This is a genomic window from Leptospira harrisiae, assembly GCF_002811945.1.
GTDB classification, from domain to species: Bacteria; Spirochaetota; Leptospiria; order Leptospirales; family Leptospiraceae; genus Leptospira_A; species Leptospira_A harrisiae.
In genome coordinates this window covers 634,385-692,055 of sequence record NZ_NPDX01000001.1, presented here as the reverse complement: position 1 = coordinate 692,055, position 57,671 = coordinate 634,385, and the positions used below count along the sequence as shown (strand labels likewise).

General features: G+C 38.6%; 52 protein-coding genes (2 of these 52 running past the window's edge). 17 read left to right on the top strand and 35 right to left on the bottom strand.

All coding sequences use genetic code 11. The annotated features are described in order from the left end of the window. Together feoB and CH364_RS03255 are read left to right on the top strand one after the other, a co-directional pair. A protein-coding gene (gene feoB / locus CH364_RS03260) for a ferrous iron transport protein B (RefSeq protein WP_100742193.1) crosses the window boundary here: on the top strand, positions 1 to 869 show its 3' end. It extends 1,201 nt beyond the left edge of the window; only the last 869 of its 2,070 coding nucleotides appear in the window; its start codon lies beyond the left edge, outside the window; it ends in the stop codon at positions 867 to 869. A 30-nt stretch (positions 870 to 899) separates the two neighbouring features. Then, on the top strand, positions 900 to 1,892 hold the full coding sequence (locus tag CH364_RS03255; RefSeq protein WP_100742192.1) for an N-acetylneuraminate synthase family protein: 993 nt from the start codon (positions 900 to 902) through the stop codon (positions 1,890 to 1,892). Between the two features lie 13 nt (positions 1,893 to 1,905). Here CH364_RS03255 and CH364_RS03250 read toward each other — a convergent pair whose 3' ends face one another. The 10 genes from CH364_RS03250 to CH364_RS03210 all read right to left on the bottom strand — a co-directional run bounded on the left by CH364_RS03250 (position 1,906) and on the right by CH364_RS03210 (position 9,093). Further along, on the bottom strand, positions 1,906 to 3,138 hold the full coding sequence (locus CH364_RS03250; protein ID WP_100742191.1) for a vitamin K epoxide reductase/DsbA family protein: 1,233 nt from the start codon (positions 3,136 to 3,138) through the stop codon (positions 1,906 to 1,908). Beyond that, complete coding sequence (hisA, locus tag CH364_RS03245; protein ID WP_100742190.1) at positions 3,138 to 3,884, bottom strand: 1-(5-phosphoribosyl)-5-[(5-phosphoribosylamino)methylideneamino]imidazole-4-carboxamide isomerase; 747 nt, start codon at positions 3,882 to 3,884, stop codon at positions 3,138 to 3,140. Before hisA ends, CH364_RS03250 begins: the two co-directional genes overlap by 1 nt. Before the next feature lies 1 nt (position 3,885). Next, the gene (hisH, locus tag CH364_RS03240; protein WP_100742189.1) at positions 3,886 to 4,512 is read right to left on the bottom strand and encodes an imidazole glycerol phosphate synthase subunit HisH; all 627 of its coding nucleotides are present in this window, start codon (positions 4,510 to 4,512) and stop codon (positions 3,886 to 3,888) included. Further along, positions 4,509 to 5,090, bottom strand: a complete 582-nt coding sequence (hisB, locus tag CH364_RS03235; protein ID WP_100742188.1) for an imidazoleglycerol-phosphate dehydratase HisB — start codon at positions 5,088 to 5,090, stop codon at positions 4,509 to 4,511. The genes hisH and hisB overlap by 4 nt, the downstream gene beginning before the upstream one ends. A gap of 54 nt (positions 5,091 to 5,144) precedes the next feature. Further along, entirely contained in the window at positions 5,145 to 5,303 is a 159-nt protein-coding gene (locus tag CH364_RS18665; RefSeq protein WP_165779472.1) for a hypothetical protein, read from the bottom strand. 48 nt (positions 5,304 to 5,351) lie between these two features. Then, positions 5,352 to 5,819: an LIC11177 family protein gene (locus CH364_RS03230; RefSeq protein WP_100742187.1), complete on the bottom strand. Its 468-nt coding sequence runs from the start codon at positions 5,817 to 5,819 to the stop codon at positions 5,352 to 5,354. A gap of 49 nt (positions 5,820 to 5,868) precedes the next feature. Then, the gene (locus CH364_RS03225; RefSeq protein WP_100742186.1) at positions 5,869 to 6,816 is read right to left on the bottom strand and encodes a rhomboid family intramembrane serine protease; all 948 of its coding nucleotides are present in this window, start codon (positions 6,814 to 6,816) and stop codon (positions 5,869 to 5,871) included. Positions 6,817 to 6,998: 182 nt separating this feature from the next. Further along, entirely contained in the window at positions 6,999 to 7,697 is a 699-nt protein-coding gene (locus tag CH364_RS03220) for a Crp/Fnr family transcriptional regulator (RefSeq protein WP_100742185.1), read from the bottom strand. Positions 7,698 to 7,763: 66 nt separating this feature from the next. Next, the gene (locus tag CH364_RS03215; protein ID WP_100742184.1) at positions 7,764 to 8,582 is read right to left on the bottom strand and encodes an enoyl-CoA hydratase/isomerase family protein; all 819 of its coding nucleotides are present in this window, start codon (positions 8,580 to 8,582) and stop codon (positions 7,764 to 7,766) included. Next, positions 8,566 to 9,093: a hypothetical protein gene (locus CH364_RS03210; RefSeq protein WP_100743373.1), complete on the bottom strand. Its 528-nt coding sequence runs from the start codon at positions 9,091 to 9,093 to the stop codon at positions 8,566 to 8,568. The genes CH364_RS03215 and CH364_RS03210 overlap by 17 nt, the downstream gene beginning before the upstream one ends. A gap of 92 nt (positions 9,094 to 9,185) precedes the next feature. On the opposite strand from CH364_RS03210, the gene CH364_RS03205 reads away from it, so the two are divergent. Further along, on the top strand, positions 9,186 to 10,475 hold the full coding sequence (locus CH364_RS03205) for a PilZ domain-containing protein (protein ID WP_100742183.1): 1,290 nt from the start codon (positions 9,186 to 9,188) through the stop codon (positions 10,473 to 10,475). Here CH364_RS03205 and CH364_RS03200 read toward each other — a convergent pair. The 4 genes from CH364_RS03200 to CH364_RS03185 form a co-directional block, all read right to left on the bottom strand. Then, positions 10,467 to 11,630 carry a tetratricopeptide repeat protein gene (locus tag CH364_RS03200; RefSeq protein ID WP_100742182.1) on the bottom strand — a complete coding sequence of 388 codons (1,164 nt, stop codon included), beginning with the start codon at positions 11,628 to 11,630 and terminating at the stop codon, positions 10,467 to 10,469. The two genes, CH364_RS03205 and CH364_RS03200, sit on opposite strands and share 9 nt — an antisense overlap. Positions 11,631 to 11,714: 84 nt before the next feature. After that, positions 11,715 to 14,231 (bottom strand): penicillin acylase family protein, encoded by a 2,517-nt coding sequence (locus CH364_RS03195; RefSeq protein ID WP_100742181.1) that lies wholly within the window; start codon positions 14,229 to 14,231, stop codon positions 11,715 to 11,717. A 3-nt stretch (positions 14,232 to 14,234) separates the two neighbouring features. After that, positions 14,235 to 15,437, bottom strand: a complete 1,203-nt coding sequence (locus tag CH364_RS03190; RefSeq protein WP_100742180.1) for a hypothetical protein — start codon at positions 15,435 to 15,437, stop codon at positions 14,235 to 14,237. Positions 15,438 to 15,507: 70 nt separating this feature from the next. Continuing rightward, on the bottom strand, positions 15,508 to 16,164 hold the full coding sequence (locus CH364_RS03185; RefSeq protein ID WP_100742179.1) for a lytic transglycosylase domain-containing protein: 657 nt from the start codon (positions 16,162 to 16,164) through the stop codon (positions 15,508 to 15,510). Positions 16,165 to 16,328: 164 nt separating this feature from the next. On the opposite strand from CH364_RS03185, the gene CH364_RS03180 reads away from it, so the two are divergent. From CH364_RS03180 to CH364_RS03165, 4 genes are all read left to right on the top strand, one after another. Beyond that, positions 16,329 to 18,710 carry a HAMP domain-containing sensor histidine kinase gene (locus CH364_RS03180; RefSeq protein WP_100743372.1) on the top strand — a complete coding sequence of 794 codons (2,382 nt, stop codon included), beginning with the start codon at positions 16,329 to 16,331 and terminating at the stop codon, positions 18,708 to 18,710. Between the two features lie 146 nt (positions 18,711 to 18,856). Next, entirely contained in the window at positions 18,857 to 19,663 is an 807-nt protein-coding gene (locus CH364_RS03175) for a hypothetical protein (RefSeq protein WP_100743371.1), read from the top strand. Positions 19,664 to 19,705: 42 nt separating this feature from the next. Next, positions 19,706 to 20,512 (top strand): hypothetical protein, encoded by an 807-nt coding sequence (locus tag CH364_RS03170; RefSeq protein WP_100742178.1) that lies wholly within the window; start codon positions 19,706 to 19,708, stop codon positions 20,510 to 20,512. A gap of 157 nt (positions 20,513 to 20,669) precedes the next feature. Beyond that, positions 20,670 to 21,452, top strand: a complete 783-nt coding sequence (locus tag CH364_RS03165; protein ID WP_100742177.1) for a hypothetical protein — start codon at positions 20,670 to 20,672, stop codon at positions 21,450 to 21,452. Between the two features lie 104 nt (positions 21,453 to 21,556). Here the strand turns inward: CH364_RS03165 and CH364_RS03160 are convergent, their stop codons facing one another. The 4 genes from CH364_RS03160 to CH364_RS03145 form a co-directional block, all read right to left on the bottom strand. Further along, positions 21,557 to 24,736 (bottom strand): efflux RND transporter permease subunit, encoded by a 3,180-nt coding sequence (locus tag CH364_RS03160; RefSeq protein ID WP_100742176.1) that lies wholly within the window; start codon positions 24,734 to 24,736, stop codon positions 21,557 to 21,559. Then, positions 24,714 to 26,126 carry a TolC family protein gene (locus CH364_RS03155; protein WP_100742175.1) on the bottom strand — a complete coding sequence of 471 codons (1,413 nt, stop codon included), beginning with the start codon at positions 26,124 to 26,126 and terminating at the stop codon, positions 24,714 to 24,716. The genes CH364_RS03160 and CH364_RS03155 overlap by 23 nt, the downstream gene beginning before the upstream one ends. Positions 26,127 to 26,129: 3 nt before the next feature. Beyond that, positions 26,130 to 26,354, bottom strand: a complete 225-nt coding sequence (locus CH364_RS03150; RefSeq protein WP_100742174.1) for a YgaP-like transmembrane domain — start codon at positions 26,352 to 26,354, stop codon at positions 26,130 to 26,132. A 101-nt stretch (positions 26,355 to 26,455) separates the two neighbouring features. After that, on the bottom strand, positions 26,456 to 26,722 hold the full coding sequence (locus CH364_RS03145; RefSeq protein ID WP_004786149.1) for a metal-sensitive transcriptional regulator: 267 nt from the start codon (positions 26,720 to 26,722) through the stop codon (positions 26,456 to 26,458). A gap of 41 nt (positions 26,723 to 26,763) precedes the next feature. Between CH364_RS03145 and CH364_RS03140 the strand changes: the two genes are divergently transcribed. After that, positions 26,764 to 27,519, top strand: a complete 756-nt coding sequence (locus CH364_RS03140; protein WP_100742173.1) for an SAM-dependent methyltransferase — start codon at positions 26,764 to 26,766, stop codon at positions 27,517 to 27,519. Positions 27,520 to 27,531: 12 nt separating this feature from the next. On the opposite strand, the gene CH364_RS03135 is transcribed toward CH364_RS03140, so the two are convergent. After that, a complete protein-coding gene (locus tag CH364_RS03135; RefSeq protein ID WP_100743370.1) occupies positions 27,532 to 28,785 on the bottom strand; it encodes an FAD-dependent oxidoreductase in 1,254 nt (417 codons plus the stop codon). Further along, a complete protein-coding gene (locus tag CH364_RS03130; protein ID WP_100742172.1) occupies positions 28,782 to 30,284 on the bottom strand; it encodes a succinate CoA transferase in 1,503 nt (500 codons plus the stop codon). The genes CH364_RS03135 and CH364_RS03130 overlap by 4 nt, the downstream gene beginning before the upstream one ends. Positions 30,285 to 30,355: 71 nt before the next feature. Between CH364_RS03130 and CH364_RS03125 the strand changes: the two genes are divergently transcribed. Continuing rightward, a complete protein-coding gene (locus CH364_RS03125) occupies positions 30,356 to 30,766 on the top strand; it encodes a zinc ribbon domain-containing protein (protein ID WP_100742171.1) in 411 nt (136 codons plus the stop codon). A gap of 17 nt (positions 30,767 to 30,783) precedes the next feature. On the opposite strand, the gene CH364_RS03120 is transcribed toward CH364_RS03125, so the two are convergent. Continuing rightward, positions 30,784 to 32,667: an ABC transporter ATP-binding protein gene (locus CH364_RS03120; protein ID WP_100742170.1), complete on the bottom strand. Its 1,884-nt coding sequence runs from the start codon at positions 32,665 to 32,667 to the stop codon at positions 30,784 to 30,786. A 2-nt stretch (positions 32,668 to 32,669) separates the two neighbouring features. On the opposite strand from CH364_RS03120, the gene CH364_RS03115 reads away from it, so the two are divergent. After that, entirely contained in the window at positions 32,670 to 34,094 is a 1,425-nt protein-coding gene (locus CH364_RS03115; protein ID WP_100742169.1) for an ABC transporter substrate-binding protein, read from the top strand. On the opposite strand, the gene CH364_RS03110 is transcribed toward CH364_RS03115, so the two are convergent. The 7 genes from CH364_RS03110 to CH364_RS03080 are packed head-to-tail and all read right to left on the bottom strand — an operon-like array spanning position 34,051 to position 44,638. Then, a complete protein-coding gene (locus tag CH364_RS03110; RefSeq protein ID WP_100742168.1) occupies positions 34,051 to 36,531 on the bottom strand; it encodes a transglycosylase domain-containing protein in 2,481 nt (826 codons plus the stop codon). The genes CH364_RS03115 and CH364_RS03110 overlap by 44 nt on opposite strands. Then, positions 36,528 to 38,855 (bottom strand): endopeptidase La, encoded by a 2,328-nt coding sequence (lon, locus tag CH364_RS03105; RefSeq protein ID WP_423790167.1) that lies wholly within the window; start codon positions 38,853 to 38,855, stop codon positions 36,528 to 36,530. The genes CH364_RS03110 and lon overlap by 4 nt, the downstream gene beginning before the upstream one ends. Before the next feature lie 58 nt (positions 38,856 to 38,913). Further along, on the bottom strand, positions 38,914 to 40,908 hold the full coding sequence (uvrB, locus tag CH364_RS03100) for an excinuclease ABC subunit UvrB (protein ID WP_100742166.1): 1,995 nt from the start codon (positions 40,906 to 40,908) through the stop codon (positions 38,914 to 38,916). A 6-nt stretch (positions 40,909 to 40,914) separates the two neighbouring features. Beyond that, entirely contained in the window at positions 40,915 to 41,583 is a 669-nt protein-coding gene (locus tag CH364_RS03095) for an ATP-binding protein (protein ID WP_100742165.1), read from the bottom strand. Between the two features lie 48 nt (positions 41,584 to 41,631). Continuing rightward, positions 41,632 to 42,099: a tRNA (cytidine(34)-2'-O)-methyltransferase gene (locus tag CH364_RS03090; protein WP_100742164.1), complete on the bottom strand. Its 468-nt coding sequence runs from the start codon at positions 42,097 to 42,099 to the stop codon at positions 41,632 to 41,634. Between the two features lie 8 nt (positions 42,100 to 42,107). Then, the gene (locus CH364_RS03085) at positions 42,108 to 43,262 is read right to left on the bottom strand and encodes a S1 RNA-binding domain-containing protein (protein ID WP_100742163.1); all 1,155 of its coding nucleotides are present in this window, start codon (positions 43,260 to 43,262) and stop codon (positions 42,108 to 42,110) included. Then, on the bottom strand, positions 43,259 to 44,638 hold the full coding sequence (locus CH364_RS03080) for a hypothetical protein (RefSeq protein WP_100742162.1): 1,380 nt from the start codon (positions 44,636 to 44,638) through the stop codon (positions 43,259 to 43,261). The genes CH364_RS03085 and CH364_RS03080 overlap by 4 nt, the downstream gene beginning before the upstream one ends. 37 nt (positions 44,639 to 44,675) lie before the next feature. On the opposite strand from CH364_RS03080, the gene CH364_RS03075 reads away from it, so the two are divergent. Together CH364_RS03075 and CH364_RS03070 are read left to right on the top strand one after the other, a co-directional pair. Next, entirely contained in the window at positions 44,676 to 45,380 is a 705-nt protein-coding gene (locus CH364_RS03075) for a hypothetical protein (RefSeq protein ID WP_004785405.1), read from the top strand. 3 nt (positions 45,381 to 45,383) lie between these two features. Next, positions 45,384 to 46,226, top strand: a complete 843-nt coding sequence (locus CH364_RS03070; RefSeq protein ID WP_100742161.1) for a glycosyltransferase family 2 protein — start codon at positions 45,384 to 45,386, stop codon at positions 46,224 to 46,226. Here CH364_RS03070 and CH364_RS03065 read toward each other — a convergent pair. Then, on the bottom strand, positions 46,131 to 46,475 hold the full coding sequence (locus CH364_RS03065; RefSeq protein WP_040917277.1) for a hypothetical protein: 345 nt from the start codon (positions 46,473 to 46,475) through the stop codon (positions 46,131 to 46,133). The genes CH364_RS03070 and CH364_RS03065 overlap by 96 nt on opposite strands. Positions 46,476 to 46,549: 74 nt before the next feature. On the opposite strand from CH364_RS03065, the gene CH364_RS03060 reads away from it, so the two are divergent. From CH364_RS03060 to mutS, 5 genes are all read left to right on the top strand, one after another. Then, entirely contained in the window at positions 46,550 to 47,440 is an 891-nt protein-coding gene (locus CH364_RS03060; protein ID WP_100743369.1) for a shikimate dehydrogenase family protein, read from the top strand. 42 nt (positions 47,441 to 47,482) lie between these two features. Beyond that, positions 47,483 to 48,682 (top strand): Mur ligase family protein, encoded by a 1,200-nt coding sequence (locus CH364_RS03055; protein WP_100742160.1) that lies wholly within the window; start codon positions 47,483 to 47,485, stop codon positions 48,680 to 48,682. A gap of 62 nt (positions 48,683 to 48,744) precedes the next feature. Beyond that, positions 48,745 to 49,365, top strand: a complete 621-nt coding sequence (locus CH364_RS03050) for a TetR/AcrR family transcriptional regulator (RefSeq protein WP_100742159.1) — start codon at positions 48,745 to 48,747, stop codon at positions 49,363 to 49,365. A gap of 17 nt (positions 49,366 to 49,382) precedes the next feature. After that, positions 49,383 to 50,015, top strand: coding sequence for a phosphoribosylanthranilate isomerase (locus CH364_RS03045; protein WP_100743368.1), 633 nt, complete (start codon positions 49,383 to 49,385; stop codon positions 50,013 to 50,015). After that, complete coding sequence (mutS, locus tag CH364_RS03040; protein WP_100742158.1) at positions 49,999 to 52,521, top strand: DNA mismatch repair protein MutS; 2,523 nt, start codon at positions 49,999 to 50,001, stop codon at positions 52,519 to 52,521. Before CH364_RS03045 ends, mutS begins: the two co-directional genes overlap by 17 nt. On the opposite strand, the gene serB is transcribed toward mutS, so the two are convergent. The 6 genes from serB to bioA form a co-directional block, all read right to left on the bottom strand. Continuing rightward, positions 52,492 to 53,397, bottom strand: a complete 906-nt coding sequence (gene serB / locus CH364_RS03035) for a phosphoserine phosphatase SerB (protein WP_100742157.1) — start codon at positions 53,395 to 53,397, stop codon at positions 52,492 to 52,494. The genes mutS and serB overlap by 30 nt on opposite strands. Positions 53,398 to 53,400: 3 nt before the next feature. Continuing rightward, positions 53,401 to 54,126 (bottom strand): SGNH/GDSL hydrolase family protein, encoded by a 726-nt coding sequence (locus CH364_RS03030; protein WP_100742156.1) that lies wholly within the window; start codon positions 54,124 to 54,126, stop codon positions 53,401 to 53,403. A 19-nt stretch (positions 54,127 to 54,145) separates the two neighbouring features. Then, positions 54,146 to 54,325, bottom strand: coding sequence for a hypothetical protein (locus tag CH364_RS03025; RefSeq protein ID WP_002975048.1), 180 nt, complete (start codon positions 54,323 to 54,325; stop codon positions 54,146 to 54,148). A gap of 24 nt (positions 54,326 to 54,349) precedes the next feature. Further along, on the bottom strand, positions 54,350 to 55,864 hold the full coding sequence (locus CH364_RS03020; protein ID WP_100743367.1) for an MFS transporter: 1,515 nt from the start codon (positions 55,862 to 55,864) through the stop codon (positions 54,350 to 54,352). Between the two features lie 92 nt (positions 55,865 to 55,956). Further along, positions 55,957 to 57,012: a biotin synthase BioB gene (bioB, locus tag CH364_RS03015; RefSeq protein ID WP_100742155.1), complete on the bottom strand. Its 1,056-nt coding sequence runs from the start codon at positions 57,010 to 57,012 to the stop codon at positions 55,957 to 55,959. Positions 57,013 to 57,075: 63 nt separating this feature from the next. Then, on the bottom strand, positions 57,076 to 57,671 hold the 3' end of the coding sequence (gene bioA / locus CH364_RS03010; RefSeq protein WP_100742154.1) for an adenosylmethionine--8-amino-7-oxononanoate transaminase. Its footprint extends 727 nt past the window's final position; the window shows 596 of its 1,323 coding nt (coding positions 728–1,323); its start codon lies off the right edge, out of view; the stop codon is at positions 57,076 to 57,078.

Here is a 57,671-nt window from a genome sequence, read left to right as displayed (position 1 = left end):
GTGCAGTTCCAGCAATCCTTGGGACAAGAACCATTGAAAACAAATCTGATCGTTTTACAACCATTATGGTATCTCCTCTTATTATGTGTTCAGCTAGATATCCTGTTTACATTTTAATTGTAGGAACTGTTTTTAGTTTTCCGCCAGTATTCGGAATTTTTAATATCCAAGGATTTGTTTTGTTTTCGATGTTTTTACTTGGAATGGTGACAAGTTTTGGGTTTGCTTTCCTTTTTCGCAAAACAGTGTTTAAAGAAGAATCTTCTTATTTCGTAATGGAACTTCCAAGGTATAATGTTCCATCTCTGAAAAGTTTATTTCATACAGTCTATGGAAAGGTTAAATCCTTTTTATCCACTGCCGGCCAAATTATTTTATACATATCAGTTCTACTTTGGTTTCTAAGCCATTTCCCTGCAGATTATAAAGATCAAAAATGGACCACAAGTCCTATTGAATCATCCTATATTGGTTCCATCGGAAAAGTAATGGAACCGGCAATTGAGCCACTTGGTTTTGATTGGAAAATTGGAATTTCAATTTTAACTTCTTTTGCCGCAAGGGAAGTGATGGTTTCCACCTTAGCAGTGCTATATGGTTCGGAAGAAAATGAAGAAGGAGAATCCCTTCGTTCTACTCTTCGCACAGAGAAACGAGCAGATGGAAGTCTGGTTTGGACTCCGCTCTCTGGTCTATCTCTCCTAGTTTTTTTTGCTTTTGCGAGTCAATGTATGTCAACGCTTGCGGTCACAAAAAAAGAAACGGGAACCATATTTTGGCCAACCGTTCAGTTTTTATATATGACTATCCTTGCCATCACTGCTTCCTTTCTCATTTTTCAGTTGGGAAAAATTCTAGGATTTGTATAAACTGCCGACAATCATTGAAAGAGGGAAAACTTGGATTTTCACATTGGATCAAAAACTCTAACAAGAAAGTCGGCTCCATATTTGGTCGCAGAAATTGGACTCAATCATAACGCAGATCTTGAAATCGGAAAACGAACTATTGCCAAAGCAAAAGAGTCGGGCGCGCATGCGGTAAAATTCCAAACCTACAAAACAGACGAATTTATAGATAGTTCCAATCCTGATGTTAAGTTTTTGTATGACATTTTTAAACAATATGAATTAAACGAATCACAACATAAGGAATTCCAAAGAACTGCCCTAGACTTAGGGCTTGACTTTTTTTCCACTCCACTTTGCGAATCCGCCGTTGATTTGTTATGTGGTATTGATGTTCCAATTTTAAAAATTGCTTCTGGTGATATTGTTAATTTACCTTTATTAAATAAATCCATTCAATCGGGAAAACCATTGATTGTATCTACTGGTGCCGCTTTGCCAGAAGAAGTAACAAGGGCCATTTCTCTTTTTCAAAAGGAAAAATCGGAAGTATGTTTACTCCATTGTGTTTCGATGTATCCCACTCCGCTAAACAAAGTAAACCTTCAGTCGATTCCATTTTATTTGGATACAACAGACTATGTTGTGGGTTTTAGCGATCATTCAGATGGAACCTTGGCATCCTCCGTGGCCTGTGGATTGGGTGCAGTTGTTTTTGAAAAACATTTTACCTTGGATCGAAATTTAGAAGGACCAGACCATGGAATTTCAATGGATCCAAAAATGTTTTCGAACTTGGCTGAGAACTTAAGACTTAGTTTTGAAATGGGTGGACTATATGGAAAAAACACACACCAGGAAGAAACTAATGGTTGGTTTTATGGGAGAAGGTCTCTATACAAAAAAGGGAATTCAGTTCTTAGTTTAAGACCTGCCCTTCACACAAAAGACAGCCATGTTTTGGATTCTTGGGAGTTACATAGAATAGGAGATCCTTCTCTTTTACAAGAAGGACCCATTCGACTAGCACCTAAATCTATTTAGGTGCCTATTCCATTTACATCTTTTGGATGATTTGTTCGAGAAGAGTCTTTAAAAAAATTGGATTAGGAGTTCCACTCTCAATTCTTCTATCATTGATATAAAGAGAAGGAGTGGACTGAATATTTAACTTTTCAGCCTCATCAATCTCTGCATTCAATTGGTTTTGTGCTTCTTTAGAAGCCATACATGCTTTTAAAGAATTCACATTCAATCCAATGGAATTAGCTAAATTTACAACACTGGATCCAGAGTGAGCCACACCCTTTTCTAAGTTATCATAAAGCCCACGATACATAGGCTCAAATTTTCCTTGTTTGTCAGCACAAATGGCAGCAATGGCAGCCACACAAGAAGAAGCATCGGGTCTTGGTTGTTGCATCAAACGGTTACAAGTTCCGTCTAGTGGGAAGTTTTTATAAACCACCTTAACCATTCCATCGTATTCAGAAAGAACTGTATGTAAGATATGACTTGTATGTAAACAATGTCCACAGTTGTAATCAGCAAATTTTACAATCGTGATTGGTGCGTCTTTTTTACCAATGAATGGTGATCCGGCAACTTTGATTCCGAGCGTGGGTTCTTGAAAATAGGCCGCAATCTTAGATTGGATTTCTGCAGAGTCCATTCCTCTTGAAGTTGCGAGAGTATTGGAACTTGCCTGATTCACCCACATCTTACTAGTTGCAAACCCTAATGAAAAACTAAAAAAATAAACGAGTCCGAGCGTAGTGATTCCTTCTTTTAAGGCCAGTGGAACTTCTAGTTTTGGTTTTCCTTCTGTTTTCCAAAGTAAAAATAAAATACCAAGAAGTGTCATTGTAACTATGTATGTCACAAAACAAAGTTGGCAAATTGTTCCGATGATTCCTACTGAGATCCCAAAAAGGATAAAATCAAATAGAAGGCCTAATACCAAAATAGGGAAAAGAAGAGAAATGAACTTTGACACTTCTTCATTCGATTTTGCTTTTGTAACCAAAAAGAAAGAATATGTCAATACTCCGTAAAACCCAAACCCAAGTAAGGCGATAGGAACATTTCCTAAAAATGGGACTCCCGGGATTGCCGAATAAGAACTCTCTGCAACTTTTAAACAGGAGTCACCGCCACCTAATGCAGAACATGCGGAGTTTGCTAAATTATCTGTTCCAATACCAAAATATTCGATTGCCAATAGGAAAGAGACAATGAGTCCGATAACTCCACCGACCACTCCTGCTAATGCTAAATTCTTACGATTCATCAATTTTCATTCCTCTTCATACTTAGAATCCTGATACTTTCTTTTAAGTCTAATTTTCCTTCATAAATTGCTTTTCCCGTGATGGCACCGAATAGTTTTCCCTTAGAGGCATCATACAAATGCACCAGGTCTTTTGTGGAAGAAACTCCCCCAGAAGCTACCAGCTGTAAATCGGGAAACATAGACAATAACTCCAAATAAACAGCAGTGTTTGGCCCAGCCATCATTCCGTCTTTGGAAATGTCTGTAAAAATTACGTGGCGGATTCCCATATCATACATTGTTTTTAAAAAATCAGTGTATTTGATTCCTGAATTGGTTTCCCAACCTTTAGTGCGAACCAATCCATCTTTGGCATCCACTCCAATCACAATTCGATTTGGGCCGAAGGTTTTTAATCCCTGTTCTACCACAGATGGGTCCTCTACGGCAACAGTTCCTAAAATAAACCGAGATACACCGAGCCCATCATAAAACTTCATATTTTCTAAAGAACGAATTCCACCACCTAACTCTAGATCTACGGAACATTTGTTTTTAATTTTGCGAATGGCTTTCTCATTTTCTGATTTTCCAGTTTTTGCAGCATTTAAATCCACAATGTGAATCAGTGTGGCCCCTTGTTCCTCAAAAACTTGGATCATTTTTTCGGGTTCGGAGGAATACACTGTTTTTTTAGAATAATCCCCTTGGAGTAATCGCACAGCTTCGTTATCTAAAAGATCAATTGCAGGTAATACTAACATATTAGAGTTCTATAAAGTTTTTTAGGATTCCAAGTCCTGTTATATCTGATTTTTCGGGATGGAACTGTGTTCCATAGATAGTTTCTTTTTCTACCACAGCAGGAAAAGATTCCCCATAGTAATGGCAGTTAGCTGTGATGTCCAACCTATCGACACCCACAGGCCGATAAGAATGGATAAAATACATAAAAGATTCGTTGGGAATTCCTTTTAATAACTTGGTATTTTTGGCTTTGATATCAAAAAGTTTATTCCATCCCATATGAGGAACTTTTAAGTTTTGTTTCCCTTCAAACTTTCGAATTTTACCGCGAATGAATCCGAGACCCGGAATGGTTGCCCCTGGTTTAGAAGTTTCATCCGAATCCTCAAATAACACTTGATAACCTATACAAATTCCAAACAAAGGTTTTTCTGCGGCTACGTGATCTTTTAATACAGAAGAAAATCCTGCCTGATTTAAATTCTGCATGGCTTTATCAAAATGTCCATCACCAGGCAAAATAATTTTATCAGCTTTTTTGACCGTTTCAAGATCACTCGTAAATTGAAAATCACTAGTGTATAAGGAAACTGCTTTGAGTAAGGAATGGATATTCCCCATTCCAAAATCTAAAACAACAATCACTCCAACATTCCTTTTGTAGAAGGTATTTGATCCTTTGTTAGTGAGTCGATGGCAATCGCTTGCCGTAATGCCTTACCAAGGCCCTTAAAAATAGATTCGTGGATGTGGTGGCGGTTTTCACCATAATGTACAACGACGTGTAAATTCATCTTTGCGTTGAGAGCAAATTTCTGAAGGAACTCGAGTGAAAGTTCTGCGTCATAAATTCCAAATTTCCCATCCATAGGAGGGCCAGTGTATTTAAAATAAAATCGTCCACCGAGATCCACTGCGACTGTTGTTAAAACTTCATCCATTGGTAAGGTAAAATGTCCGTATCGGAAGATTCCTTTTTTATCACCTAATTGGGTGTGGATCATTTGACCCATAAGGATGGCGGTGTCTTCCACAGAATGGTGGCAATCGATACCAATGTCGCCTCGGAGTTTTAAATCCATATCAATGAGGCCATGTTTGGAGATATGAGAGAGCATATGCTCAAAAAACGGGATTTCAGTATCAAACTGGTAGACTCCCGTACCTCGGACGTTTAGGTCCAGCCGGATGTCTGTTTCGGATGTCTTTCTTGATTCCACCATATTCCTAGCATGTTTGGTAGAAAACCCAGGTGTCAAGAGAGAATGTGGGGAGGATTAGGAAGCGAGGCCGAGAACCCCTGCTAAATCATACCCAACAAAAATCCAAAAGAAATAAACGAAAGCAACGATTGCAAAAATAAGAATGCGTTTCCAATGTTCTGGCAAAGAAGTCCCTCTATGAGAACCAACAATTGGCAGAAGGAAACTTCTCAATTTTTTAGGGAAATCCTATGGCCGGAGGAAAAGAAAGTTTCGAAAGAATTATTTTCCGAATCTCTGGTTGAACATCCTTACCAGTTCCGAAATGGAGTCTTCTACGTATTTAAAATGTTTAGGTTTCATTGGATCCAGAGGCATCATATCATGAATTTTTTTATAACGATCAAAGGATTCTCGAATGTATTCCAAATACTTCTGGCTAGTGATTCCGTAACGTTTGAATAAGGATTCGTTCTCTTGGAACATTCGTTTGAAATCGTCCGCATAACTTCCATCATTCAGAAAATAAAACCTTAGATCCGTTTTTGCTTGGGAAAATGTTATGTCGATATTGGTAATGAATTTGGATGTTTTTACAGTTTCGGTTGTTTCTGGGCTCTGTGCAGACAATTTAGCTGCTGCTTGTTCGATCGCCTTTTGTTCGGAAACACGTTTTTCTTTTTCAAATTCTTTGGTTAATTTTTCGCGTTTGAGAACCTCTTCTACAGAGGATTTCTTTTCTACAGGCATGTTTTCATTATCCCCATCTCAAGAGACTGTCAAGAATTTAGACGAAAAATTATTCTTTTGCCTTACGAAGTGCACAATTTGCCAACCATTCACAGCGCAAACAGATCGGATCCTCGGTGTTATACGTAGATGGAGGGCATATATTAGCATCTGCCACTTGTATACCTAGTAAATAATTTATTACCGATTCCCTATCTTTTTTAGAATCAATCTGTTTCAAAACGCTTTCGTTGATTTTTTTTTGGTCAAGAAAGAGATCCTCAACGACCGCCGGTTTGGATTTCTGTTGGATTTTAGTCTCCCTTGGCGCTTCCCATTCCAATCCAGGAATATAAGGTAAACTCCCAGGTTTGATTTGTTTTTGGAAAATTTTATAGAGGATGAGAGCCGTTAGCGCTCCACCCAAATGACATGTATTGGAAATAGCTCCATTTCCCAGTTGGGAAATTAAATAACCAATCACAAGTGACACCCAAACTGCATTTTTAGCTTTTACCGGAAAAATAAATAATAGGAGTTCCGCATTAGGATAAAAAATTCCGAATAGAGCCAGTAACCCAAACAGAGCCCCTGAGGCACCAATCGTTTGTGTGGTCATGGATTCTAAAAAAGGAAGATTGCCACCTAATACATGATTCAAATAAGCAGATAGAACCACAAAAATTCCCGCACCAATTTGAGAGGCAAAATACAAAATAGTAAATTTAGTTTTTCCAATGATGGGAATGATATTGGTTCCCAACATATACATACCATACATATTCACAAGTAAATGAAAAGGGATAAGTTCTACTGCATGTAAAAAACCATAAGTAAATACCTGCCAAACTGCACCACCTAACACAAAATCAGGTGTCAAACCAAATCGATAAATTAACTGCTGGTTTGCAAAGTATTGGAGAAAAAAAATAAAACAATTGATGATGAGAATTACATTCAGGGGATGAAGGATGGGATTCCCAAATAAACTAGGACTCTGGCCTCGATTTCTAGACATGTAACTTCCAGAATTTAGATGGCTTAGAAAGAAACAAGGGAAATAAAAAAAGGGGGAATCCTTTCGGAATGCCCCCCCGGGAGTGACTTAAGGTAAAATCAGGCAACAGACCCTACCTTGATTATCAATCATTTCTACCATCGGAATTCTGAGGTGGAGGCTTAATAGATTCAGGAAAAAATTTAGGCGATTTTTGAAAGGGAATACAAAGCTTCTCTGTTCAGAATATCAATGCGGTTTTTGTCCACAGAGATGAATTCTCTGGCTTTGAGATCAGATAACGCCCTTACTAAGGTTTCTGTTTTGGTTCCAATGAATGTAGCAAGGACATCTCGCGTGACTTTGAGTTCTACTTGGTTCTTGCGACCTTGGGCGTTGTCTAGAACGATTAGGATTTCTGCTAGTTTTTCATGGACTTGTTTGGTTCCGAGAGAAACTACATGTTCCTCCATCTCCTGCCATTCCTTCGCCATCTGTTTGAAGACTTCCTTTTGGAAGTTGATATCATCCTTTACGAGGGCATCAATGAGGTCTCCCGTGATGTAACAAGCATGGGTGTCTTCGACGGCCACTACGTTGTGATGGGAAACGGAATCTGATATACAATCCCGAAATCCTACCCAGTCCCCAGGTCCACTGAGACGTAAGGTTTGTTCCTTACCACTAGCCAATTGGACATAACTTCTAACAAGTCCCGACTTGATGAAGAAAAAACCGTCAGCTTTGACACCTGCAGAAACGAGATGTTTACCCCGTGGAAATACAGTGAAGTCTTTACCAGCGTTGATTCTTTCTATGGTTTCATGCGCAGCACAGTGAAGGACATTGTGATTTTTATAATCACAAGCAAAACAATCAGGATTGAGTGGAAGATCCGCCATTCAGTTTTGGTGTAACCTCTTAAAAAATCCTTGTCGAGCCATAAATTTAGAAACTTTCTAAATTTTTCATTTACCGGTAAACTTAGGTTCGCGCTTTTCTAAGATACTTTTGATTGTCTCTTTAAAGTCGTCCGAAATAAAGTTCCGCGCCTGGGATTCTGCTTCTTTTTTTAGCGCAGCGTCCAACTGCTTCCAGGAGTATAAATTTCGCTTTAACTCTTGTAAGGCGAGTGGCGCAGCCTTTGACAAGGACAATGCAAGGTCCATAGCACGCGCATACACTTCAGTTTTAGGAACACTATCTAATGCAAGTCCACAAGATTTGGCAAATTTACCATCGAAGGTTTCACCGGTGAGTAATAACCTTCCTCCTAAACTTTTTCCAAGGAGTTCAGGGGAAAGAAAACTTGAACCCATTCCAGGATGGATTCCAAGCCTTACAAAATTAAAAGAATACTTTCCCTCATCAGCAAAAATTCTTAGGTCGCACCCAAAAGTTAAAGAAAGACCTGCTCCAATCGCATGCCCATTCACAGCAGCAATGACAGGGACAGGGAGTTTACGAACCGATAAAAAGAAACCGTAGAACTTTCTCATATCACGTCTGTTTTGCGAAAAAGATTTTTCTGAAAAAGATCTTAGTAAATTTAAATCACCACCAGCACAAAACACATCGTTTCTACCGGAAATGATGACTGCTCTTGGAAGGACTTTTTCTTTTTTAATGGAATGGATGAGGTCTGCGAACTCTTCCCCCATTTTCCATGTCATGGAATTGCGGGAACTGGGATTGTTTAGGAAGATGGAAACTATCTTTCCATCTTCAGTATCACGGGATTCAATTTCTAGGAATTCATACTCTTTGGTTTCAAATCGCGATTTCATCTATCTGAAAGGATTCGTACCAGGCTTTATCTTGTAAAGATAAAGGTTTATTCCCGATCTCCATATTTTCAAAGTAATTGAGGAGAATTTCTAGGTGTTGGCTTTCCATGTCTTGGTTGGGAAGAAGAGAATCAATGCCTTTGCTCACCAAAACTTCGGCTCTAATTTTATCTTTGTAATGATCTGGTTTTCCACTAAAAATCAGATGAGAAGAAATTAAGTCAAAACGTATGGTATCAACAATGCGTCTGAGTGAATCCTCTGATTCTAAAAAATAACGAGAAGCCACTTCCGTCTGAAAGTAATCACTCCAAGTAATGAGATCAGGCAATGACCCAGTACGTTCCAAAATTTTCTTTTGGGTTTCCTCATCAGTGTAGAGGGAACCTGCAAACCTTTCCACAATGGCATACAACTCAGTGAGAATGGCTAATTTCTCCGGACTGAGGAGACCTTGACGGATCATTGGCAAAAGTTCTGGATTAACTTGTTTTGGGAGAGTGAGTTCCATATACTTCCCATTTCGGCGAATTCTGTCGTTTCCTTGCATATTTTCCTGGCGAGAAAATCGATTTTGACCCTCAGAAAATCGATAATTTTAGTATGGCAATTGGAAGAACCGATTCGATGCAAGAACTCATAACGATTTTAGAATCGTTATTTGAAGAAACCATCATAGGGTCGGATGTCAACATAGTCAAACACCTCTTTTATTATCTTAAAGCAGATAACCGAGAATTTGAATTTATTTATGAAGAGGACATTCTAGTTGCAGCGGTCGAGGAAATTGAATCCCATACAGTCACTTTAATGATCCCCGACTTGGTGGAACAAGGATCAAGGCGAGCACGAGTTCGTTTTGAAGTAATGAACATCAACTACCAGTTTGAGGTAGTGATCCTCGACATCCAAAAAGAAAAAACTGTAATCAAAACTCCAACTGAGCTACAGTCTTATCAACTTAGAACCAACAAACGGATTCCAGTAGATGATTTGTTTATGAACTTTATCATTCTATTTAGAAGTTTGACAGGTGGTTCGAGAGAAGTGGGAAAAAACCTTTATGCCGAAAGCCGTTTTCCTCACCTAATGAAAGAAGTACGGAAAGATAGGCCTGATAGCAAACTCATCAATGTAATGTTAACCGAGGCCATCGAAAGAATTTCAAAAGACTATGAAATCCATTTTTTCCAGCCAGACGAAAAATTAAACGAATATGATGACTTTGTTAAAAAAACCATCCTAAGAACCGGAAAATCCATTTATATACCAGATTGTAATCGAATCACTTCTTATATCAATGATCCAGGCAATGACGTCCTCTTTAATTATTATAATGAATACAAAGAAATGGGGAAGGAATTTGGAGATGAATTTGCTTTGGATTATTTTGAATCCATGAGAAAACATGAATCTCGAAATTTTTATGTTTCTTATGTAATCACTCCCATTCGTCTTTATGAAGATGTTGTTGGATTTATAAAAGTTTACTCTACTGCTATGGAAAGATTTACAATCTCACAAAACCAAGCAGTCTATATATTTGAACTTGCCGAAATTATAAGTTACGTATTCACAAAAATTGCCATCCAACATGGAAGTTATGAAACAATGCAATCTACTACCAAAGTTGTAGATATTTCTTTGGATGGTCTTCTCTTCGAAATTTACGACAAACGTCTGTTCCAATATTTAAAACGCCACAATATCATAAAAATGTTCATTCCACTAAATAAGGAAAGAACTATGATCATCCGAGGAGAGATCATTCGATTTTTAGATAAAGGAGATCATTATCACCTTGGGGTAAACTATTTCAGTTCTGCCCCAGATGATATGTTGTATTTGGAATCGTATTTATTTGAAAAGAGTATGAAGATTTTATCAGAGTGATCCTGATTGTTTTTCTGCAAGTCGAATTGCGTTTAACAGATCTTCCGACAAAGTGGTTTCGCCAGTGTAGTAAAGACGTAACAATTTTCCGTGTTCGATCAGTTTATTTCGGTAATCCGTTTCTTTGATTGAACCACGAGTTTCTTTCCATTTTAAATTATAAAATTCACAGGCAAGTTTATGAAGATAATAATCAGATTTCCTGATTGAATAAGCTTTCTGTAAGTATTCTTCAGAACGTTCAGACCACTCTTCCCTTTTTTTGCGACCATCTACACCAGTATCTGTCATATTTGAATGCAAAAGATTTAAAAAGGAAGTTTCAAAACTATAAAGCCAAACTTCATAATTTTTTGGATAAAGAGTGCGTGCTTCTTTTGCCACTTGAGGCATAAGATCCAATTGTTTTTTATTTTCTTTCCCTTCTACTTTAAAATAGAAAGTTAAAAAACGCAAATAATCGACTAAGAACAAAAGCCTTTCTTGGGCATTCGAGAATCGTTCCCTATTTTTCCAGGCCATCGAATATTCGAATGCTGTTGAAACATATCCTTCTCCATCTTTCCAATGAGCTTTTCCAAGTGCATAATGGGAATCAGGTGATCCTTGATCAAGGGAAACGGAATGTTTATACATCCTTAAGGCTTCTTCCATTTGCCCTTTGGCAAAATAATGGTCACCTTTCTTTTTCGCCATAAAGGCTTCATCATATTTTGTTGTATCTAATAATCTTGCAGCTGTTACTGGACGGTCTTCAATGAGTCGCAAATACCCTTCCCCGCGAACTTGCCACCCAAAAAATGTAGTTTGGTAAACTGATTTTACAGTGATCATTCCCACAATGTTTCCATCACGAAAGGTTTTGTGGTCTTGGTTTTTTTCTAATAAATACAAAGTTTGTCCCACACGAATTCCTTTGGGATCAGCCACTTTGATAGTCACTGTATCTGGTCTTGTATCCACTTCCAATTCTTGCGAAAGTGTATCCACTTCATAGTAGCTGGCTTTTTCAATTCCTACAACCTCTCCGACAACAATCATTCGAAGAGGGTCAAGTGATGCCTGGCTACGAAAAGCAAATGCCAATCGATCAGATGAAGATTGGGCAAAAGTTGCCGTAACAAATAAAATACCAATTAAAATGGAACGGAACATCTGATTTAAAGATCGGCCAAAAAAGAATCTTTGGCCGTAGAAAAACTGAGGTCCCCACAGGGCTTGTGGGGAATTTTTTAGAATTTACTTGGGGCGAAAATCCAATCGGAACCGACCGGTACCTACTTGTTCTTTCGAATACAAGATTTTCCTATGGACTCCGTTAATATAATCATCCACCAAGTTACCATAAAAGGGGCTCGCAAGGTTTCCGCTATTCCCGATCGGAAGTTGGGTTACCGACTCTTCAAAACGACCATAGTCAATCACTCGCCTTTTAGAAGGTCCCGCAAACGCTGTCCAATCTTCTTTCATCAGTTTGTATTTTAAATTGTTAACCACTTCTGCCCCACCGGCAGAGGGAAGTGGACCAATATCAAAAACACCACCTATCAGAGGCAATACGCCTAGTGGATGTGGGTGTTTGATTTTGTATAAGTTTTTCCAAGTCCAAAGACTAGGAGAGGCCGAAAGATGAGTTTCTAAATATTTTCCTGTCTCCTCAATGGATCTTTTTAAAATGTCTTCTCTTAATTCGGAGATCCCTTCGGTTCGTAAATCATCCCAATAGGGAGAACTTGGATTTCGAACAAAATGGCGATAGGCATTCCAATATTCTGCTATATCTCCATATAACTCGAAATTGGCAGGACCCATCTCATCAATTAACAATTCACGAAGGTTAATGTAAAAAAACACATCATAAACTGCTGCACCTTGAGATTCAGGGAAATGTTCAAAATTCCATTTTTTTAGAATTTCCAAAACCTTTTTTCCATTTGGCGTTTTTGCGTCTTTGACAGTTGTTAAAACAAGATCCAGATACTCAGGTGCAAAGGAAGATACAGTGTCATTTTGGATTGCCGCAAGGTCTTCCAAACTCCATTTTTCTTTTGTCTCCAACACTCCAACTAACCTTTGAAAGCGGTCAGGAGGTTGCCAGTTCCCTTCTGGTTTTCCAAGTCCAGGGAGAGACTTACTTGTCACTTGGTTATTTGCTGTAACGATGATTCCATTTTTTGGATTGATAATCTTTGGATTGTCTTTTACCGGAACATAACCAATTACATCATTTTCACCCGTAGAACCTTCTAAAATTTTACGTGAGTTTCCAGATTTGAGAATTGGGAATCTTCCAACTGCATAATAGGCAATGTTTCCATTTTTATCCGCATAACTAAAGTTAAGTCCTGGAGCACCAATCATGGAAGAGGCAGAATCAAGTTCGGAAAACGATTTGGATTTTCCCATTTGGAAGAGCACATCAAGGAGTGGATTCGGTAAGTGGTGGTGAGCCCAATACAAACTCACTGGTCTTCCTTTAAATCCTTTGATATGTTCTGTAATGAGTGGGCCATGGTTTGTAATCCCTACCTCAAAAGGAATTTCCGTCCCATCTTTTTTACGGATTGAATCTCGATAATAAGTTAAATCTTTCCAAGAATTTCCAGATTTGAATTTTCCATCTTCAATAGTTTCTAAATACAAATTAACATCATCTTGTTCCAACATGGTAAGTCCCCATGCCTTTTCTCTGTTATGTGCAATCAGAGGAAAAGGGATAATAGATAAGAAGTATCCATAGTTTTCGTATCCTGGGTATTCGATATAAGCTTCATACCAAGCACCGGGATTGGAGAGAGCAATATGTGGATCATTTGCAAGGACTGCCCCACCACTTTCAGAACGACCAGGAGCCACAAGCCAAGAGTTACTACCTTCCAATGGTTCAATCGGTAATTGCAATTGGTTCACAAAAGACACAAGTTGTTTTAAATTGAGAACTTCTTTTCCGCTTATATGAGTTCCGGTTTTACGATTTAAAGAAGAACTCGGGTTACCAATTCGATTTTGATTTGAGTTTTGAAAATTTTTGGTATCCGCTAACCTTTGTACACCAGGTTGTGCTTCTAAAATTGTCGCGTTCGTTTCAAAATCGTAACGAGGAAAAAGTTCATTTGCGGATCGATTTTTTAATTCAGACTCCATAATAGTGTACAAACTGTCCGATTTGATTCCTTCCGCAAAAGAAAATCCCATATAAAACAAAAAGGAAATGGCATCGACTCGATCAAATGGTTTTGGTTTGATTCCAAGAATTGTATATTCAATTGGTAAATTGTCTTCAGATAAGAAGTGATTCACTCCATCCAAAAACCAGTCCAATTGGTTCCATGCCTCAGGATAAATATGTTCCTTCTGATTTACATATTCTTCCGCTGTTTTTTTCAAAAGTAACGACTTTAAAAACTGATCCGTGGGAATCAGTTTTTCACCAAATATTTCAGTGAGTTCTCCTTTCCCAATCCGTCTTTGTAATTCCATCTGGAAGATACGATCCTGTGCCATCGTATAACCTAATGCGAAGTAGGCGGACTTTGCATCTCCACCTACGATATGCGGTATCCCAGCTTCATCTCGAATCACAGTTACAGGAGTTGTTAATTTATCAGAAACAATCTCTCCGCTATAACGAGGTGCTTTCATGGCTACCAGTCCCCAAAACAAAAAATGTAGGGTGACTGGAAGAGTGAGGATGAAAAGTAGAAAGAGACTTAAAAATGGTCTCTTTCTTATCAATTTTTTAGTTTTTTCTAACATAGTTTACTGTAGTGCTTTGATTTGCCGAATGCGATTTTGTTTGTCTGCCGAATCCCAAGCTGCATTCGAGAAGGATTCCACTTTATAATATTTTGTTTTGTATTCGTCCTTGTATGGGACAACAAGCTCACGATCTGGTTCTGTTGTTTTTGCAGCTTGGATTTTTCTAAGTCCTTCTGCACCTTGGTTGAACCATTCTGGATCAATTGGTAAATTGACACGATGTCCACGGAATGAAGTCGCCAAATAAGGTCCGTCTAAATCTTTATCACGAAGGATCTTTCCAAAAAAAGTAAATTCAACTTCATTGGAACCAGAAACTAAATCACCGTCGTACACAGCGTAAGCGATGTATTCACCATTTTTTTCGTCTTTTAAATTAGCTTCTAAATGGTATTTTCCTTTTTTATAAACATTCACAACTGCACGGACAATGAGCGATCCATCTTGTAAAGAGTCAGAGAACACTCCGTTAAATTCTGCGGGAATCGATGGACTAGAAAAGAAACTAGAAGTGAGAGTGGTTTTTAAATTCTCGGGCCCATAAGTAATTTCCGCAACAAGAGACATTTGCCCCCAATCACCCTTTTGTGGTTTCCATGAAAAAGTAAAAATATTATCGCCTCTCGTTTGGTCTCCATCTGTTCCACTATCATTTACAGAAGCACTCACGACGCCGAATCTTTGTCCTTCCCATTCTTTAAAAACTTGGTGAGAATCAATGGAAACTTTCACTCGGTTTCTAGCTTTATCACGACATTCTAATGTTACATACATCATGTCTTTGTTTCCAATCACTGCCCAAGTTTTGGGTTGGAACAAACATACGTAACCAGTAGGTTCGTTCGTTTTTGGATCAATAGAATAATCTGGAGAAGTTTCAATGATGAATGGGAAAGCCAAATCATGATTAAGGATGGACATCGGTCTTGAGAATGGAGGGTATTCAGCCCATTCTAAATACTTTTCTAAAATGTATTCGGGAGTGGCACCATCATCAGGAACCCCACCGGATCCATCAGAACCACTTCCAGAACCGTCATCACCTTGCGTCGGATCAGAGTTACTTGCCATCCTTTCTTGTCTGGCTTTCTCTCTAGCATCTTGATCAGAACCAACATTATCCTTAAATAAAAAGAAGATAAGGCCAATCACAACCAATATAACAACTGCTAGATACACACCGTATCTACGAATTAAATCCATACGCTCCCATCCTTTTGTTTTATAAAACGGATAAGAGCCTTGTCGGTTTTAAAACTATGTAAAGTAAAATTTAGATAGAAAGAAGACTCGCAACGGTTTCAGAAATCAAACTTTGTGAAGGAAAGGGCATCGATTTCCATTCTTCATAGTAACGGTACACCGATCGTGAATACTCTGGAATGCCTCCAAATCGTTTATAACCGCCAAGACCCGCATTATAAGATAACAAGGCAGCATCTAATGAATCAGTGCGTTCCATCAGGTAATTCAAATAAAGAACACCTATATACAAATTAGTTTCCGGATCGTATAAGTCTTTTTCAGAAGAAAAAGGAATTCCTTCTTTTTCTGCCAACCACTTCGCTGTCGCTGGCATCACTTGCATGAGGCCAAGAGCTCCTTTATGAGATTTGGCACGTTTGTGGAATTGCGATTCTGTCTGCACAAGGCCTACTAAAAATCCCAATTTATCATAACGTTCCTGTTTGTTTCCTACTGGTAAACGAAGGTTGAGGGAAGCATTTTCCATCGCCGAAACCAATTCTAATCTTTCCTTAGAAGAAAGATTCGGCCGGTACTTTGCAATGTAGACCTCCAATTTCCTTTTGGAAGACTCATTTCGAACAGATAAACCAGCAGAACTGATCTTTCCATATGATTCCGTTAGAAAAATGAGAAGGAGGAAACTGGTTCCTAAGATTTGGGTGAGTGAGTTACTTTTTCGCATTGGGTCCTCTTTTAACAGACTTTCATTTGTGCATCGCACAATAAGTCCATATTTCCGCAAGTCCCTCGGCCGGCAAGACCAATTTTGTGCGACGCACCATGGGAATTCTTTGTGAGAAACGAAATGCTTGCCGAAAGTCAATTGCCAGGGATTCCTGGATTGGCTTGGCACCCTTACTGAATCTTTATAGTTTCTTCTATTTTGGACTCTGTTTAGTGAGTGGGATTGCCTTTGTCTACTTTATGTCTCGAAAGGAGGATTTGACTCCGACTTTCCAGGGCCTTCTCATCCCCCTTTTCTGCCTTTTTTTCTGGTCAGTGGCCTGGTCCATTTGTAATTCCTTTGTTGCACCTTGGACCGCATACGTATTCGTATTTTTGAAAAATCCAGTCATATTGATTTTGGGTGTTGCTTCTTCTAACTTGGCATTTGGGTTTCAGGAAAATAGTTTTCCACGTTGGAAAAAATGGAGCCTTCGCATCCACACAGTTTTGGCTTTTCTAGCAATCCTTTCCAATGGAATCGGCTTTTTTTTCAGAGAGGTCCATTTTGATCCCAAAATGGAATTCTATGTTCCCAACCAACATTCCTCTTCACCTCTGGTTCAACTTTCTATCGTGTCCATTGCAGGCGTTTTATGTTTGATTTTTGGAAATACAATCATTGCGCTTCTTGCTAAGTATCTAAAGTTTCAAGGGATACAAAAAAGAAACACAGGTGGATTTCTACTAGCCATCCTAGGGATTCTTTCATTGGCGTTTGCTGACATTCTTGTGGATCTAAATTATTTTAGTAAACCCACATTTCTTTTTTTACTGACCAACCTAACAATCATTATCATGACTATTCTTGTTTTGGTTTCACTCAACCAAGAAACGATTCCGTCTACTGTCGGATTCAAAATCATGACATTCAATTTAACAGTTTTATATTTGATCCTATCCATTGTTGCCAATTTTTTATTCAATCGATTCCGCGTAGATTTCCAAAATGAAATGAGTCGTGAAAAACATAGCATCAAAACACAACTGGATTTAGGTTCAAAGTATCCTTTTGTTTATCTTTCTGAATTAGTGGTTGATATTCAGGATCAAAACTTCCGAATCAATAAATCTAATTTCACTTTAGATTCAATCAAACAAGTAAAAACCAGGCCAGCGACTTTTGAATCCTTTCAATTGGAATCTTTTTCCCAAGACCCAAGTGGTATTTATTGGACATCTGACTTTCATGCCAAAAACCATCATTTTTTAATCGCAATCCCTTATATTGAATACAGAAACATGGTACACCAAACAGTAGTTTGGCTAATTGTAACTTTATTGTTTTCTCTTTTTACTATCTTTATGTTGTACCCCGTTTTGCACAAAACAAGTATTGTTTATCCGTTAACAAGATTACTTGCTGGAATAAGAAAAATGCATTCGGGCGATTTGTTTGTTACTGTCAAAGTATCAAGCAGAGATGAAATTGGTGAGTTATCCAATAGTTTCAATGAAATGATTTCCATTGTTCGGGATGCTAGACTTCAGTTAGAACAAAAAATTGAAGAACGTACTGAATCATTAAATCAAACCATCTTAGAGCTTCGCGAAACCCAAGAACAACTTTTACAAGCGGAACGAATGTCAACTCTTGGAAAAATTGCAGCCAGCGTCGCACATGAAATCAACAACCCACTAGCAGCCATTAAAGGTAGTATTCAGTTCATTAAAGACGGACAAACCAATATCATCGGTTTGGAGAAATCGGAGAACACATTTTTGGCAGAAAAATTTCTGGAAGAATTTAAAACGCAAAAACGTTCTGAAGTTACATCCAGGTTCAAAAGAAAAAAAGAACTCATTGCCTATTTTAAATCCAAGTCAATTCCCGATCCGATCTCCCTAGCTGATACTTGTTTCGATTTTAAAATTGAAACCATTCCAGATGAGTATCAAAAGTTATTTGAGACAGAAGATGGACGAAACACATTTCAATCCAAACTCAACGACTTTGTCATTGGGTTTCATTTGGGAATTATAGAAACAGCTGTGGAACGCGCTTCTAAAATTGTTTTTGCTTTAAAACACCATTCTTATTCTGGCCCCAAAGAATCCCAAAAATTTCTTTCACTCAAAGAAGGGATTGATTCGGTTCTTTCTATGTATTCCACCAGTTGGAAACAAAACATTGAGATCGATTGGAAAATTATGGGAGACCCCGTGGTTCTTGGTCATGCCGATGAACTCGTACAAGTTTGGACAAACCTTATCTACAATTCCATCCAAGCCTGCCCAAAAGAAGGAGGTGTCATTCGGATTCTTCTGAAGGAAGAAGGGCCAGATGCTCTCATTACCATTGAAGACAACGGAAAAGGGATCCCTTCAGACATCCTTCCCCGCATCTTTGAACCTTTTTTTACCACGAAAGAGCTGGGAATGGGGACGGGACTTGGGCTCTCTATTGTCCAAAAAATCATCCAAAACCACAACGGAAACATCCAAGTCGAAAGTAAGCCCGGCAAAACTCTCTTCACCATCCGCATTCCCCTAGCAAAATCCTAGGAACCACTCCTAAGGATTGTCAGAGAAACCCTGACAATGGCAAATTTATGTTAAAATTTTGTCTAAATTTGGAAAAAAATTTCTTGTCAATCTTTTGCCAAACTTATAGAACAATGGGAACATACCTTCGGAAACAGGAAAACAAAATGCGAACCATACTAGCAACTCTCACGGCATTTCTCTTAGCGGGATCCCTAAGCGCCCAAACTTACACAGTCTTCATACATGGAAAATCAGACAAAAACCATAACGGTGTCGGAACTACTGACGTAAACAGCTACTGGGGTTCCTCAGTCAATTCTGTTGGCGGAACCAGAATTTTTATCGGTTACGATGGAACAAGCGATCCAAGATCTTATGGATCTTCTCGTGCACAAACGAATATCGCTACTGGACTCACAAACTACTGCAAAGGATCTAACTCTTGTAAGATTGTTTGCCACTCGGCTGGATGTTACGCTATCGAATATTGGTTGTCTAACCTTGGTTCGACTGCATCAGCAAAAGGATTCAATCTCACAAAAGTAACTGCACTTGCTGCGGCTTCTGGTGGGTCCGAACTTGCAAATGCTCTCAACGGAATTACTTTTGGATTTGGTGGAAATGCGATGGACAAATCGCTCATCGTTACCACAGCTCGTGGTGCCTTCAATCATAACAATACAGCTGGTGTTGCTGTAAACCACGTCCCTGGTTACAAAGGTATGTTTGGTGCTTCACTCATTCTTCCTGGAGAAGATGATTATGCTGTTGCTTATCACTCTTCTTGTGGATATAACAGAACAGGTGGCTTAAATAAATGCCAATCTTCTCTCACTCAGTATGAAGGTCTTTGGCCATTTGGATCCAACAAAACTTACAACCAATACAGTGGACACTACCGTGCTCCTTCTGTTTCTTCAACAGGACTTTATCTAGACCACGGACAAATCAAAACCGAGGGCTGGAGATAAGTTTTTTAGGTATCATTTAAAGATAGGAAAAGGAAAAAAGAGATGCGTAGCTCAATCACAACAATACTTGCGATGCTGTTTGCAGGATCGCTCAGTGCCCAAACTTACACTGTGTTCATTCACGGTAAGTCAGACAAAAACCACAACGGTGTGGGAACAACAGATGTAAACGGATACTGGGGATCTTCCACTAACTCCGTTTCTGGATCTAAAATTTTCATCGGTTACGATGGAACTTCTGATCCTAGAAATTACGGAACTGCCCGTGCACAAACTAACATTGCTACAGGACTGACTAACTATTGCAAAGGATCTAACTCTTGCAAAATCGTTTGTCACTCTGCTGGTTGTTATGCAATTGAGTATTGGTTGTCTAACCTTGGTTCTACGGCATCCTCAAAAGGGTTTAATCTTACAAAAGTAACTGCACTTGCTGCGGCTTCTGGTGGATCGGAACTTGCTTCTGCTCTGAACGGAATCACTTTTGGCTTTGGTGGGAACGCAATGGATAAGTCTCTGATTGTTGGAACAGCACGTGGTGCATTCAATCACAACAACACTGCTGGAGTTGCGGTAAACCACGTTCCTGGTTACAAAGGGATGTTTGGTGCTTCTGCGATCCTCCCAGGCGAGGATGACTATGCAGTGGCATACCACTCTTCTTGTGGTTACAACAAAGCAGGTGGACTTAACAAATGCCAATCTTCTCTCACACAAAGTGAAGGAATCTGGCCTTTCAATTCCAACGTTACTTACACACAATACAGCGGACACTACCGTGCTCCTTCTGTAACTGCTACTGGACTTTACCTAGACCACAGTGAAATCAAATCAGAAGGATATCGGTAAATCGCCGAAACTCCCACTCTTCTCTTAAAAAAGAGAAAAGGATAAGGTCAGCCAAACGGCTGGCCTTTTTTTTGCCCCAATCATATATAATTTGACATATTTGACTTATTTATGGAATTTGTGTCGTAATATAGAAAATCAGGAAAGGGAAAAAAAAATGCGAAGAACCATCACCACTGTACTTGCGATGCTGTTTGCGGGGTCGCTCAGTGCACAAACATACACCGTGTTCATTCACGGAAAATCAGACAAAAACCACAACGGTGTGGGGACAACAGACGTAAATTCGTATTGGGGAACCTCTGCGAATACAGTTTCTGGATCTAAAATTTTCATCGGTTATGATGGAACTTCCGATCCTAGAACTTACGGAACTGCCCGCGCACAAACAAACATTGCGACAGGTCTCACAAACTATTGCAAAGGCTCTAACTCTTGCAAAATCGTTTGTCACTCTGCAGGATGTTATGCGATTGAATTTTGGTTGTCAAACCTTGGTTCGACCGCATCAGCAAAAGGTTTCAATCTCACAAAAGTAACAGCACTTGCTGCAGCTTCTGGTGGATCGGAACTAGCTTCTGCACTCAATGGAGTTACTTTTGGATTTGCAGGAAATGCGATGGACAAGTCTCTTATCGTATCCACTGCTCGCGGTGCATTCAATCACAACAACACAGGTGGAATTCAGATCAACCATGTCCCTGGTTACAAAGGTGCATTTGGAGCTTCTGCCATCCTACCTGGAGAAGATGACTATGCAGTGGCATACCATTCTTCTTGTGGATACAACCGCGCTGGTGGACTTGATAAATGCCAATCTTCTATTGTGAGTGGTAGCACTACATACACACAATACACTGGCCATTTAAGAGCACCGTCTCTAACAGCGACTGGATTGTATTTGAACCATAGTGAACTCAAAAGCGAGGGAACTCGTTAATTCGTCTGATAAAAAACCCTTTGGTTTCCATCCAAAGGGTTTTCATTGAGAGGCTGAATGAAATTTCAGCCTTTTTTATTTTAATAAAATGATTTATTCTTAGTTTACCCGTGTTTAATCACACCCTGTCTTGATTTTCCAATCAACCAATAATACATTACAGGCACTGCAAATCGACTGAGGACGGTAGCGGCAATTTCACCAAACATAAGTGAGATGGCGAGTCCTTGAAAGATTGGATCAAATAACATAACGAAGGATCCAACCACCACTGCAGAGGCAGTCAGTAACATGGGTCTAAAACGAACTACTCCTGCATGGACTACGGCTTCTTTGAGTTCTACACCTTTTTTAATTTCGCCTTCGATAAAATCTACTAGAATGATAGAGTTTCGAACGATAATCCCAGCACCTGCAATAAATCCAATCATAGAAGTTGCTGTAAAATAAGCTCCCATCACAAAGTGACCAGGTAAAATCCCAATCAGAGAAATAGGAATCGGAGCCATGATCACCAGTGGGACAGTATAACTTTTAAACCAACCTAAAACCAAAACATAAATGAGTAAAATCACTACAGCAAAGGCACCACCAAGATCACGGAACACTTCATAGGTGATAAACCATTCCCCATCCCACTTAATCACTGGTTTTGTAGTATTCCAAGGAACATCTGCAGTTTGTGTTTCATATTTAATCTTTGGCGCAAGTTTTAGCATTCCATATACGGGAGCTTCTTCTGCACCAGATAGTTCACTCATCACATAGTTAACTGGTTTTAAATTTTTACGAAAGAGCGCTCGGTCTTCTTCTTTGTAAACATTTCCCAATACTCGTTCTGAAGATACCACACCCGATTCCATTGACATGATATTTTGATTTTGGAATGGATTTTTAGACCCTCGTGCATTTTGTATCACAGAAAGATTCACTGATACTTCCTCCGGTTCTTCCGCAGTGGCCAAACTAACAAGAGGTGATTCTGAGAAAAGAATGGAGCCTGTGTAAGCCAGGGCAGAAGTTTTGATTCCAAATAACCCCGACTTTTCAAAGTCGATTGGATATACCAGTTTGGGACGACCATTTCGCAGAGAAGTATCCAAATCCACAACACTTGGTTCTGCACTAAAAACATCATAAATTTCTTCTGCAACACGTTTTCTTTCGAGCGCTGTTGGCCCGTAAACTTCTGCAACCATAGTTGCCATCACGGGAGGTCCTGGAGGGATTTCCAACACTTTAGTCACAACATGGTAACGTTCACCAAACATACGTATATCGGATCGTAAAGCTTCAATGATCTCATGGCTTGATTCTTTCCTTTCATTTTTGTTTTTCAAAATGACCTGCAAATCATTCATGGAATCGAGATTACGAAGAAAGGAATGTTTTACCATTCCCGAAAAAGAAAACGGTGCTGCTTCTCCTGCAAAAATTTGAATTTTTTCCACATTGGGATTTTTCAAAAGAATTTTTGTTAACTCTTCAGAATGAACCATACTTTGTCTGAGTGTAGTTTCTGGCTGATAATCTAACAATACTTGAAACTCTTCTTTATTGTCAAAAGGTAACATCTTTACCTTTACCCACTTAAATCCAACAAAAGCCATTGAAACAATCAGCAAACCAATGGTAACTGCACCAAATATGGCTGCGTTCTTTTTGAATCCAAGTAACCAATTCATAAAGCGAATATAAATGCGATCCAGTTTAGAAATTTTATCTTCGCCAGATTCACTCTCTGAATGGGAATGATTTTCTTTTAGTAACCTAATCGACGCCCAAGGAGTGATTACAAAGGCAACAATCAAAGAGAGGATCATCGCAAGGCTTGCACCCACAGGAATTGGTTTCATATAAGGACCCATGAGTCCTCGAACAAAGGCCATTGGTAATATAGCAGCAATCACAGTAAAAGTGGCAAGGATGGTAGGATTTCCTACTTCCGATACTGCAACAAGTGTTGCACGGATGATTCCTAACTTTGGATTTTCTTCTAAATGTCTTTCTATGTTTTCTACCACTACGATGGCATCATCTACTAAAATTCCTATGGAAAAAATCAAAGCAAATAATGTCACTCGGTTGAGTGTGTATCCAAGGAAATAATAAATGGCCAAAGTAAGAGCTAATGTCACTGGAATGGCAATGGCAACTACAAGAGCAGACCGCCACCCCATCCAAAGCGCAATGAGAACCGTAACAGAAATTGTGGCAATCAAGAGATGTTCAATGAGCTCATGTGATTTATCTTCTGCTGTACTTCCATAATCTCTGATTACACTCAAACGAATTTCTTTTGGCAGATCCTTTTGAAATAAGTTAGCCCTTTCTAATAAATCCTTAGATAAATTAACAACGTTTGTACCTTTACGTTTAGCAAAAACAATGGTGACTGCATTTCGTTTTCCTTCACCCAGTGATTTATCATATAAAGCTGAGGACCTTGTTCTTTCTTCTGGACCTTCTTCAACGACTGCAAGGTCTTGGATGCGAACAACACGTCCTCCCCTTTGTGCTACCGGAAGTCGTTTAACATCAGAAGTTCTCTTTAACACACCGCCAACTTCCATATCATATACAGAATCAGAAGACCAATTTTTTCCCGCAGGAATTAAGGCATCGTTTTGTTTTAAACTTTCAGCAACCTCAATTGCAGTAACTCCATAACGATTAAGGAGGTTTGGATCTACTTTCACACGAACTACTTTCTTTAAACCACCTAACATTTGTACTGATGCTAAATCTGGCGTCGAAGAAAGTTCTCGCGCCAAAGGTGCGACAAGTTGGCGCAAAGTATAATCATCCAATGTTTCTGAACTAAAACTCAAAGCTAAGAACGGAACATCATCAATGGAATAGGATTTTACCATAGGACTTTCTGTGTTTTTTGGGAGTGAACTCTTTAACTCCATCAACTTATGATGAATTTTTACTAGAGATGGCTCAATGGGTTCTCCCACTTTAAATCGCACAGTAATATAACTTCCATGCCATTTACTTGTGGAATAAACATATTCAACTCCTTCCAAACCCCAAACTGCACGTTCAACTACCTCAGTGACTTTTCGTTCCGTTTCTTCCGGAGAGAACCCCGGAGAAGGAATTTGAATATCAATCATGGGGACTGAAATTTGAGGTTCTTCTTCTTTTGGAGTTAAATAAACTGCAAAAAGGCCCAATGCCAAACTTGCAATTGCGATCACTGGCGTAAGACGAGAATGCAAAAAAGTTTCTGCAAGTCGTCCAGCAAATCCTTTTTTAATTTCTTCCAATGGATTCATTTGATTCTTCCTTATTTGAAAATAACGACGTTTCTGTTCTTACTTGCAAAACAGCGATTTCTGTTTCCATCAGAACTCGAGATAATTCTAAAGACTTATTTAAGGTTTCTGCAAATTGAATGGCGTTGATTGCTCCACTTTGAAAGAGTCTTTGCATATTCACAATTTGTTCGTCTTGGTACTTCACAGTTTCTTTTACCAACTCAAGACTTTCATTGAGTGAAATTTCTTTTTGAAAAAGAGTTTTTACATGTGATTCCTCTTCTTTTGTTTTTTCCTGAATTTTTTTTAGGGCAGCTTCTGCATTGAGTTTGGATTCTTCTACCACACCCATATCTTTTGGATTATAAAGGTTCATTTGTAGATACACACCTGCTTGGTAGGCATTGGTTGTATTACGACTCCCTTGGTATCCATATGCTTCAGAATAGGCACCTACCTTAGGTAAAAATTTCGCCATTTCCATATCCGCTTTCAGTTTTTCTCCTTCTGCGTATTTGATCTGTGCATTCATTTGATTTGATCTTTCATATCCAGAAGGACGTTTAAAATAAGTGTCTAAAAAAACATTTAAATCAGATTCGATAATCTCTATTTCGGAAGATGGGAGGTCAGAGAGAACATATAATGTTTCTTTATAATCGTTGATCTGTAGATCTGATTGTTTTTCTAGAATGGTAATTTGATTTTTTATAGATTTTAATGCAAGATAACCTGCATAACCAACAGGGTTTCCTTTATTACCAAGTGAATAGTTTGATTGAAATTTCGATTCAATTTTTTTAATCTGTTCCAACCTACGTTTGTATTCATTTAATGATTGTATGGCTCTATAATAAAATCCTGTCTGAGCAAATTCTCTATCACGGACGGCTAACCATTCAAACTTAAGTCCGACAGATCTTTTTTCATTCATTGCTGAGAGGGTTTTTCCCGATCCTCCTTCAAATAAAGGTAAATCCATTCCGAGTGTTCCTCGCGAATATGTATGACTGCCTGGATTATTAAGAGTATCTTTTGCAAAAAGATTCATTGTATCGGAATTTAGTGTCGAATAAGGTTGGTTATTCGAATCTAAAAAGTTTCCTGGCCTATACCTCGTGGATGCGGTGGAAAAATCTGAATCAGTAGCACTTCGTTGGCTCAGTTTTCCCATAAAATTCAATGTAGGATCGTTTGTTTGGAATGTACGTAAATCGGTATAAACTCTGGGTAACCAATGTTTGTCGGACCTATCCTTGGCAATTTCTCCTGCTTTCCATTCCAAATACTTTGATTTTCTAGCCGAAGAATTTTCTTCAATTCGTTTCCACAAATCATTAAAACCGACGGTCTCTGCGAAGAGAGCCATCGGACCAATCAAAAGCAAAAAGCTAATGATAGATTTCATTGTTTAATCCCTAACCTTTGGTTCAAAACCAAGTTTGTTCAAAAGAATTGCCATAGGACAAAAACCGATGGTTGAAAAAACAACCAAGTTTACACCCACAAGCAGATTCAATAAATACCACCAAGGAGAAATAAAGGTACCAAGTGACACCCCTACTAAACTGAACAGTCCAGCGATGAAATACACCACTCGTTCCAAATACCAAGTTTTTGTTGAAGCAAGAAACATTACCATACCCCCTATAGTATACAGCGATTTAATCCATATATACCCCATGGGGTATATATGGCAAGATTATTTATAAATTTGGGAGGAAGGTTACGATTGGTTTAGAGGGAAAATGCGGCAGTAATGGCTTTTTTTACGTCTGTTTCGATGTTCTGAACTGACTTTTTTTCTTTAAAGCAGGTATCCATGTATTCGTGGATATAGGCCTCACCAAATTTTTTCATAGCTTGGTGTGCAGCTTTTAGGAGTAAAATGGCTTTTTCGCAGTCTTTTTCTTCCGTTGTGATTGTATTCTTGATTGCTTCCAGCTGTCCCTGGATTCGATTGATACGGTGGATCAGTTTTGTTTGGTTTTCCGAAAGGCTCATACTACATACCCGGCAGGGTATAAGAATCGATCAAGCAAAAAATGACACCCTTCCCATTCTCTAAATCTCCAGTCACAGTCCTTCCCCAGTCGCCTCCCTTTTACCTTTCCAATTTCGGGTATTGGGAAGGAGAAACTTCTTATGAAACAGCAGGACTTAGATTTGTATCTGAATTCACAAACCGTTGCCAATTAACAAAGAAAAAGAAAATTTTAGAAGTGGGTTCGGGGCTTGGAGGTAGTTTGGTTTACTTAGCAAAGAAATATGATCCTGAAAAATTATCTGCCATCAATTTACCTGGAGAACAATCAGATTTCGCTAAACAGTTGTTTTCCGATAACCATATATTAATTTCTCCATTTTTAGAAGGTAGTTGGGAAAAAATAAAAACTTTTGATGATTGTATTTTCCAATATGTTTTTTCATTAGATGCTTCGTATCATTTTGAAAACTTGTATGCATTCTATTCTGAGTGTTATCGGGTTTTAGAACCTGGTGGCAGATTGGCATTTACTCATTTTCAGATCACCCAAAAGAAATTTAAAAAATTTTGGTGGTTGTATCTACCTTTTCTCATCCCAAAAGGAAATTTAAAACCAATGGAAGAAACAATTGCAGAATTAAAATCTATTGGTTTCAAACAGATTAAAAATGAAGACTGGACCAAACCAGTTCTCCACGGATTTATCAAATACTCGGAAAGTTTACCTGCCTCGTTAAGAGCATTCGGAAACCTATTGAATTGGTTTACTAAATATTTTTATCTTAGTTACCATTATTATGTTTTTGAAAAATAGTTAACATATTTTTCATTTTTGAATCAAATCATCTATACTTTGATTGAGTAATTGAGAAGCAACGAGTAGTGATGATTTTGCACCAGCCTCCAGAAGAGGAATCCCATAAAGAGAATAAGATCCACACAACCAAAGGTTACGTTTTGGTTCAGCATGAAAGGCTGCGATTCTTTGAATGGCTTTAGCTGTACGTTCGTCCATGACTGGTCTTTCAAACTTAGCGATCTTTAAAGTATCCACTTCTTTGGGGAGTTTGTGCGGATTCCATGTTTGAAATATTTTTTTTCCTTTTAACTCTGGAATGATCCTACCTAAGTCCAAAGTTACTTCTGGTTTATCAAAACCATCTCTGATCTTAAAAATTAATGATACATTCGAATTTTGGAAATAGGATTCATCCGTATGTAATACAACATCGCTGGATTCATAACGGAATTCACCCAGAATTTCTTTTTCTAGTTCGAAACCAACACCGAGAAGGTCTTTTCCTTGATTTGCTTGCGTAGAAAGAATGACATGATCAAATTCAATTTCTTCATTAGCAAATTGAATGAAAGTTTTGTCTGCTTTTTTATATATTCTCTGGATACCAGCGTTGAGAGTTACATTATTTAAATCTTTTGTGAGTCGATTGACAACATCTCTTGTTCCCAAACTTGCCGTTTCTTGTGGAGTATATGAATATCCACGTGAATGGTAACCGATAATTGTTTCGGCAGGATACGCTCCTACAGTTTCTGTTTTACAAGTGTTGACAAGTGCAAATGTTGGGAGAAGGAATTCGTATATAAATTCTTCAGAATATCTGTATTTAATAAGAAAATCCAATATCGATATGTTTTGACTTTCTTGTTTCCAATCTTCTTTAGCATTGGCATAAAACTTAAGTAAGTCGGAGAATATTCTACGCCCTTTTTTGGATACAATGGAATCCAAGGTTGGAACACCAAACGGAATTCCAAAAATTTGATGAGACCGAAATCCGAAAATTGGATCCTCATTGGATTCTACTCGAAAGGAATAATCTACTGGTCTTGTTTTTATCCCCGCTTTATCATAAACCTGAAAAAGAGTAGGATAATAATCACGTTTGATAGTTCGAAATGGAATATCAAATTCCACTTCTCCACCATTCACCATTTGTTTGGCACCGAAGGCAGCCATTCCAATTTCTGGATGTTTTTCAAACAATGTTACATCTTTAAATTTACGAATGGCCCAAGCGGCAGTTAGTCCAGCTATCCCAGAACCAACAACTGCAATCACTTCATACTTCCTGTTTTCAAAAATTGTACATGCCAAGAAAGTGCTTTTTCTAGGTCGTGTGGTGTATGTTTTCCTTTTGATACGCGGAGTGCGTTTTCATAATATTCGCGAAGTTTATCACGATAAATTGGATGAGCACAATTATTGATAATGAGTTCAGCTCTTTTTTTAGGAGGGCAACCGCGAAGGTCAGCTAACCCCTGCTCGGTTACAAATATCATTGTGGAGTGTTCATTATGATCTGTATGCGACACCATCGGTACAACCGCCGATATATTTCCTTCTTTTGCAAGAGATGGAGTCATAAAAATACATAAATGAGAATTTCTAGTAAAATCTCCAGATCCACCTATTCCATTCATCATCGAAGTTCCCATCACATGGGTTGAATTTACATTTCCATATATATCAACTTCGATTGCTGTATTCATTGCAATGAGGCCCATACGCCGGATCACTTCGGGGTGGTTGGATATTTCTTGTGGTCGAATGACAAATTTGGATTTCCATTCTGAAATGTTATTATGGAATCTTTTTAAACCTGCTTCAGAAAAAGTTAATGCAGAAGTAGATGCAATGTCTAATTTTCCTGCATCAATTAAATCAAATACAGAGTCCTGAACCACCTCAGTATACATTTGAATTGAATGGAAATTTGGATCTTTGGCCATACTAGCGAGAACTGCGTTTGCAATATTTCCTACCCCATTTTGAAACGGAAGATACTCTTTTGGAATTCTTCCTTTTTTTATTTCATGTTGGATAAAAGACAAAACATGAGCCGCAATGTTTTGGCAGTCTTCGTCGGGAGTTTTAAAAACCGTTGCTGCATCTGGTTTGTTTGAACGTACAATCCCTTTGATTTTATCGGGAGGTACTTGGATGTAAGGTAAACCAATCCTATCACCTGGTGTCAGTATATTGATCGGAAGTCCCTTTTCGTGATGGTTTGGTAGATAAATATCGTGGTAACCTTTTAATTCTAGGGGGTGTGTATCGGTTAACTCTATATAAATGGATTCCGCATTACGAATATAAGTTGCACTCATACCGGATGAAGTAGACAGATAAATTTTTCCATCGGCGGTAACGTCAATTGCTTCAACAATAGCGACATCGATTTTTGGTAATATCCCATGCTCAATGTATTTTACGACATGTGATAAGTGCATATCGATGAAGTCAGTTTCGCCTTGATTGATGAGATTGCGAAGATGGGAATTGGATTGGTAAGGAATTCTTAGTTTTAAGGCACCAGTTCTTGCCAAAGCACCATCCAATTCCTCACCTGTGGAGGCACCGGCATATAAGTTAATCGAAAACTCTTTGCCTAATTTTTTTTCATCTTCAATTCTTTTGGCAAAGGCAACGGGAATGAGTTTTGGGTATCCAGCAGGAGTAAAACCGGAACAGCCTAAGGTGACCTGTTGGGGTAGGAGCGCTGCCACTTCTTCTGCAGTTTTTAATTTTTGTTCAATTAATGAATTTGTAACGGCCATAAATGTAAAATCTCTTCTATGACCAAAGATAAAGAGATTGCTTAAAAATAAAAAGTCCAAATTCTGAACGTATGGATTTTCTCTTATATCTGTATTGTCTTGTTTTTGGAATCATTCTGATCGCTCCTTTTGTCTTATTTCATTACCGTTTCCGCCTAGATGAATCTCCTTTTGGAAGGGATGAAAATGCCCATCTCAAACCGATTACAGAAAAAAAAAGAAACTTGCTCGATTCACTAAAAGACATCCGATCAGATTTTGATTCAGGAAAATTAACAGAAGAAGAATTTCAAATCCAATCACTTCCTTATATAGAAGCTTTGGATTCCGTGGAATTAGAATTAAAAACAGTGAAATCCAATGTAACTGTAATGAATAGCCCGAAAATCATTGAAAATTGGACATGTGCTAACTGCGGTTCGTTTGTTGCTGTTCCCAATGCAAAGTTTTGTCCCAATTGCGGAACCGGTAGGTTGACTTAAAACGTTTTTGTTTTTAGTTATACAGATCCGGAAAACTGCATGTCATACAAACGTTTGTATTTGGAGTTTTGATTTTTGAGTAAATCCGTATGGCTTCCGCTTTCTACGATTTCACCATTTTCTAAATAATAAATTGTATCTGCAATTTTTACTGTAGATAAACGGTGAGCAATGATAATGACAGTTTTGTTTTCATACAACCGAACAAAGGCTTGTTGAATAAGGCGTTCCGATTCAGTATCTAACGCAGAAGTAGCTTCATCCAAAATCAATACTTCTGGATTGGCAAGTAAAGTTCTCGCAATCGAAATCCTCTGCCTTTGGCCACCAGACAACATCACACCTCGTTCTCCGACTATCGTATCATAACCTTCTTCAAAAGCTTCGATAAACTCAGAAGCAAATGCATCCTCAGCGGCACGTCTAATTTCTTCTTCCGAAGCATCAGGTTTACCAAAAGCAATGTTTTCACGAACTGAACCATTAAAAAGAAATATATTCTGAGAAACTACCCCGATTCGTTTTCGCAAATTATCTAAAGTTAAATCTTTTGCATTCACCTCATCCCAAAAAATTCCACCTTCACTAGGATCAATTAACCTTGGCAAAAGATCGACTAACGTAGATTTACCGGCACCAGAAGAGCCAACAATCGCAATGGTTCCACCGCGTGGCAATGTTAGATTAATATTTTTTAATGCATAAATATCAGTATTAGGATATAAATAGGAAACGTTTTTATACTCAATAGATTTTGATAATGCACCCAATTGATTTGGAGTGATGGGCTCTTTAATATCAACGTCTCTTCCCAAAATTTCAAATACTCTGTCACTTGCGATGACAGAGGCCTGGATTAAATTCACGAGGATACTCATTTGTTTCAACGGACGCATCAGAAATATCAAAGTTAGAAAAAAAGCAATAAACATCCCTTTAGAAAAACTAGCGTCCTCTAACAAATAAGCACCAATCCCCAAAAAGACCATTGTCACTACAGAACCAGATAACTCTGTCAAGGCGGGGCCAATCTGATGATAAAAATGTGTTTTAAAGGTCTTGTCCGAAAGATTTTGATTAACCTTCAAAAATCTATCTGCTTCTTTGTCTTCCATTGAGAATGCACGAATGACACGAATTCCTGAAATGACTTCTTGAAGGTCTCCATTTAATTCCGATAATTGTTCCTGTTGGTTTTTGGTAGTTCTTCGAATACGATCAGCAAACGTGCTTACAGGACCCACAATCAATGGGATTACAATGAATAATAAAAAAAACAATTTCCAGCTTAGCACAAGTAAGATGATTAAATGAGTGACGATATAAAAAAAATCGTTAATTGCATCTTTTAGATCATTCGAAACCACTTTACCAACGATATCCACATCGTTGATCACTCGACTCATAAGAACTCCGGTTTTTTCACGATAAAACTCATTGAGGGGCAATACCTGGAGTTTTTTATATAGTGCTTGCCTGAGATCGCTCACCGCAAGGAGACCTGCGGAATTGACAAAGTAAACTGTACCAGCTAAACAGATTAATTTTAAAAAATATATCGGTAAAATAATGAGGCAAAATAGATAAACCAAATCATCCGGTTTTTTATCGGCAAGTTCATCGTTTGTGTTTTGTTTTAGATTTGCAAACTGCCATTCCCAATACTTTAATCCTTCTAAACGATCTGGTTTTTTATATTCAGCAAGGAGGGCCTGGTCCTTCTTTGTTAAAGCAATTTGAAACTTATAATTTTCGCCGGTTCCCAATGAATCAAAAATGGGAATCAGAGACGTGAGGGAGGCTCCATTAAAAATGGAAACAAATATAGACAAGAAAACACCAAGGCTAAGTCTGTATTTGTATTTTGCCAAGTATGGCCAGAGTTTTCGGTAAATCTTCACGTATGAGAACCTTATCCCTCGTTTTCTTTCTCTTGTCCCTCACTTTTTGCCGGAAGGAAACTCCCGATTTTGATCTAAAAGTGGCACTTCCGTCAGACTCTGCTCATCTGGATCCACTCCATATCACAGATTTATCAGGTCAAAAATTAGCCAAATTCATCCACCAAGGGCTCTGGATTCAAAATTCAGATGGGATCCACTCACCATGGATTCACTCCTTCAAAAAAATACCACACCCAACAAAGAATCTTTGGTGGTTCCAGTTGCATCCGTTTGCCCCTCCTGTGGATGACATTGTTTTCAGTTTGTCTCGTTTGATCCGAGAAACCTATCCAAGAAAAGGTGACTACCAGTTCTTAGTCCAAGTTCGGCGCATATCAGAAGATCAAATGGAGTTAGAATTCAAACAGGGAACCTTGGAAACCGAATGGAAAGAGAAACTCAGTTTACCTTTTGCTTCCATCATCGGGAAAAAAGAATGGGAAACTGAAACATTAAAGTCCTATGGAAAATACAAACTCATCGATTGGAAAAAAAATGAATCTATAGATGTAGAGAGACAAAAGGAAACCGATACAAAGTTTCCTAAAAAAATTCGGTTTCTCATTTTACCTCAATCTTCCACTTCCTTATTTTTATATCGTAAAGGAAAGTTGGATGCATTCAAACTTACCGACTTTCTTCTTTCTTTACCCGAGGCTAATTCAGAATTCACTCTCACAAAAAAAGGAAGGTCAATCCAGTATGTGGCAATCAACCAAAACAATCCTTGTTTCGACAAACACTTCCGAACGGCAGTAAACTTGTCCATTCCTCGCCTGCTCATCATTAATAAACTATTAGAAAATCATGCTGACCTAAGTTATGGCCCCATCCCAATCGACTACATTGAAAAAATTTCGAAGGGAAAAAACACAAAGGTAGAAAACTATAACAAAGAATTGGCGAAAAAAGAACTGGAGCAATCTAAATGTTATCCGAACATTAAATTGACAAATCTAGAGTTTCGAATGCGCGGTGATGATGAAAACCAATCGAAAGGAAGAGCCATCAAACAAGCATTAGAAGAAATTGGACTTACAGTCATACTCAGACCAATGGAAAAAGCTCCATTGTATAAAGAAAATGGAGAAGGAAAAGGAGATTTAACTCTTCTCACTTGGTATTCCGACTTTGATTCGGTTTGGAATTTTTTAGACCCACTCTTTCATCCAGAAAAACTAGGGAACGGGGGAAACCGGTCTTTTTATAGTAACAAAGATGTTGGAAAAATTTTAGATAAACCTTTTAAAAATAGCCGAGATGCACTTACAGTCATAGAAAAAATTCGAGAAGACAAACCCTGGATATTTCTCTGGTCAATCCAAGAAAACTATTTAGTTTCTAAGGAGTTTCTTCGTTATAACGAGCTCGCCGATTTTCTATAAGTGGCGGTTCTAGTTCTACTGAATCCACTGCAGTAGGTTGGATACGACTTCCTTGTGAATCGTAAGTCGAAATTTCCGAGTCATCGTCTATTAACTCAGGTTTTGGAATTGAATTTTGTTGTGGTTCTTGTTTTGCAAAACCGGCTCGTTTCGGCGGTAAATCACCAATGTAATAATATTGTGCATACAAAGGAACCTTACAAATGTAATCTGGAGTGGACTCGATGATAGTTCCGTCATCAGCGCAAACATCTACTTTTACGAAATCTCCAACAAAGTTTGAAATCAACTGATTCCCCATCCCAAGTTTAGATTTTACATTTTGAGTGTATTTGTACCAAATTCCGCCGGAAACTCCAGAACCCGAACCAGGGAAAGGTGCTCCTTCGTCATGCCCTACCCAAACAACCGTTACATTTCTTGGCGTTAGACCTGCAAACCAAACATCCCTAACGCCTTTCAAACCTTTCCATCTGGATGAAGTTAATTTTGGAGATTGGACTGTTCCTGTTTTTCCAGCATACAAAAAAGGTTCCCCTTCTTTCCGCTTTAAGGTCATTGTTCCTTCTTCAGTCAAAACCGATTGCAACGTATTAATTGCCATGGCGCATGCTACTGGATCTAATATCTGTTCTGCGGCTTCGTTGGGAATTGTATTATAGAATTCGTTTCCATCCAAATCAGTGATTTTTATAATCTTCCTAGGAGTGACTCGTCGTCCCCCATTCATAAGGGTTGCATAAATCACAGAAAGTTCCATGGGGCTAAGTTCCCCTGATCCAAGTGCTAAAGATAAATTTCGTTGGAACCGAAGTTCTGCCTCTTCTTCAGGAATGGAAAGGATGGCACTTAATTTTTGAACAAAATAGGAAATCCCAATTTCATGTAGTAACTTAACAGAGACCGTGTTGACTGACTGCGCAAGTGCTTGCCTAACTGTGATCTCTCCTTTATAACCTTTATACCAGTTTTTCGGTGAATATCCAGAGATATCTAATTTTTCGTCTTTGATTCGGGAGGAAGGATTAACTATTCGTTTTTCAAATGCAAGTGCATACACGAGGGCTTTGATGGTGGATCCTGGTTGTCTTCTCGCATCCTCTGCGCGATTGAAGCGAAACACATTTGAAATTTTATAACCACCTACCATCGCTTCCACATCCCCAGTTTCAGGATCTAATGAAATCATTGATCCACTCAGTTGTGGTAAAATGGCACGAGTGACTTCGGCTAATTCTGCTTTTCCTTTGCTTTGATAGTCTGCTTCTTGTTTTGTAAGATCGGCTCTGACAGAGTCAACGCCAACACGTAACGCTTCTTCGGCGAATCTTTGTTTTTCTAAATCCAAAGTAGTATAAACAAGTAAACCACGTTCTTCCAAATCTTCATTTGAAAATTTTTCCAATACAAACCTTCGAATTTCAGAATTAAAATCTGGAGCTAAGTTAACACGAAAGTCTTTATCAGCACCATACTTTCCAATTTCACTGGAATACTTTGGATTTCCTTCTTCGTCTTTATTTTCCTTAACTTTATAAATAGTTCTAAATTTTTTTAGATTCAACTCAATTGAATCAGAAAATTTATTTGGAATATCTTTTTGAGATGGATGCAGTTCTGGATTCCTTGCCATGTCATATAACACGCGTTTCTGTCTCGAAAGTGCAATTCCTAAATTTCTGACAGGATTATATACACTTGGAGCAGGAATGATACCTACAAGTAAGGCAGCTTCCTCTGGACTGAGTTCTGATGCTGGTTTTCTAAAATAATACCTTGCAGCTTCTTCTACACCAGTATTTCCTTCACCTAAAAAAATTTGGTTTAGATACATCGCCAAAATTTCTTCTTTAGAATATTGGCTTTCAATATAAAATGTACAATACAGTTCAGTTAACTTATTAAATAAATTTCGTTTTCCTAAGTTTAAAGTAAGTTTAGCTAACTGTTGTGAGATGGTCGATCCACCCTGGGATAACCGAAACTGAACCAAATTTGTAACAATGGCACGGCCTATGGCAGTATAGTTCAATCCAGAATGTGAAAAAAATTCCCTATCTTCAGAAGAAAGAACTGCCCATACAATGACATTGTGTTTTCCTAAATTGTCAGTTCGAATGGGTCGAAAATTTCTACGGTAAAACTCCCCCATAACTTTCCCACTGCTATCCAAAATCTTAACTGACTTTGGCTGGAAACTATCATAAAAGTTAGATACTTCTGATCTGTATTTTTCAAGAGATTTATGAACTCGTGCTTCTTCGCCAGACCAAACCACATAAGCTCCGCCTAAAAAGAAAAAAGACAAAAAAATACCAATCACTAATCCTAAACTTAAAAAACGAACCCGCCTAACCCAGAAAAAACGAAGGAGATCTATAAAATGACCATATAATACTTCTAAGATTAGTATAAAAGAATTCGTTTGTTGGCTCATTTCTTTTTACCTTTTGATTTACGAAATACCAACTTTTCTACTTCTTCAAAGCGAGTCACAGGGTAAAAAGTAACACCACGTTTCACATAATCAGGAATTTCCTGAAATGCTTTCTCATTGTCTTTTGGAAAAATAATTTTTTTAACCCCAACTCGTTTTGCAGCTACGATTTTTTCACGCAAGCCGCCGATAGCCAAAACTTCACCAGTTAACGTAAGTTCTCCGGTCATTCCAACCCCCGGTGCAATTACCTGATCTGTTACGAGAGACAAAATCGCTGTTGCCATAGTAATCCCTGCACTTGGTCCATCCTTTGGAGTTGCTCCATCAGGGACATGCAAGTGGATGGCTTTCTTTTCAAACAAAACATCATTGTTTATATAATTCTTAACAAACGATAAAGCAATGTTTGCCGACTCTTCCATCATTTTCCCCATTTGACCTGTAAGAGTCAGACCACCTTTGCCTGGAATGAGAACAGCTTCAATTAACAATGTAGAACCACCTGCGTTTGTCCAAGCAAGACCCAGTGCTGTTCCAGGAACTTTTGGACTAGTCATTCGATCGTCAACAAATGGAGGAGGTCCAAGGTAATCCACCAAGTCTTTTTCTCGAATTTCTTTCGAATACTTTTCCTTTAATACTTGTTTTAGGGCAATTTTCCTAACCAGTTTATCAAATGTTTTTTCCAAACCGCGAAGGCCCGATTCTCTAGAATAAGAATTGATAAGGAGAGCAACCGTTTCCTTTTTCATTGAAAAGGAATTAGGATTTAATCCATTTTTTTCAAATATCTTTTTCCAAAGATACTTTTGGAATATTTGAACTTTTTCTTCTGTGATGTAACCTGAAAGTTGAATCACTTCCATGCGATCAAGCAAAACTCGAGGGATTGGCTCAAATGTATTCGCAGTAGCGATAAAAAGTACATCAGAAAGATCAAAAGGTAAATCTAAATAATGGTCTCTAAAATTTGAATTTTGTTCTGGGTCCAAAACTTCAAGTAAGGCTGATTGAGGATCACCTTGGTAACCTTGTGACATCTTATCAATTTCATCTAAAAGTATCACAGTATCTCTTTCTTTAGTGATCTTTAGTGCATTGATGAGTTTTCCGGGCATAGCACCGATATAAGTTCTTCGATGTCCTTTGATTTCAGCTTCATCTCTAACTCCACCCACTGAAAACCGAAAGAACTTTCTACCGAGTGCTTCTGCAACGGATTTCGCAATGGAAGTTTTACCTACACCAGGTGGACCCACCAAACATAGGATGGATCCTTTACTTTTAGGATTAAGTTTATGAACTGCTAAAAATTCTAAAATTCTTTCCTTCACATCTTCAAGTTTATGATGATCTCGATTGAGTATTTTTTTAGCATGAAGAAGATTTACATCTTTCTCAGTTGGTTTTTCCCATGGGAGGGCATCCACTAAATCTAAATAATTTCTAATGACATTATAATCACTAGAAATTGGATCTGAGTTTTTAAACTTATCAATTTCCCGGTCCACTTCAGTGATAATTTCTTCAGCAACTGGTATTGCTTTTAGTCTCTCCAAAAGTTTTTCGTATTTGATTTCGGTTTTATCTTCTCCAACTCCTAACTCTTGTTGAATGGCCTTTAGTTGTTCTCGCAGAAAAAATTGGCGTTGTTGGTTATCAATTTTATCGTTGATCTGTTCTTGGATTTTTTTCTGAAGTACAACCAACTCTATTTCTTTTTTAAGAAATAATAATACTTTTTCCAATCGATCATTGATTTGAACCGCCTCAATCACAGACTGATATTCGTCTTTTTCTAAGTTTAAAATGGAACAAACAAAATCAGCCATTTTTGCTGGTTCATTAACATTCATCATCGTAAGTTTCATATCTTCTGTAAACAGAGGATTGTTTTGGGCGAGTTCCTTCGTCAAAATAAGTAAGGTTCTCATTAGAGCCTTGATATTATTTTTACTAGTACCCAACTCTTCTTCCGGATAACTTACGTTAGCGACAAGAACTGGTTCTTTTGTATGAATGGAATTGATTTTGAATCTTTGAATGGTATTTACTAAAATATTCATTCCACCATCAGGTAGATTAATTTTTTTTAGAATTCGAGCCACCACACCAATTTGGAATATATTATCTTCCGACGGAAGGTCCGATTCATCTTCCTTTAAAAGAATTAACCCTAAAAACCCAGCGCCTTTCGATGATTCTTCGATAGATTGTATGAAACGCCCAGGAGGAACAATTAAAGGGGTGATGATTCCAGGGAATACAGGCCTTACCTTTATAGGGAGAAGAAAAATCTGTTTAGGAAGAGAGTCTTCCATTCTCGCCAATTTTGTTGAGTTTTCCCAAAATTCATTTGTTTCCAATCCAAATCCTACCTTATGACTCTAGTTTATCGGGCCCAAGTGCTAACATTTTATCACGAAACATTGCGGCCTTTTCAAAATCCAAATCCGATGCATAACGCAACATTTCTCTTTTCAATGCATCGCGTAACTTGTCTTTGGTTTTATATTTCTTCAAGGTGAATTCTTTTTCCATTTCCTTGAGTGCTTCTTCTTTACTATCCTCTTCCGCCATTTCGCGTGGAAGGATATCATGAATTTCTTTAATGATACTCTGAGGAGTGATCCCCATTGCCGTGTTGTGTGCTTCTTGAATTAGACGGCGGCGTTCCGTTTCGCTGATTGCTTTTTTAATAGAATCAGTCATTCGGTCTGCATATAAAATAGCTTTTCCGTTTACATTCCTTGCGGCACGTCCAATGGTTTGGATGAGAGATTTATAGTTTCTCAAAAAACCTTCTTTGTCTGCGTCTAAAATCGCTACAAGCGAAACCTCTGGAATATCTAATCCTTCTCGGAGTAAGTTGATTCCTACGATACAATCATAAACGCCCTTACGCAAATCTCGTATGATCTCTGTTCGTTCGATGGTATCAATTTCCGAATGAAGGTAAGCAATTTTTAATCCTACTTCTTTATAATAGTCAGTTAAATCTTCCGACATTTTTTTGGTCAGAGTTGTGATCAGGATTCGTTCTTTCTTTTCAATGCGAAGTCTGATTTCGTTTAACAAATCTTCAATTTGGTTTGTAGTGGGGCGAACTTCCACAACTGGATCCAGTAGACCCGTCGGACGAATGATTTGTTCAATGACCGCTTCACTTTTATCAATTTCTCTTTGGTCAGGAGTGGCCGAAACATACAAAGTCATTGGTGTAAGCGTTTCAAATTCTTCAAAATTCAATGGCCGATTGTCCAATGCACTCGGAAGACGGAACCCAAAATCAACTAACGTTAGTTTTCTGGATCTATCCCCAGCATACATTCCACCTATTTGCGGGAGAGTAACATGAGATTCATCTATGATGAGCAAAAAATCTAAATTAGGAAAATAATCTAACAAACATGCTGGCCTTTCACCTTCACTTCTTCCAGTTAGGTGGCGAGAATAATTTTCGATCCCACTACAATAACCGAGCTCAACCAACATCTCCATATCATAATTGGTTCTAGATTCAATTCGTTCGGCTTCTAAATGTTTTCCTTGTTTTAAAAATTTTTCCTTTTGTTCCGCCATCTCTGATTTGATTTTTTCAATGGCGTCTTTGATTTTGGGACCAGAAGTGATAAAGTGTTTTGCCGGATAAACAACCACTCTGTCTAGTTTTACTTTTACCTTTCCCGTGAGTGGATCGATTTTAGACAATCCATCAATTTCATCTCCAAACAGTTCAATGCGAATCCCTTCTTCTTGATACGAAGGCATAATTTCAATGGTATCCCCACGCACACGGAAATTCCCTCGGCTAAAATCAATATCGTTTCTTGCATATTGAATATGAAGAAATTTTCGAATGATTTGATCTCTATCGATTTTGTCTCCAATCCGTAACATCACAACCGAGTTCATATAGTCTTCGGGAGAACCCAAACCATAAATACAAGATACGGAGCTAACAATGATCACATCATCTCGCTCTAACAAACTCGAAGTGGCGCGTAACCTAAGTTTATCGATTTCCTCGTTCATTGACATATCTTTTTCAATAAAGGTATCAGAAGAAGGAACGTAGGCTTCAGGTTGGTAGTAGTCGTAATAAGAGACAAAGTATTCTACTGCATTTTCGGGAAAAAATTCTTTAAACTCTCGAAATAGCTGGGCTGCTAGAGTTTTGTTATGTGACAAAATGAGAGTTGGTTTTTTGACACGGGTGATGACCTCGGCCATGGTAAAGGTTTTTCCTGAACCTGTCACACCAACCAGTGTAATTTTATTTTTACCTTCGCCGAAGGACTTTGCAATATCTTCAATTGCTTTGACCTGGTCTCCGGCAGCCTTAAAAGGAGAAACCATTTTGAAATTTGCCATAGGGACCTATGTTAGTTTACGAGTTGCTTTGAGTATAGCTTGTTTTCGATTATCGCTAATTTCTAAATCAACGGAATCAAAAAGTTTTTGCATGACCATCATACCACGCATTAGTGTTGCAGTGGAAGAAAACTTACCTCTCTGAATATCATCTTCTAGATTAAAGTCCTTTACTGTATTGATCATTTCTATAGTAAAAGTTTTGTGTTTATCTATCTGAAATATTACTTCAACCCCACCACCGTCACCGTACTTTGCGGCATTCTCTACGGCTTCTACTGTGGCAATACAGAGGTCCATCCTCAGCTCTTCGACAATCCCGTTTCGTTTTAGAAAATAATCTAACCGGGCCCGAACATACTGCATAGGGTTGTAAGGCAGAGCTCCAAGAATTACAAATTGTTCGGAAGCTCCCATTTTACGAATGATAGGTGATGATTCTGCAAGAGAAAATTCTCTTGGGTCCAAAGGGTTGGTTGTGATAATTCCGTCTTTGATTAATTCTTCAAGGAGAGAGGTGATGGCTTCCAATGTTGTATTGGGGTTGTCCTTGAATTTCCTTTGGGTTTCCATAAACACCCAGGAGTAAAAATCGTTCACATTCCCCGAGAGGCCATTGGAGAACAAAGTTTTCACTTCTTTCTCTAACTCAGTTCTGGAGAGAGGGAACGGCATATATTCCCATTTCAATGGGAACGGAAGAGTTGTAAATTGTTTTATCCTTTAAGGATTAGTCCGTGTTTTTTCTTGACGCAGTGCTTCATAAAGTACAATGGCAACAGCATTGGAAAGATTGATCGAACGACTTACCTCTGCCATAGGTAAGGAAATAATATGTTCTGGAGGGCAAGACTGGTGAATTTCTTCCGGAAGTCCTGAGGTTTCCCTCCCAAATAAAAATACATCCGTTTTTTGGAAGTTAACATCCCAATACACTTTAGTTCCAAACTTGGAAACGAGAAATATCCGACTCCCTTCTGCTTGTTTTTGGCTTCGAAATTCTTCGTAGTTGGCAAACCTACGAAGATCCAAATCTTTCCAATAATCAAGACCTGCTCGCCTGACCGCTTTTTCTGAGAGGTCAAAAGAGGGTTCCCCCACAATGGACAGGGGAACCCCTACATTGACACAAAGTCTTGCAATATTGCCCGTGTTAGGGGGTATTTCTGGACGATAAAGTGCGATTTCCAATTCGTGAATTACTTTTTATTCTTTTTTTCCAAAGATTTTTGCAAAGCCAATCCAAAACTAGAAACGGCACCGGGTGACTCTTCTTTCGACATGTATTCTTGGTATTCCATTCTATCTTTTGCCTCAGCAGCCTTTGCTATTGATAATGCAATTTGTCTTTTTTCTGGATTGATCTCCATAACAAACACTTCTATTTTTTGGCCTGGGTTAAAAACAGTATTCAGAGGCGTGCGAGATGGAACTCCGGTTTCTTTGTTCGGAACAAGACCAGAAAAATCATCACCTAACCGAACAAAGAGGCCAAATGGTTTGATCGACTCTAAAGTTCCAGTCACAATATCTGACTCTTTAAATGGAAGTTTTCCTGACCAGGGGTCAGACAAAAAGTCTTTAACACTGAGAGAGATTTTGTTCGATGCCCAATCCAATGTAAGAATTTTCGCACGTAAGGTTTCTCCGACTCGAAATTCTGTGGTGAGATCAGCATTTTTTTTGTATGTAGCTTCTGATTGAGGAACTAAGGCATCAAACCCGTCCATATCCACGATGAGGCCAAATTTATGAATGCTTTTCACGGAACAAGATACAAACATTCCAACTTTTAACTCTTCACGTAACAGCTGCTTTTTGGTCTCTCTTTCTTTATCAGCAATTTTTTTCTGAGACAGAACAATTTTGTTTTGTTTTTTTCCAATCTCAGAAATCACAAATTTGATTCGTTTGCCTGCTAGGTTTGATCCTTTTAAGGAAACATCCAATTGACTAAACGGTACAAATGCAGAATGACTGCCGAGTTTAACATCCCAACCTCCACTTGCTTCCACAAGCATTTGGCCAAGGACTGGAATTTCATATTGTGTCGCCATCTCCATTAATTCTTCTGTTAGGTTGTCACCAGAAAGACAGGTCGTAAAATAAAAATCACCTGAGTTTTCTTTTAAAAAATAAACTACGAGAGAATCACCAACCTTAGGTAAAACTTCTTCTCTCCATTCTTCCGTAGAGATATTTCCTAAAATTTTATTTTCTAGAGTTCGAATGAATACATAATCATTCTTAACAGCTGTTACCTTTGCTTCATGTCGAGAGCCAGGTTCAATGGATTGTCTTTTTTTAAAACTTTCTTCTAATAAACGTTCAAATTCTGAGGATGGGCCTTTCATTTTGCGGTTCCTTCCTTGATGGGTTTTGGGGTATAGACCAGTTTTCCTCCCAATACCATGGATTCAATTGGAAATATTCCGGAAGCACGTTTCAGTGGATTTTCGTCGTGAATGGAAAAATGAGCAGGACCTCCCACTCTGATTTTGCCTCCGTGATCGGCTCCCAGGTACTGACAGGTTTTCAATGTCAAAGTTTGGATGATTTCACGGCGGATCTGTGGTAAGGATTCTGGATCAGAATTTGTAGGAAGAAGGTTTGTGGAAAAAGAACCAAATACCGAGGACCAAAATCCAGTCCGATTGGCCACAAGATCCAACTTCCTTTCCTTTGGTTTTGCCAAAACGGATTCCCAAAGACGTACTTCCACGATGGCAGCTTGGCCCGGGAAAAGCCCCCAATGCCCTGCCCCACTTGCAAAAAGCAGATTTCGTTTCACCTCTGCTTCGGCCTGGAAGGTGTCACGGTATTCTAAAAAAGAATCTGCACGGAATGGTGTTCCTTCTTCTTCATCTGAATCGACTGTCGCCGTGTCTTTCCAACGAGAACCAAAAACAGAATGAAGTTCGGACCAAACCAAAACTTCAGCCTTCCATTGGTCTGGGTTTGCCCGGAGACTTTGGAGATACAAAACAGACAACATAGGGGCCCAAAGGAAGTCTCGTTTTTGCGCCCGGTAAAGATTGGTTCCATCCGGCATTGGATGAAAAATAACAGCATACCCTGTGTCCAAAGCATCTTCCCAACTGGTTTTGTCCCCAAAGGTATACGCTACTGGAAGGTAACCTTTTTCCTCTCCTTCTCGCCGTTTGGCAAAAAGTTCGGTTTGAGAAAATCCCCTATTTTCCACTTCTTTGAGAAAAATCGGGAGGTGGCGGTTTCGTTTGGAATCAAAAGAAAGACCAAGTCCAGAAGTATAGAGAGCACCTTCACCTTGGCTTAATTCTTCATACAAAGCAGGTTTTTGGGATTGGGTGACAATGGGAGAAAACCACTTGGACTTATTGATTTCGGATTGTACTTGGGCAAAAGATGGATCTCCGACTGACTCAATATGACTGAATCCAGCCGCCAAATACCCAGAGAGATAACTTGCCAGTTCATCATGGCTTGTTTTTCCCCCGCGACCATTGGATCCAATCGTGACGGAAGCGTCACAAAATCCTGGCAATAGATACTTAGGACGAGGAACCGAAGTCCCTTCTTTGATGGAGAGGATTTTGCCTTGGACCACTTCCAGGTCGATAAAACCACTAAAATTGGATTTTTCACTGTCCCAAACCCGGACTGATTTCATTTTCAAATTTTGAGACAAAAGAATGGTAGGGGCAAAAGCCGATAGAAATAAGGTGAGGGATAGAAGCCTGCGGTTTTTCATACTAGCGGTCGTAGTTACCTTGACAGTAAGGACTTGAATGGAAAAGATTTCGGGTATGGGAAAGGAAACAAGCGAGATTTCTGATCACATCAAATTACACATCGAAAATGGGAAAATTCTCTCGCTAAAGACTCACCGGGTCTCCAAATCCGTAGAGGAACATATCAAGGAGGCCGTAGGCCTGATTCTGGACCGCCTCACCTATCCCACACTCGTCCCCACTCTTTACACCATTATCAAAGAACTGGCCATCAATGCCTGCAAAGCCAACCAAAAACGTGTCTTTTTTGAAGAACGTGGATACAGTATGTTGAATCCTTCTGAATATGCTAGAGGGGTCAGAGAATACCGTGAGATGTTTTCCGAAGAAATGTCCAATGAATTTGGAATGAAGGCCAAAAAGAAAGGATACTACTGTTTAATTAATTTTAAATTCAACGATGATGGAATCACCATCGAAGTTATCAACAACACACCCATTGCCAAAGAAGAAGAAAAAGCCATCCGTGAACGATTGGAAAAAGGAATGGTCTATGATGACATCGCCCAATTCTATATGGACAATGCGGACACTACGGAAGGTGCGGGTCTTGGACTTGCCCTCATCCTCATCATGCTCAAAGGGGAAGGCATAGACCCTAATTTCTTTCGTATCATCATCGGAGAAGATTCTACCATCGCACGTTTAGAAATTCCTCTCTCTGATAAATTCATCTCAGTCCGCGACCCCAACCAAATTTAAATTATGCCCCTTCCTTTATCCTGTGCCATCATTACCCTCAACGAAGAGGATAACATCTTTCGCACACTCAATGCCCTTTCGTTCATAGAAGATATCGTTGTGATTGATTCTGGTTCCACCGACAATACGGTAGATCTCGCAAAGTCATTTGGAGCTCGTGTGTTTTTTCGTAAGTTTGTTAACTATGCTGACCAAAAGAACTTTGCAATCGAACAAACTAAATACGATTGGGTACTTGCCATCGATGCTGACGAAGTGGTATCCGATGGTTTAAAATCAGAAATCACAGAACTATTTTCGAAAAACAAAATACAATCAGTGGGTTACCTTATCCCACGTTTGACCTATTATTTAGGGAAGTGGATCCGTTTTGGAGGATACTACCCTAACTACCAAATCAGATTATTTAAAAAAACTGCCGGTGAGTTTAGCGGAGGTTTGGTGCACGAAAGGGTAAAACTATCAGGAAAACCAATCAAACTAAAAAACCCACTCTATCATTATTCCTATAAAAATATCTCAGACCATCTACAATTTATTGATCGTTATTCAAGTTTGTTTGCTGAGGAAGAATTTAGAAAAGGCAAAACAAGTTCTGTATTCTGGGCTTTTTTAAAAGCTTGTTTCAAAGGTTTTTATATGTATTGGATTCGTCTTGGAATCCTAGATGGAAAACAAGGATTTGTTTTAGCCTTACTAGGATTTTATTATAATTTTCTTAAGTATTTAAAGTTATATGAAAAATCGAATTCAATCTCTTCTTTCTTTGTTATGGTTGATTCGGTTCATGATGTAAAGAGCAGTAAAACCACCAAGAAAGATGGCAACCAAATTCACGTTGGATAATTGAGTGGATCCAATTTTTGGTGACATGAGCCACATGATGATATCTCGAATGTAGGTTTGGAAGGTTGCAAAAACGATTAATGCTCCAATTCCGGCAACAAAAGTGGACCCCCAGAATTTTCCGAGTAGGTCTTTACGTTTATAATAATAAAAATAATAGGCACAGGCTGCGGATGCGAGAAAAAAGAATAAAATATCTACGAGAATGGTCCATGGTTCTGATGGTGCGGCAAGCGGTAATGAAATCATTGATCTTGTACCTGTCTAATACCTATTTTCGGTAAGCCATAGTTTAGTCCATAAGATAAAAAATGAGGTTTTCCTTGTATTCAAAACACACTGAAATATTTGGGATCTTGGGATATCCCTTAGGCCATACGCTTTCGCCTTTGATTCATAACACTCTTTTCCAACTCTCTGGATATGATGGTGTGTATTTGGTTTTTGAAAACGAACGTTGGAATGAGATAGGACTTCGCCCGCTGATTGACTTGGGTGTCAAAGGAGTTTCTGTGACCATTCCCTTTAAAGAATGGGCCTATTCACAAGCGAACATTGTTTGTAAAGCTTCCCAAACGATGGGCTCTTCCAATACCCTACTCTTCCGCAAAGGGATCGAAGCTGTGAACACAGATGGAACTGGTGCAGTTACATCCATCCTAAAATTTAATCCCAAACTTTTAGATCCAAATAAGGAAAATCAAATTTTAGTATTAGGCAGTGGGGGGAGTGCCAAAGGTATTTTATTTTCAATCGCAGAAACTCTCCATAAAAATGCAAAAAAAGGAAAGATCCAACGCAAAGTAAAGATCCTAGCGAGAAACGAATTCGCAACCAAAGAGATTTTAAATTCATTAGGAAATCCTGAATGGCTTGGAACTACTACGAAAGAAAACTGTATGGAAGAAACAGAAAACTATGACCTTGTCATCCATACAACACCAGTCGGTATGAAAGGATTCGGGGGTGAGCCACTCCTTCACTCGGACTTTTTTAGTAAAAAACATACGTTATTTGATATAGTTTATAACCCACTCGAAACAGATTTAGTGAGACAAGCTAAGAAAAAAAAAGCAGAGATCATCCCGGGATACCATATGTTACTTTACCAAGGGATCAGACAGTTTGAATTATTTACGAACACCTCAGTGAAATCCAAATGGATCAGGAAGGTGGAGTCGCTCCTTTTAAAACAGTTAAAAAATCGTGTTTAAGTTTAGGTTTTCTTTTATCAAAGGATAACGAATCAATCCAGAATGTTGTTTTTAGATTTTTTACATAGCTTACAAAATATAGAAAAAACAAGAAACTTTAATGTTTTCAAAGAGTATTCTTTGGATGAACTTTCTAATCTTTTTTTATTTGTAAAATCTAAACACAAAATTCAGAATCCAATTCGCATCAGTGTTGTTGGAACGAATGGGAAAGGATCTACCTCACATTACCTTGCCTCCCTATTATCCATTCTTGGATACAAAACAGGTTTATATACTTCTCCCCACCTACTAACGCCTCTAGAACGATTTCAAATCTTTGTAGATGGCAAACCACAAGTTCCCAAAGAAGATGAGGTAGAATCTTTTTTTAAGAAAACAATCCTTCCTGATTTAGAAAAATTCAAATCACTTTCCTATTTTGAATTTTTAACTATTTTTTCTTTCCTCTATTTTGCTTCACAAAATGCGGACTTCGAAATTTGGGAAGCTGGTCTCGGGGGACGATTGGATGCCACAAAACTAGTGTATGCGGATCATGTAGTATTAACAAAAATTGGAATAGACCATTCTGAAATTTTAGGTGACACCAAAGAAAAAATCTGTTTGGAAAAATTAGGTATCCTAACAGAAGTTTGCCGAAACCTTGTGGCGATGGATCCTGAAGATAGTTCCTTACAAACTCTCATTCAAAATTTTCCGAAAGGGAACATACCTGTCCATCTCTTCCCTCTCGAAGAAAAACCCACCTATTTAGAAACTAACTTTCTTTTTTCACGAAAAGTCTTAAGCCAACTACTTCCGGACCAAATGCCAAATCTTAACTCCATATCCTTTCAAACTGTAGAAAAACCTCGCGGCCGTATGGAAATTCTACAAAATTCCCCTGAAATTGTTTTTGATCCCGCACACAACCCGGACGCCATCGCTACAACCACCCGAGAGTTTGCCAAAAAACACAAAACCTTCTCCCTACTTTTGGGGAGCCTTCCCGATAAAGACCGCCAAGGAATTTTGTCTGTACTCGTAGGTTTTCCGCTCCAATCTCTGATTCTTTGGGAGGGGAGCGGGTTTGGAGACTTCCAAGAACTCCCAGCAGCTTTAGAACCAATCACCACCAGGGCAGAGAAGGAAGATGAGCTATCACCCCTATTTCAAGGCAGATCTCCGGTATTGGTGTTAGGAAGTTTTCGTCTCTATGGAATTGTGGCAAAATTAATACAAAATACAACAAACATGTAAAATTAAACTTTACAAATGAATCCTGAACGACATTGTTCTTTTAGGAAACATCGTTCAGGACCATGCAAACTCCCAAAGAACATACACGAAAAGAAATCTTACAAGCGGCTCGAGAGGAATTCATCCAACTCGGTTTTGAGAAGGCTAGTATGCGAACCATTGCTAAAAAAGCAAAGGTATCCACGAGTAATATCTACAATTACTTTGAAAACAAAGAACACCTTCTAACAGAGATACTACAGCCGGTTCTATCTGGAATGGAAAAAGCTTTTGCTTATGTTTCTCATCCAGATTATTTTGAAAAAAGATTTAACGATAGTTATGAGGCCTGGCAAGAGAGATTTCATATAGCTCTGAATTATGTAGATAACAATCGAGACGATTTTATTCTACTATTAACCAAATCACAAGGCTCACATTTAGAAGAATTTCCAGATACGGTTCTCACTCGTCTGACAAAAATCAACTTTGACCAGTACAGCAGTTTCAAGGAAAAAAATCCGAGTTACAAAGGGGAAGTCAGCGAGTTTGTTGTTCGCAATATTCTTTCCTTTTTTCTCAATATCTTTGTGCAGATGGTTCGCCAAGGAATTTCCAAACAAGATATGTTGGTGTATCAGGATAGTTTCCTTAAATTTTTACACTTTGGATACAAAGGATCGATTGCCTCTGATCTGAGTTGATTCAATCTGGTTCCCATATGGGAACCGGATACAAAATTAAAATCTGCGGAATCAAAGACCTGGCCACATTAGAACTTTGTGTGGATCTCCAGGTCGATTATGTAGGACTCAACTTTTCTCCTCGTTCCCCTCGTGCCATCACTTCTGATACCGCAGAAGACCTACTCTGCATCAGACAAAAATCTGGATTTCCAAAACTTGTATTTTTGTTTTTTGAAAACACCCCTACTGAAATTAAAACTTTAACAGAGCATTTCCAACCGGACCTCATCCAACTCATTCGAGGAGATCAATTCCTAAATCCGCAAATTTGGAATGAATTCACAGATACACAAAAACTTTTACCTGCCATTCGCATCCAATCTAAGGTCACAAATGATGAAGACCTGGAACCTAAATCAAATTTAGTGATTTTGGACAGTTATCAAAAGGATTTTGGTGGTGGAACGGGGCATACTTTCCCTTGGGAATATGTAACATCAGTAAAACGACCTTTCCTTCTAGCTGGTGGGATCAATCCAGACAATGTCATTACCGCTTTAGAAACTGTTCGTCCATACGGAATCGATGTAGCTAGCGGTGTGGAGACTGACGGGAAAAAAGATTCAAAAAAAATAAAAACTTTGGTACAAAATGTCCGAACACTATGAAGCTTTAAACACTCCTGTCATGCGCCAGTACATGGAAGTGAAGGAACAACACCCAGATGGGATCGTATTCTTCCGGATGGGTGATTTTTATGAAATGTTTTTAGATGATGCAAAAATTGCGGCACAAATTTTAGACATCACTCTCACGAAACGACAAAACCAAATTCCGATGGCAGGGATTCCTTACCATGCCACGGAAAGTTATATATCAAGACTCATTGCTGCAGGGAAAAAGGTAGTTGTTTGTGAACAAACAAAACCCGATGATCCCAAAGCAAAAATCATGTCAAGAGAAGTGGTTCGCATCATCACACCGGGAACAGTGGTGGAAGACAACCTTCTTGGCGGATACCAAAACAATTATTTATCATTGTATTACAGGGAAAAATCTTCCGTTTACTTAGCGTTTGCTGATGTTTCCACTTCAGAACTATTGTATTTCTTTTTTTCAGAAAATGAAACAGAAAGGATTCATGACACCATCAAACGTTTTTCTCCAAAAGAAATCATTTATACAGAAGAAGTTCCTCCCTTAGCCAAAGAATCTAAAATCATCCTTTCAAAAGTCCCATCAGATTATCTTCCCAAAAAGAAAGGTGCGGGAATTGATACGGTGGTTCATGTCCTCGATGCATATCTTCAGTATAATTATCGCAAACAGGACTTTGTTTTTAAATCCCCAAGGCGAATTGATGAAAACGAATACTTAGTTTTGGATGAACAAACCGTTTCTCACTTGGAGCTCGTCGAAAATCTAAATGATAAAAACCATACTTTATTCGGGGTTCTCAATCGCTGTATCACTGCCACAGGAAAAAGATATCTCAAACAACGGATTTTATTTCCCACAAGAGATGAAAACAAAATCAAAGCCCATTGGGATAAAATAGACATTCTTTCTTCCAATAAAAAAGAAAGACAAAAAATAAAAGAACTATTAGGTGATTTGATTGATTTAGAGCGAGTTCTTACAAGGTTTCGAGTAGGTAAAGCTTTGCCCCGTGACTTTCGTGGGATTGACAAAAGTTTAGAGTCCACAACAAATATCAAAACCATTTTAGATGGTATTGGTTATGATTTTTCTAAACTTCCTAAAGAACTAAATAATTTATCGAAAGTTTTTTTTGATACATTATTTGATGGAGAACTTCCCGTATTTCTCGGAAACTCTCCATTTTTAAAATCTGGATTCAACAAAGAATATGATGATGCCATCCTAGCTCGTGAAAAAGGAAAAGATTGGATTTTGGAATTGGAAGAGAAGGAAAAAAAGGCATCTGGGATTTCCTCACTTAAGATTCGTTACAATAAAATCCTTGGTTACTTTATTGAAATTTCTAAAGCCCAAGCAAAAGAAGTTCCATCTCATTTCCAAAAAAAACAAACACTTGTTACCGGAGAAAGATTCACTTCTCCCGAATTAGAAGAACTAGAACGAGCCATTCTCCAAGCTGACGAAATCATTGAAAGAATCGAAAAGGAGAAGTTTGAAGAATTAGTCACACATTGCATTTCTCTATATGAAGAATTTTTAACATTATCAACAGAAGTTGCCTCCTTAGATTACCATCTTTCTCTCACTGAAACCAAAGAAGAATTCCAATGGAAAAGGCCTGAAATTCGTAATGATGGAATTCTAAATTATTCGGATTCTCGCCATCCAGTTGTGGAAACTTTTTTACCCATTGGCGAACGTTTTGTACCAAATAGTCTAGAACTCAATCCGAGTGACAACGCCATTGCCGTGTTAACTGGTCCCAATATGGCTGGCAAGTCCACCTTTATGCGCCAAATTGCCATCAACCAAATTCTATTTCAAATGGGATCGTATGTTCCGGCAAACAAAGCATCTCTTTCGGTTGTGGATCGGATTTTTACACGGATCGGTTCAGGAGATAATTTGACCAAAGGTGAATCTACTTTTTTTGTAGAGATGAAAGAAACTGCCACCATTCTAAATCAATTTTCAGAAAATAGCCTAATTCTATTTGATGAAGTTGGCCGAGGGACATCCACTTATGATGGACTTTCGATTGCTTGGGCTATTTTGGAATTTTTATCTGCAAAGTTTCCCAAACCAAAAACCATATTTGCAACCCACTATCACGAACTCACCGAACTCGAAAAGGGAAATGGAATCTTCAATTTATACTTAGATACCTTTGAAAAAGAGGGAGAGATTCTATTCCTAAAAAAAGTCAAACGAGGAAAATCAAAACAATCCTTTGGAATCTATGTAGCAAAACTAGCAGGGATTCCCGAAACCGTTTCCGATCGTGCAAAAGAAATTCTTGCGGGACTTGAATCTAAAAAAAGAGAAATAAAAATCAAAAACGAAGAACCTAGTTTATTTGCGGGTCTAATGGACAACCAAACAAACAACCTTTCACCAAACGAAGAAAAGGTTATAAAAAGACTGGGCCAAATCGATCCAAATCAAATCCCACCGATGGAAGCTCTATCAATTTTAGATGAATTAAAACGAATCCTCAAAGAGAAAAACTAAAGCGGATAAATCTGTGAAATCAATCCAGTTGGTAATTTTTTCTTTTAAACCTTGTTTCGCGTGAATACCAATTCCAATCCCTGCGGCACCTAGCATCAGTGCATCGTTTGCGCCATCACCAACGGCTACAACTTGGTCTAAAGGAATCGAAAGTTCTTTCGCATATTGTTTTAAATAGATTTCTTTTTTTTCTCGGTTGATGATCTCACCATATATTTCTCCGGTAAAAGTTCCATTCACTTCTTCCAATTCATTGGCTTTGTAAAATTGAACAGGATATTTTTCAGAGAATAATTTTAAAACAGGTGTAAACCCTCCACTGAGAATTCCAAGTTTCGATCCATTTGCGGGTACAAACTGAAATACTCTGTCCATCCCATCATTCAGTGTCAAAAGATCATAAACTTCCCGAAAACTTTCTTTGGATAGACCTGCAAGGTGTTTGACACGAAGTCGCAAGGCTTCGTCAAATCCCATACCACCTTCCATCGCTTGTTTGGTGACAGTAGCAACCGCTTCGTACACACCATGTTTTCTTGCCAACTCATCAATGACCTCTTCTTTGATGACTGTGGAATCCATATCAAATACAAAAAGAGACTCTGATTTTTTTGGTAACAAAGTTTTAAGAAATAAAAAGTCAGTTTGGTGTTCAGCTAATTTCTTCCGGATGGTTAAAACTATTTCTCGATCCAACAATTCATTTACTAAGATTCGCACACAGTTTAATCCAAATCTTTCTGAATGAAAAAAATTGGAATCACCGGAAGTAGAAGCAGAAGCTGGAGGTAATCCACCTAACTTTAATTGGGTGAAAGTTTCAGAAAGTATAGAATCAGTAATGGGAAACCGAGAAATCAGTAGGAGTGAATGCATTTTTTACTTTTGTAGATAGGGTCTTAGTTTTTTACCCCAGATTTCATATCCTTTTTCATTAAAATGAAGACTGTCTCCATTGGGTCGAATGAATTCATCGCTAAGCGTGGGCGAATCGATTTTTCGCATTGTGTCCCAAACTTCTATATACTCCACATTGGAAGTGGTTCTGGCAACCTGGTTTAAAAACAGATTGAATACCGGAACAATTTGATTGAGTTCTTTTACACGAGTTGGTGGCACAGCAATGAGAAATATCTTTGTGTTTCGATTTCGAGAGTGGATTTTATGAATAATAGAAAGGAGATTGTTTTGCACGAGACTAAGGCATTTACCTTGAATAAAGTCGTTTCCACCAATTTCAATAACTACCTTCTCAGGGCGAAGGACAAGGACATCATCTTCAATTCTAGTAAGAAGTGTCTCCGTCATATCTCCACCAATTCCACGATTGGTAACCGACTGGCCAGGGAATTCTTTCACCATCAAGTCTGGAATAAACAAATGTACCAAACTGTCACCAGCAAAAACGATATTGGATCTTTTGATTTTTAGATTGTCTTCTGCGTATAACAGCCGTGTTGGGAGCCATGCCTTCTCTATATACTTTTTAAAGTTAGAGTTGTCACGCCAACCAGGCTCAGCAAAACATTGGAAACTGGAATCGAAATAATCACGTTTTGAGGAAGATTTACAATCGGCAACACTCAAAACAAGGGCAAAAGCCATGCCCCATCGGAGGAAGAATTTAGTCCTGTTCTTGAGGTTCATTCATTCGGAAGCGCTTTTGCCAATCTTTGATTTGGGCCTGCGCATATTCTTCCGTGTCACAAATCCGAAATTCGATCGGGTTATTTGTGGTGGTCTCGATGAGTTTGGCTTCGATATACCCGTTCTTTAACTTGGTTGTCTCAATGCGATATCTCATCTGAATAGCTCCAAAAACCAGGATTTAATTACCACGTATCTTTGCAATCTCTTCTAACGTTTCATCTTCTTTGTATTTTCCAAAGAGGAAGATGGCGAGTAGACAGAATGCAGAGGCCAGGGGACCTGTTAAACGAACGCCAAGCTCCCCACCAGCTTCTACTTCTTCGACTTTACAAATGGTAGATTCCATACTTATTTTTGCTCCCACTTCTCGATTTTTTTTCAATTCTGATTTTGGTTCTGCTACAGAGGGCGCAAGGATCCCCGTTACATTTGGTGAAACAGTTTTTTTGGTTTCTCGATCAAGTCCCAAAAGGATCACCGAACTAAAAATAAGTACCGCTAAAGTTTGACCCAACTTTTGCATGAATGTTCTACCTGCATAAAACAATCCCTCTCGTTTAGATCCTGTTTTTAATGAATCAAGTTCAGCAATATCTGCGAGTATTGCATTTGGTAAGATTCCGAGGATCGCAATAGGAATAGCAGCAACGGCCACGATCAAATAACCTTGGATAAACGGAGATACGGGCAACGAATTTTTCCCTACAAAATAAATAGAAAGAAAGAGTGTTAGAAAAATATAGAATCCAACGAGTACGGTCTTTTTCTTTCCAATCCTTCTTGCAATCCAGTTGACCACGGGATAAAAAGCAAACGAAACCAGTAACATCACAGTAAGGAGTTGAGTCACAAATTCACGTTCCAATTCCAAAAGAACAGTTACATAATAGGAAATTCCCGTTGTGAGTATGGTTAATGCTAAAAAATAGCAGAGATCCGATAATGCGAAGTATAGAAAATTCTTATTTTTAAATGTAAGAAAAATAGCTTCTTTGAAAGGAACACTAGAGGCTTCCGATTCACAATAGGTTTTTTCATGAATCGTAAAGACTGGAAAATACATACAAATAGCAGCAAACACACAAAGGATTCCCAGAGCATACTGACGCGAAACTAAGGTTTGGATGGCAGAATCTGCATCAAAAACAAAAGAAGAATTTAATACACCTGCTATCATTGGCTCGGTGGATGCCACTATGATCCCCAAGGCGTAAGTAACAGAAATATAAGTAGAAAGATTCAGTCGTTCTTCCGGTGTATGCCCAAGCTCTGGAATGAGAGCAAAGAAAGGTGTGACATACACTGTTAAAAATAAATAAAATAACAACATACAACCGGTCATCCAAACCAAGTTGGTGGAAGAGATAAAGTTGTGTGGGGGAACAAAAATCAACCAACAAAAAATGGCTGCGGGCAATCCTCCAAGGAATAGGAAGGGAATCCGGCGTCCAAATCGTGAAGAAAACCGGTCGGAAGAATTTGCGATGATGGGATCAGTGAATGCATCCCACAAACGTCCAACTGCAGCCACCACTCCAATGGCGGATAGTCCCCAAAACGCCATCTTTTCGATGAGATCAGGGAAACATTCCTGTCCGGGTTTGGGTGCTGGTGGGAGATAAAAATAAACTTGGTGAAGACCAATGATATTAATGAGAGTCGACCAACCCAGTTGTCCGATCGCATAACTCATCTGTTTTCGAAATGGTAAAGAAGGTTTTCGCATGTTTCTCACTAGAGGCGGTAAAGTAGAAGCATACTACCGCCAAAAGTAAAAAAGGCAAACTACTTTTTATGTTTATAGAGTTCTGGAAAATTTTTCTCGTCGTAAAGGAACTGCGACTCGTAATCATCCCATCCTTCTGGTACCCCTTCTGTAAATTCAGGCACCATAGAACAATCACGAATTAAGTTCATCGTTTGGACCATCTCACTGCCTTTGACATTTAAGTATCCTTCAGCAAACAATGAGTTGGCTACAAAAAGTGCCATTGATTGTAAAGAACCTAAATGGCCTTCTCTTCCGGCACCAATACGAATTTCTGAATCGGGATTGACCAATCGAAACATCGACAATACACGAATACAAAATTCAGGAGTGAGTGACGACTTCTGGATGGCATGGCCTTTGATAGGAATAAAGAAGTTAACTGGGATTGATATCACACCAAGTCGTTTGAGTTCAAAGGCAACTTGTACTAAATCTTTGAGTTCTTCTCCCATTCCTACAATGATTCCCGAACAAAGTCCGATGTCAGCTTCTCTTGCTGCTTCAAGTGTTGTTAGTCGGTCTTTAAAAGTATGAGTGGAACAAATTTCGTTGTATTTGGATTCGGATGTGTTGAGATTATGATTGTATCGATCAAGGCCAGCATCTTTGAGAACTCTAGCTTTTTTTGCATCCAAGATCCCTGCTGACAAACAAACCTTCATTCCCAGTTCCCCATTGATTTTGGAAATTGTCTCGGCAAGTTTGTCAACTGCCTTGTCTGTCGGACCACGACCAGAAGTTACCATACAAAAGCGGTAAGCACCGTTGTCTTTCGCACGTTTGGCATCTTCCCAAATTTCTTCAGGTGACTTCAGTGAATACTCTTGGATTCCAGAATCTCCACCCTTTCTTTGGGCGCAGTAACCGCAGTCCTCAGGGCAATAACCATTTTTGATATTATCTAATATATGAATGCGAACACGATTGGTGTAATAGCGATGTCTTTCTTCTGCGGCACGAGCGACAACCGAAAGCAAAGGGACTTTTCCTTCTAGGATTTCAAGGGCTTCCACTTCCGTAATTAAAGAAGGTGTGGTGGAAACTGTTTTTTCTTGGACTTCTGCAATCATGGGAACAGATTCTTTTCGACCTCAACCTGTGTAAACGAAGAAAATCTCTTCGTATATTTAGTCTCAATCTGAATCTACAAAACTAAGAAGGGTATCTTCCATTGCCAAAAAAATTTGATCTAGGGATTCCTCGGAAATGGTATACGGTGGAGTGATATATATCGTTCTTCCGAGAGGGCGTAAAAGAACGCGAAACTCTCTCATCTTTTCTCGGATCTTTTTCCCGATAGGATTCAAATACTCATCTTCTGCAATAGTTTCTTTGTATTCAAAAGCAAAGATTCCACCAAACACACGGACATTCTGGATTCGTTTTCCCAATTTTTTTTGGAATGGTTCTATTCGTTTTTGCAAAGAACTTTCCAATTTTTTTACAAGATCAAGGCCAGTTTCTTTCAAAAGTTTCACTGACGCATAACCAACGCTACATGCCAAAGGGTTTCCCGTCATTGTATGTGCATGAAAGAATGCATGATAAGGATCTTTTGATAAAAATTGTTGATAAATGAATTCAGAAACTAAGGTGGCACCGAGAGGTAACATTCCCCCAGTTAGTCCTTTTGCCATCACCAAAAGATCAGGTTTGGTTCCCGCCACTTGGTAGGCAAAAAACTTACCGAGCCTTCCCATACCCGTAAATACTTCATCAAAGATAAGAA

What these genes read in the sequence shown, in the direction of transcription:
- CH364_RS03250 (WP_100742191.1), bottom strand. Translation starts at nt 3,138, where the DNA reads ATGAATCGTAAGAATTTAGCATTAGCAGGAGTGGTCGGTGGAGTTATC.
- hisA (WP_100742190.1), bottom strand. Translation starts at nt 3,884, where the DNA reads ATGTTAGTATTACCTGCAATTGATCTTTTAGATAACGAAGCTGTGCGA.
- hisB (WP_100742188.1), bottom strand. Translation starts at nt 5,090, where the DNA reads ATGGTGGAATCAAGAAAGACATCCGAAACAGACATCCGGCTGGACCTA.
- CH364_RS03230 (WP_100742187.1), bottom strand. Translation starts at nt 5,819, where the DNA reads ATGCCTGTAGAAAAGAAATCCTCTGTAGAAGAGGTTCTCAAACGCGAA.
- CH364_RS03225 (WP_100742186.1), bottom strand. Translation starts at nt 6,816, where the DNA reads ATGTCTAGAAATCGAGGCCAGAGTCCTAGTTTATTTGGGAATCCCATC.
- CH364_RS03220 (WP_100742185.1), bottom strand. Translation starts at nt 7,697, where the DNA reads ATGGCGGATCTTCCACTCAATCCTGATTGTTTTGCTTGTGATTATAAA.
- CH364_RS03215 (WP_100742184.1), bottom strand. Translation starts at nt 8,582, where the DNA reads ATGAAATCGCGATTTGAAACCAAAGAGTATGAATTCCTAGAAATTGAA.
- CH364_RS03210 (WP_100743373.1), bottom strand. Translation starts at nt 9,093, where the DNA reads ATGGAACTCACTCTCCCAAAACAAGTTAATCCAGAACTTTTGCCAATG.
- CH364_RS03205 (WP_100742183.1), top strand. Translation starts at nt 9,186, where the DNA reads ATGGCAATTGGAAGAACCGATTCGATGCAAGAACTCATAACGATTTTA.
- CH364_RS03200 (WP_100742182.1), bottom strand. Translation starts at nt 11,630, where the DNA reads ATGTTCCGTTCCATTTTAATTGGTATTTTATTTGTTACGGCAACTTTT.
- CH364_RS03195 (WP_100742181.1), bottom strand. Translation starts at nt 14,231, where the DNA reads ATGTTAGAAAAAACTAAAAAATTGATAAGAAAGAGACCATTTTTAAGT.
- CH364_RS03190 (WP_100742180.1), bottom strand. Translation starts at nt 15,437, where the DNA reads ATGGATTTAATTCGTAGATACGGTGTGTATCTAGCAGTTGTTATATTG.
- CH364_RS03185 (WP_100742179.1), bottom strand. Translation starts at nt 16,164, where the DNA reads ATGCGAAAAAGTAACTCACTCACCCAAATCTTAGGAACCAGTTTCCTC.
- CH364_RS03175 (WP_100743371.1), top strand. Translation starts at nt 18,857, where the DNA reads ATGCGAACCATACTAGCAACTCTCACGGCATTTCTCTTAGCGGGATCC.
- CH364_RS03170 (WP_100742178.1), top strand. Translation starts at nt 19,706, where the DNA reads ATGCGTAGCTCAATCACAACAATACTTGCGATGCTGTTTGCAGGATCG.
- CH364_RS03165 (WP_100742177.1), top strand. Translation starts at nt 20,670, where the DNA reads ATGCGAAGAACCATCACCACTGTACTTGCGATGCTGTTTGCGGGGTCG.
- CH364_RS03160 (WP_100742176.1), bottom strand. Translation starts at nt 24,736, where the DNA reads ATGAATCCATTGGAAGAAATTAAAAAAGGATTTGCTGGACGACTTGCA.
- CH364_RS03155 (WP_100742175.1), bottom strand. Translation starts at nt 26,126, where the DNA reads ATGAAATCTATCATTAGCTTTTTGCTTTTGATTGGTCCGATGGCTCTC.
- CH364_RS03150 (WP_100742174.1), bottom strand. Translation starts at nt 26,354, where the DNA reads ATGTTTCTTGCTTCAACAAAAACTTGGTATTTGGAACGAGTGGTGTAT.
- CH364_RS03145 (WP_004786149.1), bottom strand. Translation starts at nt 26,722, where the DNA reads ATGAGCCTTTCGGAAAACCAAACAAAACTGATCCACCGTATCAATCGA.
- CH364_RS03140 (WP_100742173.1), top strand. Translation starts at nt 26,764, where the DNA reads ATGACACCCTTCCCATTCTCTAAATCTCCAGTCACAGTCCTTCCCCAG.
- CH364_RS03130 (WP_100742172.1), bottom strand. Translation starts at nt 30,284, where the DNA reads ATGGCCGTTACAAATTCATTAATTGAACAAAAATTAAAAACTGCAGAA.
- CH364_RS03125 (WP_100742171.1), top strand. Translation starts at nt 30,356, where the DNA reads ATGGATTTTCTCTTATATCTGTATTGTCTTGTTTTTGGAATCATTCTG.
- CH364_RS03115 (WP_100742169.1), top strand. Translation starts at nt 32,670, where the DNA reads ATGAGAACCTTATCCCTCGTTTTCTTTCTCTTGTCCCTCACTTTTTGC.
- CH364_RS03110 (WP_100742168.1), bottom strand. Translation starts at nt 36,531, where the DNA reads ATGAGCCAACAAACGAATTCTTTTATACTAATCTTAGAAGTATTATAT.
- lon (WP_423790167.1), bottom strand. Translation starts at nt 38,855, where the DNA reads ATGGAAGACTCTCTTCCTAAACAGATTTTTCTTCTCCCTATAAAGGTA.
- uvrB (WP_100742166.1), bottom strand. Translation starts at nt 40,908, where the DNA reads ATGGCAAATTTCAAAATGGTTTCTCCTTTTAAGGCTGCCGGAGACCAG.
- CH364_RS03095 (WP_100742165.1), bottom strand. Translation starts at nt 41,583, where the DNA reads ATGCCGTTCCCTCTCTCCAGAACTGAGTTAGAGAAAGAAGTGAAAACT.
- CH364_RS03085 (WP_100742163.1), bottom strand. Translation starts at nt 43,262, where the DNA reads ATGAAAGGCCCATCCTCAGAATTTGAACGTTTATTAGAAGAAAGTTTT.
- CH364_RS03080 (WP_100742162.1), bottom strand. Translation starts at nt 44,638, where the DNA reads ATGAAAAACCGCAGGCTTCTATCCCTCACCTTATTTCTATCGGCTTTT.
- CH364_RS03075 (WP_004785405.1), top strand. Translation starts at nt 44,676, where the DNA reads ATGGAAAAGATTTCGGGTATGGGAAAGGAAACAAGCGAGATTTCTGAT.
- CH364_RS03070 (WP_100742161.1), top strand. Translation starts at nt 45,384, where the DNA reads ATGCCCCTTCCTTTATCCTGTGCCATCATTACCCTCAACGAAGAGGAT.
- CH364_RS03065 (WP_040917277.1), bottom strand. Translation starts at nt 46,475, where the DNA reads ATGATTTCATTACCGCTTGCCGCACCATCAGAACCATGGACCATTCTC.
- CH364_RS03055 (WP_100742160.1), top strand. Translation starts at nt 47,483, where the DNA reads ATGTTGTTTTTAGATTTTTTACATAGCTTACAAAATATAGAAAAAACA.
- CH364_RS03050 (WP_100742159.1), top strand. Translation starts at nt 48,745, where the DNA reads ATGCAAACTCCCAAAGAACATACACGAAAAGAAATCTTACAAGCGGCT.
- CH364_RS03045 (WP_100743368.1), top strand. Translation starts at nt 49,383, where the DNA reads ATGGGAACCGGATACAAAATTAAAATCTGCGGAATCAAAGACCTGGCC.
- mutS (WP_100742158.1), top strand. Translation starts at nt 49,999, where the DNA reads ATGTCCGAACACTATGAAGCTTTAAACACTCCTGTCATGCGCCAGTAC.
- serB (WP_100742157.1), bottom strand. Translation starts at nt 53,397, where the DNA reads ATGCATTCACTCCTACTGATTTCTCGGTTTCCCATTACTGATTCTATA.
- CH364_RS03030 (WP_100742156.1), bottom strand. Translation starts at nt 54,126, where the DNA reads ATGGCTTTTGCCCTTGTTTTGAGTGTTGCCGATTGTAAATCTTCCTCA.
- CH364_RS03025 (WP_002975048.1), bottom strand. Translation starts at nt 54,325, where the DNA reads ATGAGATATCGCATTGAGACAACCAAGTTAAAGAACGGGTATATCGAA.
- CH364_RS03020 (WP_100743367.1), bottom strand. Translation starts at nt 55,864, where the DNA reads ATGAGTTATGCGATCGGACAACTGGGTTGGTCGACTCTCATTAATATC.
- bioB (WP_100742155.1), bottom strand. Translation starts at nt 57,012, where the DNA reads ATGATTGCAGAAGTCCAAGAAAAAACAGTTTCCACCACACCTTCTTTA.